The following is a 57,671-nucleotide window of genomic DNA, read 5'->3' as shown; positions in this document are numbered from 1 at the left end:
ACCTTCATCAAGAAGGTATATGCCGCTATCGCAGCCGGCGACAAAACTGCAGCACAAAACGCATTCAACGAAATGCAACCACTTGTGGACCGTCAGGCAGCTAAAGGCCTGATCCACAAAAACAAAGCAGCGCGTCATAAGTCAAACCTGACTGCGCAAATCAACGCAATGCAATAAGCATTACGTTGTCTGCTTGTTAAAAAAACCGGCCCTGGCCGGTTTTTTTACGTCTGCGTTCCGCCTCAGAGAGTAAACAGCGCGGAAAAATCCTTGTTGCACACCCGCTGCACCGCCGGATGCTGAATCATACGCTCGGCAAAAATAACGTAGTACTCTTCCTGCACGTTATCGATACGGCCAATCTCCACCACGTCATCATCATTGTAGGTATCCTGCGCATACAGCGTCGGCGCAACAAAAATGGCGTTATGGTACATGCCGAACGCTTTCATCAGCGCCGCGTCGTCAAACTCTCCCAGCACCTCAACCTGAATGCCCTGGCTGTTGAACCAGTTAAGCAGTTTGCGCCCCAGCATTGAACGGCGGCCGGGGATCAGCAGCTTACGCTGCTGCAGACAGGCGGGGAACGGCAGATCCGGCACCGGCTGGCGGCAGAAGAAACTGATGCCGCACTCACCCAGCTTCAGCGAGAACAGCCCCTCCTGCTGGCTGGAGTCCACCGGACAGTCCGACAGGATCATATCCAGCTTGTGCTGACTGAGCTGCTCCAGCAGCATCTCATGCGTCGACTCAAAGCAGCGCAGGTGGATTTGCTCGTTCTCCACCACCGCCGTTTCCAGCACCTGGCTGACCAGCCGTTTGGACAATGCGTCCGCCACCCCGACGTCAAACAGCAGGTTGGACTCTTTGCGATAGTTGACGATATCCAGCATTTCCTGGCTGAGCATAAACATCTTGTCGGCGTAGCGGAACACCAGTTGCCCCAGCTCGGAAGGCACCAGCCCGCGCCCCTGGCGCTTGAACAGCTTGCCGTCCAGACGCTCTTCCAGCGCCTTGATCTGGCCGGTAATGGTCTGCGGGGTCAGGAACAGCGCTTCCGCCGCGCCCACCACCGAGCCTTCCTTGCAAACCTGCCAGAAGTAATACAGATGATTAAAGTTGATATGCGACATTCTCACGACGTTGTTCTCCTTACGCTTCGCTGCGGCAAACGGTCTGCCGTATTGAGCGACAAACTCCCTTTTCTTCCTGGCGACATATTTCCTACCTCTGATTTCAAGGCCGGAGCGCCATCATGATACACAGCTCCGACCACAATTGTAGCCCATCATCGCGGTAAGGTAATCGCCTATTTGCCCCGGTGCGCCAGCGACAGACGCAGCAGCGCGTAACCCACCAGCGCCGCCGCGGTGGAGCCTAACAGGATCCCCAGGCGCGAGTAGGTGCTGAACGCCTCGTCCGCACCGCTGAAGGCCAGCGAAGCGATAAAGATCGACATGGTAAAACCAATACCACACAGCACCGAAACGGCAAACACCTGTTTGAAGCCGATATCCTCCGGCAAGCGGGCGATGCCGGACTTCACCGCCAGCCAGCTGAAGATAAAGATCCCCAGCGGCTTGCCGATAAACAGGCCGGCGGCGATGCCCATCGGCAGCAGAGAGGCCAGACCGTTGAGGGAAACCCCCTCCAGCGACACCCCGGCGTTGGCAAAGGCGAACAGCGGCAGGATCAGGAATGCCACCCAAGGATGCATTTCATGCTCCAGCGTCTCTGAAGGCGACGGCCCCTTTTTGACCTTCAGCGGGATCATAAAGCCGACAATCACCCCGGCCAACGTCGCATGCACGCCGGATTTGAGGATCGCCACCCACAGCACCAGGCCGACAATCATATAGATAGAGGTTTTGCTCACCCCGCGCCAGTTCATCAGCGCCAGCACCGCAACGGCCGCCGCCGCCACCCCCAGCGCCGCCAACGACACTTCATGGGTATAGAACAGGGCGATAATCACGATAACCCCCAGGTCATCGATGATCGCCAGCGCCAGCAGGAATACTTTGAGGCTAGTCGGCACCCGGTTGCCCAGCAGCGCCATCACCCCCAGCGCGAAGGCGATATCGGTCGCGGCCGGAATCGCCCAGCCCTGACGCGCAATATCATCGCCGCCGTTGAACAACAGGTAAATCAGCGCCGGCGCCAGCATCCCGCCCAGCGCGGCAATCGCCGGGAACACCGCCTTATCGCGCCCGGCCAGCGAGCCTTGCATCAGCTCGCGCTTGACCTCCAGCCCGACCACCAGGAAGAAGATCGCCATCAGGCCATCGTTAATCCACAGCAGCAGCGGCTTGGCGATCTCCAGCGAGGAAATCTTTACCATCACCGGCAGGTTAAGGAATCCCTGATACACGCCCTGCAGCGGTGAGTTGGCCATCATCAGGGCGATCACCGCCGCCACAATCAGAATGATGCCGCCTGCCGCCTCCTGGCGTAAAAATTGACGAATAATATTGGTCATGCACTGTCACTCCCGACAAAAACGCAAAGCGTCTCCGCTTTGCATTCACCACGTATAGAGTGAGTATAGCCTGCAGGATGATTCGTAAAAACAAGATTATTAGCGCAAAATAACTCGATAAAATCGATCAAATGGAGATCTTTCTGACGCTAAACCCGCATACAAAAAAGAAAACCCCGGCACCAAGGCCGGGGTTTGCAGACGGTAAATACGGCGTTCGCGTTAACGGGTCAAATCATCGAAAAACTTTTTCACCCCGTCGAAGAAAGTCTTCGAGCGCGGGCTGTTTTTATCGCCGGAAGGGCCGCCAAGGCTCTCTTCCAGTTCTTTCAACAGCTGTTTCTGTTTGTCGTTGAGTTTGACCGGCGTTTCTACCACCACGCGGCACAGCAGGTCGCCCTGGCTGCCGCCGCGCACGGATTTCACGCCTTTACCGCGCATGCGGAACAGCTTGCCGGTCTGCGTTTCTGAAGGCACCTTCAGCTTCACGCGGCCGTCGAGCGTCGGCACTTCAATCTCGCCGCCCAGCGCCGCCATGGCAAAGTTAATCGGCACTTCGCAGTACAGGTTATTGCCTTCACGTTCGAAGATCGGGTGCGCCTTCACCTGCACCTGAACGTACAGATCGCCGGCCGGTGCGCCGTGCTCGCCGGCTTCCCCTTCACCCGCCAGGCGGATGCGGTCGCCGGTATCCACGCCGGCAGGAATTTTCACCGACAGCGTTTTGGATTTCTCTACCCGGCCGTGGCCGTGGCAGCTATTGCACGGATCTTTGATAATCTGGCCGCGGCCGTGACAGTGCGGACACGCCTGCTGTACGGTGAAGAAGCCCTGGCGCATCTGCACCTGGCCCTGACCGTGACAGGTCGGACAGGTCACCGGCGAGCTGCCCGGCTTGGCGCCGCTGCCGTGGCACACGTCGCACTCTTCCAGCGTCGGGATACGAATCTCTTTGGTGACGCCGCGCACCGCTTCTTCCAGCGTCAGCTCCATGTTGTAGCGCAGGTCGGAACCGCGGCTGGCGCGCTGACGACGACCGCCGCCGAAAATATCGCCGAATACGTCGCCAAAGATATCGCTAAAGTCGGCGCCGCCGCCAAAGCCGCCGCCGCCCATGCCACCCTGTTCAAAGGCGGCATGGCCGTACTGATCGTAAGCGGCGCGCTTCTGATCGTCGCCCAGGATTTCGTAAGCTTCCTTGATCTCTTTAAAGCGGCTTTCGGCATCTTGTTCCTGGTTACGGTCCGGGTGGAACTTCATCGCCAGGCGCTTGTACGCCTTTTTGATTTCGCGCTCATCCGCCGTTTTGGCGACGCCGAGAACCTCGTAATAGTCTTTCTTCGCCATTGTCTTTATTAGCCCTAACATGCGTGCACGGGCGCAGAGTTGCCTCAACGCCCGTGCTGGTTTCCAGTAACGCGTGAGCGGCGTTACCGTGCCCGCTTAAGGGCGATTATTTTTTGTCTTTAACTTCTTCGAACTCGGCGTCAACCACGTCGTCTTCTTTCTTCGCCGCGTTGTCTGCCGCGCCCGCGTCGGCACCCTGTGCCTGCGCCTGAGCCTGCGCCATTTCCATCAGCTTGCCGGAAACCTGCACCAGCGCCTGGGTCTTCGCGTCGATCTCGGCTTTGTCTTCGCCTTTCGCCGCGGTTTCCAGCTCGCTCAGCGCGCTTTCGATAGCGGTTTTATCTTCCGCTGGCAGCTGCTCGCCGGCTTCTTCCAGTTGCTTACGCGTGCCGTGGATCAGGTGATCCGCCTGGTTGCGCGTCTGCACCAGCTCTTCGAACTTACGGTCAGATTCAGCGTTAGCTTCCGCATCGTTCACCATTTTCTGGATTTCAGCTTCGTCCAGACCGGAAGAGGCCTTGATGGTGATTTTCTGCTCTTTACCGGTGTTCTTGTCTTTGGCAGAAACGTGCAGGATGCCGTCGGCATCGATATCGAAGGTGACTTCGATCTGCGCCATACCGCGCGGTGCCGGCTGGATGCCGTCCAGGTTGAACTGGCCCAGAGACTTGTTGTCGCTGGAGCGCTTGCGCTCGCCCTGCAGCACGTGGATGGTTACCGCAGACTGGTTGTCTTCAGCGGTAGAGAACACCTGGCTGTGCTTGGTCGGGATCGTGGTGTTTTTGCTGATCAGCGAAGTCATCACGCCGCCCATGGTTTCGATACCCAGAGACAGCGGGGTAACGTCCAGCAGCAGTACGTCTTTCACATCACCGGCCAGTACGCCGCCCTGAACCGCAGCGCCGATAGCGACCGCTTCATCCGGGTTCACGTCTTTACGCGGCTCTTTACCGAAGAAGTCAGCAACTTTCTTCTGCACCATTGGCATACGGGTCTGACCGCCGACCAGGATCACGTCCTGAATATCGGAGACGGACAGGCCTGCGTCGGTCAGCGCAACTTTCAGCGGCTCGATAGAGCGCGCCACCAGATCTTCAACCAGCGACTCGAGCTTCGCACGGGTCACTTTGATGTTCATGTGTTTCGGACCGGTCGCATCTGCGGTGATGTACGGCAGGTTAACGTCGGTCTGCTGTGCGGAAGACAGTTCGATCTTCGCTTTCTCAGCGGCTTCTTTCAGACGCTGCATCGCCAGCGGATCGTTACGCAGGTCAATGCCCTGCTCTTTCTTGAACTCTTCCACCAGGTAGTTGATCAGACGGCTGTCGAAGTCTTCACCGCCCAGGTGGGTGTCACCGTTGGTCGCCAGAACTTCGAAGGTTTTTTCGCCGTCAACTTCGTCGATTTCGATGATAGAGATATCGAAAGTACCGCCGCCCAGGTCATAAACCGCGATGGTGCGGTTGCCGACTTCTTTGTCCAGGCCGTAAGCCAGGGCAGCAGCCGTTGGTTCGTTGATGATACGTTTTACTTCCAGACCGGCGATACGGCCGGCGTCTTTGGTCGCCTGACGCTGCGCATCGTTGAAGTAAGCCGGTACGGTGATAACCGCTTCAGTTACCGGTTCGCCCAGGTAATCTTCCGCCGTTTTCTTCATTTTCTTCAGCACTTCGGCAGAGATCTGCGGCGGTGCCATTTTCTGGCCTTTCACTTCCAGCCATGCGTCGCCGTTGTCAGCGCCGATGATTTTGTACGGCATGATGTCTTTATCACGCTGTGCTTCTTCGTCCTGGAAGCGACGGCCGATCAGGCGCTTGATCGCAAACAGGGTGTTTTGTGGGTTAGTAACAGCCTGACGTTTAGCCGGCTGGCCAACCAGAGTTTCACCGTCCTGGGTATAAGCAATGATTGACGGCGTGGTGCGATCGCCTTCGGCGTTTTCCAGCACGCGTGCCTTGTTGCCATCCATAATAGCTACACAAGAGTTGGTAGTACCCAGGTCGATACCAATAATTTTGCCCATCTAAACATCTCCACTAATAAATTCGATTTCGGTCAAGTTGCTAACCTATATGCGGACGTTTTTTTACTTTTCAACTGCCCGATTTTTCCGCCTTGTATCCCCTGCGTTTCAACGCTCAAACCACGAGGTTGCGGGTGAAAGGCGAAGGTGATACCACGATCAGCAACTGCGGTTGAGAATAAGATGGGGGCATCTGGGCCGGCATCAAGGGGGAGAGTAAAAAAATTTCTTTGCCGGGCGGCAATGCCGCGGTCCACCGGCCATCTCTGACCGCTGCCCGTGTTGCCGCCCGGCGGCGCGCTACAGATCCGCCAGCGAATCGGCGCGGGCCGTCAGACGGTCGCCGTCCAGATCGCGATGCAGATAGATCCCCAGCGCCAGCCCGAGCGCCGACAGCGCCAGCACATAATAGGCGGGCGCCAGCGGCGTCAGCTTCATCATCAGCGTGACGAAAATCGGCGTCAGGCCGCCGAAAATGGCGTATGACAGATTGTAGGAAAACGAAATGCCGCTAAAGCGCACCGCCGGCGGGAACGCACGCACCATCACGAACGGCACCGCCCCCACCACGCCGACGCTGAAACCCACCAGCGCATAACAGGCGAACAGCATCTCTGCATGCTGCGCCACGGTCTGATAAAACAGCCAGCTGCAGCCGGCCAGCAGCAGGCTGCCGACGATAAAGGTTTTGCTGGCGCCAAAGCGGTCGGCCGCCAGCCCGGCGGCCAGACAGCCGAAAATCAGCATAATGGTGGCGATGCTGTTGGCCTGCAGCGTCAGCGCCGGCGCAATGCCGAACTGCTTTTGCAGGTAGGTCGGCGTCATCAGGATCACCACCACCACGCCGGCGGACAACAGCCAGGTCAGCAGCATCGAGACGACCACCTCTTTCTTATACTGCTTCACCACCGTTTTCAGCGGCAGCTCCTCCGCCAGCGCCTTGCGTGCCTGCATCTCGACAAATACCGGCGTTTCCTGCAGCCAGCGGCGCAGATACATGGCGATCAGGCCGAATATGCCGCCCAGCAGGAACGGCACGCGCCAGCCGCCGTCGGCGATGCTTTGCGCGCTCAGCGTCGTATTGATAATGGTGGCGACCAGCGATCCCAGCAGGATGCCGACGGTCAGGCCGGCGGTCAGCGTGCCGCAGGCCAGGCCGACGCGTTTACGCGGCACGTGCTCCGCCACAAACACCCACGCCCCCGGCACTTCACCGCCGATGGCGGCGCCCTGCAGCAGCCGCATCAACAGCAGCAGCAGCGGCGCCGCAATGCCGATGCTGGCGTAAGTCGGCAGCAGACCCATGCCCAGCGTGGGCAGCGCCATCAGCAGAATACTCAGGCTGAACATCTTCTTGCGCCCGACCCGGTCGCCAAAGTGCGCCATCACAATGCCCCCCAGCGGGCGGGCCAGATAGCCGGCGGCAAAAATGCCGAAGGTCTGCACCAGACGCAGCCATTCCGGCATCTCGGCCGGGAAGAACAGCTCGCCGACCACGGCGGCGAAAAAGACGAAAATAATGAAGTCATAAAACTCCAACGCCCCGCCCAGCGCCGCCAGCGTCAGAGTTTTATAGTCTTGCCGGTTCAGCCGGCGTTGAGTGTCATGATGCATAGGTTACCGTCAGAGGAAGCAGATAAAATCACGCACGTCCCGAGGGAGCGCTGTAAATGAATCCCGTCATACTTCAAGCTGCCGGCGTGTTGGCTGCACTTAGTCACCCAATTATCAGGATTCCCTCCCTTACCGCCTTCCTGCAACTCGAATTATTTAGGGGATATAACGGCAATGTTATTTCACGCCAGCCTGACGGGAGGCCGCCCGGCGTTAATCGTTCGCGTCGCGACGCGCGCTTTTCGGCCGGAAGGCGGTGACCACCGCGCCGTCCGTTTCCACATACGGCCCTTCAAGCAGCTGGATGCAGTACGGTACGCTGGCGAAAATGCCGTGTACCACCACGTTGCCCTGCCCGTCCTTCACCCCTTCCAGCGTCTCCTTGATCGACTTGGGCTGGCCCGGCAGGTTGATAATCAGCGCCTGCTTGCGGATCGCCCCGACCTGACGTGAAAGAATCGCCGTTGGCACATAGTGTAGGCTGATCTGGCGCATCTGCTCGCCGAAGCCCGGCATCACGCGGTCGGCAATCGCCAGCGTTGCGTCCGGCGTCACATCGCGGCGCGACGGCCCGGTGCCGCCGGTGGTCAGCACCAGGTGACAGCCCGTTTCATCCACCAGCTCGCACAGCGTATGTTCGATCAAGGTTTGTTCGTCCGGGATCAGCCGCGTCTCCAGTTTATACGGCGTCGTCAAGGCGCTGCTCAGCCACGCTTCCAGCGCCGGAATGCCCTTGTCCTGGTAAACGCCGCCGGAAGCGCGATCGGAAATCGAAACCAAACCAATACGTAATGTGTCCATGCTTAACCTCTACAGCCTGACGAAATGCGGGCGGCGTCATTTCCCGCCCGGTGATCAATGCCGAGAGTATACGGCCTCCGCCCGCCGCAGGAAGCCACTGGCATAAAAAAAGGTGGCCTGAGCCACCTTTTTGTCATCTGCGACCTGCGCTGCTTACAGCAGGTCGGCGATCATTTTTTCCAGCTTGCCCTGGTCAACGGCGAACTTACGGATACCGTCGGTCAGTTTTTCTACCGCCATCGGATCCTGGTTGTGCTGCCAGTAGAACTCAGGTTCGGTCAGCGCCGCAGGACGTGCTTTCACTTCGCCGCTGTAGGCGAGCTTACGCTCAACCGCGCCTTCGCTTTCCGCCAGCTCTTTCAGCAGCGCCGGCGCGATGGTCAGACGGTCGCAGCCGGCCAGTTCGATGATCTCGCCGACGTTACGGAAGCTGGCGCCCATCACCACGGTGTCGTAACCGTGCTGCTTGTAGTACTGGTAGATTTCGGTGACGGAAACCACGCCCGGATCTTCGTGCGGCGCGAACTCTTTCTTGTCGCCGTTGGCCTTGTACCAGTCGAGGATACGGCCGACGAACGGAGAAATCAGGTACACGCCGGCTTCAGCGCAGGCACGCGCCTGAGCGAAGGAGAACAGCAGGGTCAGGTTACAGTTAATACCTTCTTTCTCCAGGCGTTCCGCCGCGCGGATGCCCTGCCAGGTAGAGGCCAGTTTGATCAGAATGCGATCGTTGCTGATGCCGGCCTCGTTATACAGTTTGATCAGACGCTTGGCCTTGGCGACGCTGGCTTCGGTGTCATAAGACAGGCGCGCATCCACTTCGGTGGAGATGCGACCCGGCACCAGCTTCAGGATTTCCAGACCAATGTTCACCGCCAGTTTGTCCGCCGCATCGGCGATCTGCTGTTCGCGATCGCCGCTCTGCTCGCGCGCCCATGCGATAGCTTCATCAATCAGCTTGCGATATTCAGGGATCTGGGCCGCATTGAGGATCAGCGAAGGGTTGGTTGTCGCATCTTGCGGCTGATACAGCTTCATGGCAGCAATATCACCGGTATCCGCAACCACCGTGGTCAGCTGGCGCAGGGAAGTTAATTTGTCGGTCATGTTGGCATTGTCTCATCGTTTGTGCATGAACTTTTGGCATCGTTCGATCTTGCCTTGCCCTGATAATAACACGCGCAAGGCGCGGTGCAAGGCACGAAAATGGCCCTGCTCAATAGCGAAATTTTTGCCGTAATGCCAGGTATCTTTCGATATTTACGAAATAAAAATGAGACATTAACGAAAGTTAACAACGGGTAATTGTGCTAACTTCCCGGCACGCCAAGTGCTGGCGACGTGATGATCTGCGAAAATTCTTAATTTTCTCGCCCGGTATGACTTTCGTTAAGCGCTGGTAATAATTAGAGAAAAATTATTTTCCGGGCGGAGGATCGCCCCGGGTATTTATACCTTTTAACAAGGAGGGATCCGTGACGGATCTGATTAATTTCATTAACAATATCCTGTGGGGATCGGTACTTATCTATCTGCTGATCGGCGCCGGCCTCTATTTCACCATCCGCACCCGCTTCATCCAGTTACGCCATTTCACCCATATGTTTTCGGTGCTGAAAAACAGCAACAAAAGCGACAGTTCCGGCATCTCCTCATTTCAGGCGCTGTGCACCACGCTGGCGGCAAGGGTCGGCACCGGCAACCTGACCGGCGTCGCCATCGCGCTGACCGCCGGCGGCCCCGGCGCCATCTTCTGGATGTGGGTGGTGGCGTTTATCGGCATGGCCACCTCATTTATCGAAAGCACCCTGGCCCAGCTGTATAAAACCAAAGACGATCAGGGCAACTACCGCGGCGGCCCGGCCTACTACATGGAAAAAGGCCTGGGCATGCGCTGGATGGGCGTGCTGTTCTCCCTGTTCCTGATCCTCGCCTTCGGCCTGGTGTTCAACGCGGTGCAGGCCAACTCCATCGCCCAGGCCAGCGCCGCGGCGTTCAACTTCAACCCGCTGTACGTCGGTATCGGCCTGGTGCTGCTGAGCGGCACCGTGATCTTCGGCGGCATCCGCTCCATCGCCCGCGTGGCGGAGTGGGTGGTGCCCGTGATGGCGGCCGCCTACCTGCTGCTGGCCTTCTGGGTGCTGGCGATGAATATTGAACAGCTGCCGGCCATTTTGCTGCTGATTGTCAAAAGCGCCTTCGGTCTGCAGGAGGCCGCCGCCGGCGCCGTGGGCTACGGCATTTCCCAGGCGATGACCCAGGGTGTCCAGCGCGGTCTGTTCTCTAACGAGGCCGGCATGGGCTCGGCGCCGAACGCCGCGGCCTCCGCCTCGCCGTACCCGCCGCACCCGGCGTCACAGGGCTATGTGCAGATGCTCGGCGTGTTTGTCGATACGCTGGTGATCTGCAGCGCCACCGCCGCCATTATTCTGGCCTCCGGCGTGATGGATAACCCAACCGGCGAGATCAGCGGCATTGAACTGACCCAGCGCGCGCTGTCCAGCGCCGTCGGCAGCTGGGGTTCGCCGTTTGTGGCGCTGGCGATTTTCTTCTTCGCCTTTACCTCAATCATCGCCAACTACGCCTACGCCGAAAACAACCTGATCTTCCTGGAGCACAATCATCCGGCACGGCTGGTTATTTTCCGCTGCGTGGCGCTGGGCATGGTGATGTTCGGCGCGCTGGCGGAGCTGCCGCTGGTGTGGAAAATGGCCGATACCGCCATGGCGCTGATGGCGATCACCAACCTGACCGCCATTCTGCTGCTGTCGCGCGTCGCCTTTAAACTGGCCCGCGACTACAACCGCCAGCGGGCGCTCGGCAAGCTGCCGACCTTCGACGCCAGTCAGTACCCGGAACTGAAATCCCAGTTGGAGCCCGGCGTGTGGGATAATCCGCGCAAGCCTGAGTGACCAGCACTCCCTCGCCAAGGCGCGCCCTGCGCGCCTTGTTTTTTTACCCCGCGCCTATCAGACCCATCGCCGCTTTTTCTCCCGTTTTTTGCTAAAGTATCCTCACTTTGATCAACAGGATGTCGCCATGCTCGTTATTATCTCACCTGCCAAAACGCTTGATTACGAAACTCCTCTGGCGACGGCTCGCTTTACGCAGCCCGAGCTGCTGGAACAGTCTGCAGAACTTATCAACATCAGCCGCCAGCTGACGCCGGCGCAAATCGCCAGCCTGATGAAGATCAGCGATAAGCTGGCCGGGCTGAACGCCGCGCGCTTTGCCGAATGGACGCCGCAGTTTACTCCGGATAATGCGCGTCAGGCCCTGCTGGCCTTTAAGGGCGACGTCTATACCGGCCTGCAGGCGCAGGACTTCAGCGAGGCGGATTTCGACTTCGCCCAGCAGCATTTACGTATGCTGTCCGGCTTATACGGCGTGCTGCGTCCGCTCGATCTGATGATGCCTTACCGTCTGGAGATGGGCATCAAGCTGGCCAACCCGCGCGGCAAAGACCTGTACAGCTTCTGGGGCGAGCGCATCACCGACAAGCTCAACGAGGTGCTGCAGCAGCAAGGCGACGACGTGGTGGTCAATCTGGCGTCGGATGAATACTTCAAGGCGGTGAAGCCCGCCAAACTGCACGGTCAGCTGATTAAACCGGTGTTCCTGGATGAGAAAAACGGCAAATATAAGGTGATCAGCTTCTACGCTAAAAAGGCGCGCGGCCTGATGAGCCGTTTTATTATCAAAAATCGCCTGACCAAAGCCGAGCAGCTGGCTGATTTCAATCTGGAAGGGTATGCCTTTGACGAGGCGGCGTCCAAGGCGGGTGAACTGGTGTTCAAACGTCCTGAGCAGTAAGAAAAAGGGCCGGTAATCACCGGCCCTGAAGTTGATGACAACGTCGTCTGATGACCCGAGATACCCGGGCCTAGCGTAACGAGGGGCACTTCGGCGGCTAACGCCGCTACGACCCCATCGCCACGCTCTCCCTAATAACAGGCTTTGTCAGCCGTCTGAGGGCCGGTAATCACCGGCCCTCAATCATCACATCACCTTAATCAGGCAGGCAGCGCCATCATAAACTGACGCAGCTGCGCGAAGTCGGCCGGCAGCGAATGCGACAGCAGCGGCAGCTCGGCGCGCACCGCCAGCGCCTTCGGCAACGGCAGCTCCTGCTGTAAAATCTCTTCCACGCTCTCTTTGAACTTCGCCGGATGCGCGGTGCCGAGGAACAGGCCAAACTCGCCGTCCTGCAGCTGGTCGCGCAGCAACCGGTAGGCGATGGCCGCATGCGGCTCGGAGAGATAGCCTAACGCCGCCAGCTCCTTCATCGTCTCTTTGGTAGTTTCATCGCTGACCGCCCCGTGCCCCAGCTCTTTCAGCTGCCAGATTTTGCGGCGGAACAGCTCTTCCACCCGCGGCCAGTTATTCGGCTGGCTGACGTCCATCGCGTTGGAGAGCGTCGCCACCGTCGCGTGCGGCTGCCATTTACCGTCGTCGAGGAAACGCGGCACCGTATCGTTGGCGTTGGTGGCGGCGATAAAGCGCTTCACCGGCAGTCCCAGCGACTTGGCCAGCAGGCCGGCGGTCAAATCACCGAAGTTGCCGCTCGGCACCGAAATCACCAGCTGATTGCGCGCTTCCTGCGGCAGCTGCGCCACCGCCTCGAAGTAGTAGCAGATCTGCGCCAACAGGCGGCTGATGTTGATCGAGTTGGCCGAGTTCAGGTGCAGCGCCTCTTTCAGCTCCCGATCGTCAAACGCCTGCTTCACCAGCGCCTGACAGGCGTCGAAGTCGCCGTCCACCGCCACGGTATGGATATTGCCGCCCAGCGTGCAGAACAGCTTTTCCTGCAGCGGGCTGATTTTCCCCTGAGGATAGAGGATCACCACGCGCACGTTTTTCAGGCCGTAGAACGCATGCGCCACCGCCGCGCCGGTATCGCCGGAGGTCGCCGTCAGAATGGTGACCGGCTGGTCGCCGGCCACTTCAGCCAGCATCTGCGCCATAAAGCGACCGCCGAAGTCTTTAAACGCCAGCGTCGGGCCGTGGAACAGCTCCAGACAGGCAATGTCGTCTTCGACCTGCGCCACCGGCGCCGGGAACTCAAAGGCGGCCTGCACGCGTTTGTGCAGCGCTTCTTCGCTGATTTCCTCACCGATAAACGCCGACAGAATACGCGCGCTGCGGGTCACGAAATCCAGCTTCAGCAGCTGGTCGATCTCGGTCAGTTCAAATTCCGGCAGCTCGAGCGGGAAAAACAGCCCCTGCTGTTTGCCCAGCCCCTGCTTGATCGCCTGTGCAAAGCTGACCTGCTCATTGTGATCTTTAAGGTTGTACAGTTTCATGCGTTATCCCAGTAGTCGAGCGCCTGCGGTATCCAGACGGCAAATATGAACAAAACCTTCGTCGTTTTGCAGATAGTGATTCTTCAGCCAGTCGGCCATCCGCTGGGCGGTGGCGCTATCGTCGCACACCGCAAACAGCGTCGGCCCGGAGCCGGAAATGCCGCAGGCCAGGGCGCCGATATCCTGCGCCGCCTTGCGCGCGTCGGCAAAGCCCGGCAGCAGGCGGGTGCGGTACGGTTCGGCAATCACGTCCTGCATCAGCTTGGCGGCCAGCTTGGGCTGCTGAGTATGGCAGGCATGAATAAAGCCGGCCAGATAGCGCCCGTGGCTGATGCAGTCCTGGCGGCGGTACTGCGCCGGTAAAATGGCGCGCGCCTCCGCGGTAGAAACCTTGATGCCCGGATACGCCATCACCCACAGCCACTCCTTAAAGCAGGGCACCTCCTGGCTGATATACCCCTCTTCCTCCAGCATCAGCTGCAGGCCGCCGAGGTAGCACGGCGCGACGTTGTCGTAATGCACGCTGCCGGAGATGCGTCCTTCCAGTTCGCCCATCAGCGCCAGCAGCTGCATCTTATCCAGCGGACGGTCGCAAAATTCGTTCATCGCCATCAGGCCGGCCACCACCGAACAGGCGCTGGAGCCTAGCCCGGAGCCGATCGGCATATTTTTTTCCAGCCGCATCGCCACCGGCACTTCGCGGCCGATCGCCTGGCAGAAACGCTGCCAGCACTGATACACAATGTTGTCCTTCGGGTCGGCCGGCAGCTTGCCGACAAAACGCCCGGCGTTTTCCAGGCTGAACTGCCCGGCGGCCTCAACGCTGACGCAGTCGCCCAGCAGCGTGCCGTCGACCGGCGAAACGGCGGCGCCCAGCACGTCGAAGCCCACGCTGACATTGCCGATCGAAGCCGGCGCATACACCTTAACCATATTAAACTCCCAACTTCCATGACAGCGTGCGCAGCAGGTCGGCAAACACCCCCGCTGCCGTCACATCATTACCGGCGCCATAGCCGCGCAGCACCAGCGGCAGCGGCTGATAATAACGGCTGTAGAACGCCAGCGCGTTCTCGCCGTTTTTCACTTTATACAATGGATCGTTGCCATCAACAGCGTCAATACGCACCTGGCAACGTCCCTCTTCAATCACCCCGACATAGCGCAATACCTTACCCTGCTCCGCCGCGTCGGCCACCCGGCGGTTAAACGCCGCGTCCAGCTCCGGCAGGCGCGCCAGGAAGCTGTCGGTATCGCCGCTGGCGTCAAACTCCGGCGGCAGCACCGATTGCACCTCAATATCGCTCAGCTCCAGGTTGTAACCCGCTTCACGCGCCAAAATCAACAGTTTACGGGCAACGTCCATCCCGGACAGGTCGTCACGCGGGTCCGGCTCGGTGTAGCCGTTGCTTTTTGCCTGCAGCGTCGCCGCCGACAGCGACATGCCCTCATCCAGCTTGCCGAAGATAAACGACAGCGAGCCGGACAGAATGCCGGAGAAACGCGTCAGCTCATCGCCGGCGTTCAGCAGGTTCTGCAGGTTTTCAATCACCGGCAGCCCGGCGCCGACGTTAGTGTCATAGAGGAATTTACGGCGCGAACCGGCCGCCGCCGCGCGCAGTTGATGATAGAAATTCATCGACGAGGTGTTGGCCTTCTTGTTCGGCGTCACCACGTGGAAGCCGTCGGCCAGGAAATCGACGTACTGATCGGCCACCGCCTGGCTGGAGGTGCAGTCGACAATCACCGGGTTAAGCAGGTGATACTCCTTCACCAGGCGAATCAGCCGCCCCAGGTTAAAGGTCTCCTGCGCCTCCGCCAGCCCTTCGCGCCAGCTGTCCAGCGCAATGCCGTGCACGTTGGTCAGCATGGCGCGCGAGTTGGCGATGCCGCACACCCGCAGGTCGATATGCTTTTGCTTCAGCCACTGCTGCTGGCGGTGGATCTGCTCAATCAGCGCGCCGCCGACGCCGCCGGTGCCAATCACAAACACTTCCAGCACCTGGTCGGTGTTGAACAGCATCTGGTGGCTGACGCGTACGCCGGTGGTGGCGTCGTCATTGCTGACCACCGCCGAGATGGAACGCTCGGAAGAGCCTTGGGCGATGGCAACAATATTGATATTGGCGCGGGCCAGCGCGGAGAAGAAGCGCGCCGAAATACCGCGCAGGGTGCGCATGCCGTCGCCGACCACCGAGATAATCGCCAGGTTTTCCGTGACGTCCAGCGGCTCCAGCAGGCCGTCTTTCAGCTCCAGATAGAACTCGTCGCCCAGCGCGCGGCGTGCGCGCAGCAGCTCGCCCTGCGGCACGCAAAAGCTGATGCTGTATTCGGATGACGACTGGGTGATCAGCACCACCGAGATGCCGGCGCGCGACATCACGGCAAACACCCGCGCCGCCATGCCGACCATGCCCTTCATGCCCGGGCCGGAGACGTTGATCATCGCCATGTTATTCAGGTTGGTGATGCCTTTTACCGGCGTCTCTTCATCCGCGCACTCGGCGCCGATCAGCGTGCCGGGCGCCTGCGGGTTGGAGGTGTTTTTAATCAGGCAAGGGATCTGGAACTGGGCGATGGGGGTAATGGTGCGGGGGTGGAGCACTTTGGCGCCGAAATAGGACAGCTCCATCGCCTCCTGATACGACATCGACTTCAGCAGTCTGGCGTCCGGCACGGTGCGCGGATCGCAGGTATATACCCCGTCGACGTCGGTCCAGATTTCACAGCAGTCGGCGCGCAGACAGGCCGCCAGCACCGCCGCGGAGTAGTCGGAGCCATTGCGCCCCAGCACCACCAGCTCGCCCTTGTCATTACCGGCGGTAAAGCCGGCCATCAGCACGACATGGTCGGCCGGGATGCCCATCGCGGCGATGCGCAGCGTGGATTCGGCGATATCGACGGTAGATTCCAGATAGTGCCCCTGTGCCAGCAGCTTCTCGACCGGGTTGATCACCGTAACCGGGAAGCCTTTCGCCTGAAACACCGCTTCCATGATGGCAATCGACAGTTTTTCACCGCGGCAGATGATGCCGGCGTTGACGCTGTCCGGGCATGTCCCCAGCAGCGCCACGCCGTGCAGCACCTGCTTGAGCTGCGCAAACTCATGCTCGACACGCGCCTTGAGGCGGTCGTGAGCAAAGCCCGGCAGCGCCTGCGCCAGACCGTGCAGCAGCTCGGCGAAGATACGCTCCGCGTCGCTCATATTTGGCAGAATGTCTTGCCCGGCCAGCGTTTTCTCCACCATCGCCACCAGGTGGTTGGTGATCTTCGCCGGCGCGGACAATACCGTCGCTACCTGTCCCTGACGGGCGTTGCTTTCCATAATATCGGCGACGCGCAGAAAACGTTCCGCATTCGCCACCGAAGTTCCGCCAAATTTCAGCACTCGCATCTCTGTTATCTCCCGAATTTAAGCCAAAAAAAAGCCCGCACTGCTAAGGTGCGGGCTTTTTTCTTCTTGTTTCCTGTACGCGTCAGCCCGCCCCGTTACCTGTGGTATCGGTGGTGGTAATAATTGTGGTGTTCAGGCTGATGTTTCGCATAACGTCTGTCTGTCTCATTTAATCCTCTGTCCCCTCTATTGGTTAAAGCAATCCCTACCCCAAGTCAAACTATTTCTTGTTTTTGCTCATTTTCCGTCCAGACGGCAAATTGGGAGATGGAACGGACAAAAAGGCAAAATTGCAGCATAAAAAAACAGTAATGCGGCAATTATGCAGACGATCGCGCTAAACAATCCGCGTATTCACCGGCCTTCACTTCGTCAGTTTTTTTTCAATATCGTGTAACAATGTATGCAACATCATCGTATCGCGACGCGGCAGCGACCCCAGCCGCTGCTGCAGCCAGTCGCGCAGCTTTTGGTCATCTTCAACCGCCAGATGATGCAACAACCGCTCGGCGCGCTGGCGCAGCGCCTGCAGCTGACCCGGGTCGGCGGCGGCTTCCGGCGCCGGCGCCGCGACGTTCATCAGCGCGGACAGCTGGTAGCAGTACACCATCACCGCCTGCCCCAGATTCAGCGAAGGGTAATCAGCCTGCATCGGCACGCCCGTCAGCAGATCGGCCAGCGCCAGCTCCTCATTGGTCAGCCCGGAATCTTCCCGGCCGAACACCAGCGCCGCCTGCCCGCACCACTGCCGGCGCTCTTCCAACTGGCCAAGCAGTTCCTGCGGCGTGCTGTAGTAGTGGAAACGTGCGCGGCTGCGCGCGGTGGTGGCGACGGTGAAGTCGACATCCGCCAGCGCCTGCTCCAGCGTGGCAAAGCGCTGCGTCGCATCCAGGATCTCACCGGCGCCGTGCGCCACCCAGCGGGCCGCCGGCTGCAGATGCGCATCGCTGTCGACGATGCGCAGCGAGCTAAAGCCCATGGTTTTCATCGCACGCGCTGCGGCGCCGACATTTTCCGGCCGCGCCGGCGCCACCAAAATGATATGTAACTGCATAGTACTCCACGGCGTTAAACGGCATCACGCGTTTTGTTTTCACTGCCGCCAGAATCTTTACAATCTAGCAACAAAAACACCAACATTTAATTGTGAGATAACAAAACGGGCAATTGAGTAAATAAATTTAATGTAATCTATATAAATATAATTTATTTCTTGGCGAACTTAATTATCAAAGCGTTATTCACGACTCACGGCCAATCATTCGAAAATTGTAACCTATCGACGTCAGCAATGCTGAATCGTTCACAGAATTTACCCTATGGCGACTTAAGCTGGCAGTTCTGTAAGTGTTTTTCACAAATCTGTTAACGTGCTACAATTGAATTTGATATATGTCAACAAAGCGTAGTTTTGTTGGGTGATGAATTCGGCATCTACTGTTATATTGCTGTTAATAGGGTTAGGATATGCGCCGTTTTGGCACCCTTGGGGTTAAAGGGAATAGCATCCCCACCAAGCTAGCGATCTTGTTGACATTAAGATGGAAAGTGCATCAAGAACGAGTTTCCGTACTTTAGTCATTTGGCATGAGGGAACGTGGCGATATCTCCGCCCTCCTCTGAGAAAACAAAGACTTCTGTACTTCCTGTTTTCTATTTTGTTGGCAATTTTAGGTAGCAAATATGCAGACCCCGCAAATTCTGATTGTCGAAGACGAGTTAGTCACTCGTAACACCCTGAAGAGCATCTTCGAGGCGGAAGGCTACATCGTGCATGAAGCCAATGATGGTGCAGAGATGCACAACATCCTGTCCGAAAATGACGTTAATCTGGTCATCATGGATATCAACCTGCCGGGTAAAAACGGCCTGCTGCTGGCGCGCGAGCTGCGTGAACAGGTCAGCGTCGCCCTGATGTTCCTGACCGGGCGCGATAACGAAGTGGACAAGATCCTTGGCCTCGAAATCGGCGCTGACGACTATATCACCAAACCGTTCAACCCGCGCGAACTGACCATCCGCGCGCGCAACCTGCTGTCACGCACCATGAACCTGGGCAGCGTCGGCGAAGAGCGCAAGCAGGTTGAAAGCTACAAGTTCAACGGCTGGGAGCTGGATATCAACAGCCGCTCGCTGATTGGCCCGAACGGCGAACAGTACAAGCTGCCGCGCAGCGAATTCCGCGCCATGCTGCACTTCTGCGAAAACCCGGGCAAGATCCAGTCGCGCGGCGAACTGCTGAAGAAAATGACCGGTCGCGAGCTGAAGCCGCACGACCGTACCGTCGATGTGACCATCCGCCGCATCCGCAAGCACTTCGAATCTACGCCGGATACGCCGGAAATCATCGCCACCATTCACGGCGAAGGTTACCGCTTCTGCGGCGAGCTAGAAGAGTAATTCTTACCGGCGGCAACATAAGAGGGGCCAGCCTGCTGTCCCCCCTTTTGCATGATTAGCGCGCGGCATTCCAGGGAATAATCGGCACGGCGCTGATGGCGTTTTTCGGCGAACCGTCCACCACCTTGTCCGAATAGGTCAGATAAACCAACGCATTACGCGTTGCGTCGTAGAAGCGCACCACCTGCAGCTTTTTGAACACCAGCGACGTGCGTTTCTGGAACACCACGCTGCCCTTGTTCTTGCCGTTTTTAATCTTGTCGCTCAGTTCGATCGGCCCGACCTGTGAGCAGGAAATCGCCGCGTCTGCGGTATCTTCCGCCAGCCCCAGTCCGCCTTTAATGCCGCCGGTCTTGGCGCGGCTGATATAACAAGTTACATTTTTAACGTCCGGATCGTCGAACGCCTCAACCACAATCTTGTGGTCCGGACCAAACAGTTTAAACACGGTATCCACCGAGCCAATCTGTTCAGCCTGTGCGCTATTGGCCGTGACGCCGGCCAGGCAGAACAATAATATCCATAATTTTTTCATCTAGTTAACTCCGAAAAATCCCAAACGATACGCCAACCATTATTATTAGTTTTATTTATGCATTGGAAGAAAAAAATAAGCTCCCTCCATCACGCTCCGCCTTTGTAGCACAGAGCGTGAAAAAAATCTTTGAGAGTCTCAGAGGAAAAAAATTGTTATTATGCGGCGGCGTCATTTCTTTGCGCCTGCGAAGATGCCCTCAGCCTCAGCGTTTTATGCACCACGACACTCCCGAGGCCAAGCGCGCAACGCATGCCAAAATTATTCGACTTGTATCAGGCTACGGCCCGCTCGCCGGCACAGCGCCGAACGTGTGACAAGGCGTGACCAGACGCCGTCATGATACAGCTTGAAGTAGACCGGGATTTAACGGCAGGGAACTCGCCGTTGATCACCAGCACCCGCGTAATGACTTAACATACCCGGGTTCCGACCCCAAAGCTCTACGAGGACGATCTATGGATCAAGCCGGTATCATTCGTGATCTGCTTAGCTGGCTGGAAAGCCATTTGGACCAACCGTTGGCGCTGGATAACGTGGCTGCCAAGGCGGGATATTCGAAATGGCATCTGCAACGGATGTTCAAAGATATTACCGGTAACGCCATCGGCGCTTATATCCGGGCAAGAAGACTGTCGAAAGCGGCAGTCGCGCTGCGCTTGACCAGCCGCCCAATACTGGATATCGCCCTGCAATACCGCTTTGACTCGCAACAGACCTTCACCCGAGCATTCAAAAAACAATTCGCCCAGACGCCTGCGTTGTATCGCCGGGCCGAAGACTGGAACGCGTTCGGCATCTGTCCGCCGATCCGTCTGGGGGCCTTCACGCTGCCGCAGCCGGAGTTCGTCACCCTACCGGAACAGCAGATGATCGGCCTGACGCAGAGCTACTCCTGTACGCTGGAGCAGATTTCCAACTTCCGCACCGAGCTGCGCACCCAGTTCTGGCGTCACTATCTGGGCGAGGCGACCACGCTGCCGCCGGTGCTGTACGGCCTGCACCACTCCCGCCCGAGCCAGGAGAAGGACGATGAGCAGGAGGTGCTGTACACCACCGCGCTGGAGCCGCATCACGTGCCCGACACCGTCAGCGAAGGGCAACCGATCACGCTGCAGGGCGGCGAATACGCGCTGTTCCGCTACGAAGGTCCGAGCGCCGGCCTGCAGGATTTCATCCTGACGTTATACGGCACCTGCCTGCCGCTGCTGGAGCTGACGCGCCGCAGAGGCTACGACATCGAGCGTTTCCACCCGAAGGGCAGCCGTCTGCCGCCGCAGCCGCCGACCGAGATCAACTGCGAATACCTGATCCCGATTCGCCGTTAACGCTGCAGTTCGTCCAACGCGGGCATGTCGAGGTGTGATACATCGCCCGCCGTTTCCACGATCCAGCCGGAGGCCAGCCACGGGCTCTGCTGATGGTCAACGCGCGACAGCGAACAGTTGCGCAGACGCAGACGACGTTCTGCATGCGCCGGCAGCCCCAGAATGGTGCCTATCAGGCAGCCAAGCGCGATACCGTGGCTGACGATCAGCGGTTTACTGCCTTCCGGCAGCATCAGGCAGCTCTCCAGCGCCGCGCGCATCCGCTCCGACAGTTCGCTCATTGATTCACCCTGAGGGATACGGGCGTCAGGCGTGCCGTCGACCATCTGTTTGCGCCATTGCTCTTCCTGCGGCGTCAGGCCGTCGATAAGACGCTCTTCCAACACTCCCATGTGCAGCTCGCGCAGACGCGGTTCAGCAATCACCTCACAGCCGCAGGCGTCGGCAATAATCTGCGCGGTGCGGCGGGTGCGCCCCAAATCACTGGTAATCACATGCGTGATGCCTTCGCGGCTGACGCGCTTGGCGACCAGCTGCGCCTGATGTTCGCCCATTGCGGTTAACGGGCTGTCGGACTGACCCTGAATGCGGCGTTCCGCATTCCATTCCGTTTCGCCGTGGCGAACAAGGTATACCTGTAACATTTTTCTTTTCCGTTATACTGCGTGAAACTTGAGTTTATCTTTCAGGGACCGCGTGTGCGCGCGACCGTGCGTAGAATAGGCTCTTAGCATAAGGATGCCAGACCCGTTATGTACCACGTTGTTGCTGCAACTACCAACCCGGCAAAGATCAAGGCTATTCAACAGGCCTTTGACGACACCTACGGCGCCGGCCAATGCCACATCGAACCCGTCGACGTCGCCAGCGGCGTGTCCGTGCAACCCATCGGCAATGCTGAAACCCGCACCGGCGCGCGCCAACGCGTGATGGAAGCGCGTCAGGCACGCCCGGAGGCCGACTTTTGGGTCGGGGTGGAAGCGGGAATTGAAGACGCGATGACCTTCGCCTGGATAACCATCGAAAATCCGCAGGGACGCGGCGAATCGCGTTCCGCCAGCCTGATGCTGCCGGCGGCGGTGCTGCAGGGGATCCACGCCGGACGCGAACTGGGCAGCGAGATGGCGGCCATCACCGGCAACGCCGATATCAAGCGCCAGGGCGGCGCCATCGCCATCTTCACCCACGGGCGGCTGAGCCGCACCAGCGTTTACCATCAGGCGCTGCTGCTGGCGCTGGCGCCGTTCATCAACCCGATTTATCAGCATTCCCAGCCACGCTAAGCGGACGGCGCTATGAGGCGTCGCTCAGCAGCTGTTGCTCCAGCCACTGCTTCAGCGCCGGCGGCGCCGCCTTCAGGCTGTTGGAGCCGCGGGTAATGGTCGCAATCCCGGCGCCCAGCTCATTTTTCAGCTCACGCTGGCTCATCTCGCCGCGCATCAGCTCCTGGATAATCCGCACGCGCGTGCCGAGGGCGGCGCGCTCGTCCGGCGTCAGCAGCAGCTGCATCAACGGTTGGTGCAGATCCCGATCGAAGGAACCCTGCAACAGCGCGACAAAACGCTGCCAGTCTTCATTGCCTTGTTCTGAAAGAGCAGGATCGTTGAGTGATAATTGCGTCATGGCGGCCACCATACTATTTGACTAGTACAGCAGCATACCATAACGCCCCGTAAATCAATAACGCCGCTGCCATTCCGCATCGGTCAACACGTTGGACGGCTGATGCATGAAATAGCGATAAAACGCGTCATAGGCCAGCACGTTCTTCACATAGCCGCGCGTTTCCGAGAACGGAATGCTCTCGATAAACGCCACCGCGTCAATCCGCCCGCCGCTGTTGCCCAGCCAGGTGTTCACCCGCGACGGACCGGCGTTATACGCCGCCGACGACAAAATGCGGTTGCGGTCAAACTGCTGGAACACCGACTCCAGATAGCTGGTGCCGATGGTAATGTTGGTCTGCGGATCGAACAGCTGGCTGGCGCTGCTGTAACCCGGAATGCCGAACTTCTGCACCGTGTGCTGCGCGGTGCGCGGCATCACCTGCATCAGCCCCGCCGCCCCGACCGGCGACTGCGCCTTCGGGTTCCAGGCGCTCTCCTGACGGGAAATCGCCATCGCATAGCTCTGCGTGATGCCTTTCCCGTCGGTGGCGCGGCGGTATTCATCCGGCCAGGCGATAGGGAAACGCTCTTCCAGGTGGTTCCACAGCTTACCGACAATGGTCGCCTGCACGCTCAGATCGGCCCACTTCTGCTCGAACGCGTAACGCGCCAGCGCTTCCTGCTCCGGCTGGCTGCGGCTGGCCACGTAGGCGTTCCACTCACCGCGCGCCAGGTTATCCATATTCCAGTACATCAGTTCGCGCACCCGCGCGACTTCCGGGCCGCTCACCAGCGAGGTGCGCGGCGTGGCCGCCACCGCCACCATGATCGGATAGCTTACATTCAGCTTCTGCGCGGCCACCATCGGATAGAAACCGCGCTCATTCATCAGGCGGCGCAGCATCTCTTCGCCTTGCTGACGGTTGCCCTCATCCATCAGCATCGCGGCGCGCCAGTAGCGCCATTCGTCTTTATTACGCGACTCTTCCGGCAGACGCGCCAGCCAGGTTTTCAGCCCGGCGCGGTCGCCGGTGCCGAGCGCCATGCGCACCCGCCTTTCCAGCAGCGACGGCGACTGGCTGCGCAGGATCACGCTGTCGCGCCACTGCGCCTGCTCGTCGGTCGCATCGTTGCCCATCAGGCGCCATGCCACCGCCTCCTCCAGCGCCAGCCGGTCGCTCTCGCTCATTTTTTGCAGACGTGCCAGCGTCGGAATCATCGCGCGCGCGTTCTCCGCGTCCTGACGCGCCAGGCGGGTAAAGGCGATCTGGGTGACCGAGCGGGTAAAGTCGGTCGGGCCGGCGCTGCGCGCAAACCCTTCCACGCTGGCCGGATCGTTTTGCAGACTCACCAGCGCATCGCCCATGGTCTGATAGTCCGACGGCAGCTGCCGCGACAGGTGCGTCACCAGCCCGCCGTTGCCCTCTTTCAGCGCCAGTTTCATGCGCTCCAGCGTGGCCAGCGGCGTTTGCTCGCCGGACGACTGCCAGACGCTGAACAGTTTATCGCAGGCGTTCGGCAGCGATTTCCCCGACTGCCAAATCTCTTTCACTCCGCGCCAGGCGGCCTGCTGCTCGCCGGTCGCCCACTGGGCATAATAGTAGTTACAGCGCGCGGCGATGGGTTTCGGCGCCTGCGGGCTGAAGGCCAGCAGGCCGCGCCAGTCTTCACGGCGCGCCAGTTCGTTGACAAAGCGCGACGACAGCGATTTGGCCGGCGGCAAGGTCGGATGCTGGCGAATAAACGTCTCCACCTGCTGATAGCTGACGCTGCCAAGATCCTGCGTCAGCTGACGGTATTCCAGATACGGATAAAGCGGATAGTCGCGCAGCGTCGGCATCAGCTGGGCCACTACATCCATTTGCTTATTGTCCCAGGCCTGTTTGACCTGCTGATAACGCTCGCGCTGGGCGTCCAGCGAATCAGCCGCCGCCGCGCCCGAGAAAGCCGTCAGACACACGCCAATTGCCAGAAGCCGCCACTTGTCCACCTTGACCATACTGATTGTTTCCTCGCTGGTTGTCTTGTCTTAAACCGCTTACCGCGGGCGAAGTGCGCTGCGTCGAACGCTATGTCTCATCATAGACAGCATAAAACGCTATCCATTCACCAAAAGTTGCCGGCGCCAAGCGGGCCGCAGGCGAAACAGGTTTCTACCCTGTCCGTTCACGGCGGCGGAAACCACCTGATTATTCTGAATCGCTCCGCTTTCTGCCCGCCGTCACGTACACGGTACGGCTTTTACGGCACGAAAAAGCGCCTGCGCGGCAGGCCGCGTTTTTTCTTCATGCAAAAACAAGTAAGATAATTCTTATAAAACGCCATATAAACCGCACAACGGCGGCTGATTATAATACAATCCGCGCAAATTATAGGTTATATAATGTCCGTCAGAGTGAGCGACCTTTCACTTTTCACCATGATTTTTCTTTATTTTTTCAGGTAACGCTGCAGGAACAGGCAACATTGGCCCATGAAGATATTTAAGCACGCCGGCAGCGCAACCCACACCGCCAGGGGCTTCTTCCGGAGCTTATTTTTCTCTCGTCCCTATGTTCTCGGGCTGCTCCTGCTGATGTCGTTTGCCGGCCGGGGCGCCACAGAAAATACCGAGCAGGTGCAGTCGCGCACCCAGGCCGTCACCACCGTGGTGTTGGGTATTATCAGCTATACCCGCTGGCCCACGCCGCCCAATCCCGTCCGTTTATGCGTCACCGCGCCAACACACTACGCCGACGGCCTGTTCAACCCGCTGCTGCTGCAGGCCCCGCATCCGATTAAAACCCAGCGCCTGCCGCTCGACAGCGACCAACTGGCGCAGCAGTGCGACGTGATCTACCTCGGCGAAGTCAGCAATGCGCAGCGCCAGGCGCTGATCCCGCGCATCGCCGGCCATTCGGTGCTCGTCATCAGCGAAAACGATACAGAGTGCAGTTCAGGCAGCGCTTTTTGTCTGCAACCGCACGGTGGGCAGATCGGTTTTAAAGTCAACCTGGATGCGCTGGCACGCAGCGGCGTGCGCGTGCACCCCAACGTACTGCAGTTGGCGCGTAAGCTGGAGTCGTCATGATGGGGCTATTTCGCAGAAAACGCGCCGCCCATGTACGGCCGACGCTGGGCCAGGTGCTGCAGCGCATGAACCTGAGCCTGGCGCTGATCGCCGTCGGCACCGCCGGCATCTTCCTGACGCTGGTCGCCCTGTTTGCGCTGCGCGCCTACGCCAATCACAACCTGCACCTGATCGCCCGCTCCATCAGCTATACGGTGGAAGCCGCGGTGGTGTTTGACGATCGCAGCGCCGCGCGCGAGGCGCTGATGCTGATCGCCTCCAATGAAGAGGTGTCGGAAGCCAAGATTCTGAATAAGGACGGCAGACTGCTGGCCTACTGGCGCCATCCCAAAGACGGCCCGCTGCACGCTCTGGAGCAGATGGTCGCACGCTGGGCGATGCCGGAAGCCATTGAGCTGCCAATCACCCACGAAGGCAAACAGGTCGGCAAAGTCTGGCTGAGCGGCCACGGTGGCAGCCTGCTGCGCTTTCTACTGCGCGGGCTGGCCGGCATTATCGCCTGCCTGGCGCTCAGCACTCTGTGCGCCCTGATCCTGTCGCGGCGCATGCTGCGCGGCATCGTACGATCGCTGAACGATATCGCCAACGTCGCCCACGTGGTGCGCAGCGATCGCAGCTTCGGCCAGCGGGTGCCGTCAGCACCGATTGCCGAGCTGCACGAACTGAGCAACGACTTCAACGGCCTGCTGGAAGAGCTGGAAACCTGGCAGGCGCACCTCAAGCAGGAAAATGATTCACTGACCCACCGCGCCACCCATGACAGCCTGACCGGCCTGCCGAACCGCGCCTTTTTTGAAAGCCGGCTCAGCCATGCCCTGAACCACATTGCCGCCGAAGAAAAGCTGGCGGTGCTGTTTATCGACGGCGACCGTTTTAAAGAGGTCAACGACAGCCACGGCCACGCCGCAGGCGACGCGGTGCTGACCGCCATCGCCGGCCGCATCCGCGCCCAGCTGCGCGACGGCGACGTGGTAGCGCGCCTGGGCGGCGATGAGTTCGCCGTGCTGCTGTCGCCGGTGCGCCGGCAGGCGGACGTCACGCACATCGCCGACAAAATTATCAGCAGTATGGCGCAGCCGGTAGCGCTGCCGAACCAGGAACAGGTGATCGCCTCACTCAGTATTGGCATTGCCTTCTACCCCGATCATGCGGCAACGCCTCAGGGGTTGCTGCACGAAGCCGATGACGCCATGTATCAGGCGAAGCATCGTTATCACGGAGGTTGGCGGCTGGCGACCCAGAAATAGCCACCCCAACCGATCAAGAGGAAAACAGGGAATCATTATGATCAAGCAACGCTTCACACGACCTTTCTCACTGCTGGCGATGATGTTTATCGCCGTGCTGGCGCTGGCCGGCTGCCAGAGCAAACAGGGGCTCACGGCAGAGCAGATAGCGCTGCTGCAGGCGCAGGGGTTTAAGCTGACCGATAAAGGCTGGGAGTTCGGCATGTCCGACAAGGTGCTGTTCGGCAATAACGTCGGCAAACTCAGCCCGGAAAGCGCGGAAACCGTGCAGAAAATGGGGCGCGCGCTGCTGAGCGTCAATATCGTTAAATTCCGCCTGGACGGCCATACCGACAACTATGGCGAAGACAGCTACAACGACCAGCTGTCGCTGCGCCGCGCCAACACCGTCGCCGACCAGCTGGCCAGCGTCGGCATTCCGCGCGCCGATATCGAGACCCGCGGCATGGGTAAACGCGACCCGGTCGCCGATAACCGCACCGCGAAGGGCCGCGCCGAAAACCGCCGCGTTTCTATCATCGTCACGCCATAATCTGCCATAAAATGCGCCTTTCCGGGCGCATTGCCATCATATACCCTACATCATTCGGGTTGCAGGCAGACGGCAAAGGAGTGAATCCCGATGCGCTTACGCAAGTCAGGAATTCAGCTGACTGAGCACCGCCAGCGCACCTGCGGCTTGAAGTATGACGGGTAGACTTGGCGATTGTCATACGATAGCTGGGATCGAATGCAAAAACGGGCTACACTCCCGCCTCAGACATCCTGAATGAAATCCAGCGGCTTTCAAACGGCGGCCATCGGCGCGCCTCTTGAAAGCCCTCAACGGTAAACCGATATAGCGAGGCTCGAGCAACGTGGCTCAATACGTCTATACCATGCACCGCGTCGGCAAAGTAGTACCGCCGAAGCGTCATATACTGAAAAACATCTCCCTCAGCTTCTTCCCGGGGGCCAAAATCGGCGTACTGGGCCTGAACGGCGCCGGTAAGTCCACCCTGCTGCGCATTATGGCCGGCATCGATAAAGACATCGAAGGCGAAGCGCGCCCGCAGCCGGGCATCAAAATCGGCTACCTGCCGCAGGAGCCGCAGCTGAATCTGCAGCACACCGTACGCGAGTCGGTAGAAGAGGCGCTGTCAGAAGTGGTCGGCGCGCTGAAACGTCTGGACGAAGTGTACGCGCTGTACGCGGAAGAAGACGCCGACTTCGACAAGCTGGCCGCCGAACAGGGCCGTCTGGAAGAGATCATCCAGGCGCATGACGGCCACAACCTCAACGCCCAGTTGGAGCGCGCCGCCGATGCGCTGCGCCTGCCGGAATGGGACGCCAAAATCGAACATCTGTCCGGGGGTGAACGCCGCCGCGTGGCGCTGTGCCGCCTGCTGCTGGAAAAACCGGACATGCTGCTGCTGGACGAACCGACCAACCACCTGGACGCCGAATCCGTCGCCTGGCTGGAGCGCTTCCTGCACGACTTCGAGGGCACCGTGGTGGCGATTACCCACGACCGTTACTTCCTCGACAACGTCGCCGGCTGGATCCTCGAGCTGGATCGCGGCGAGGGCATCCCGTGGGAAGGCAACTACTCCTCCTGGCTGGAGCAGAAAGACGAGCGTCTGGCGCAGGAAGCCTCTGCCGAAGCCGCACGCCGCAAATCCATTGAGAAAGAGCTGGAGTGGGTGCGTCAGGGCGCCAAAGGCCGTCAGTCAAAAGGCAAGGCCCGTCTGGCCCGCTTTGAAGAGCTGAACAGCACCGAATACCAGAAACGCAACGAGACCAACGAACTGTTCATTCCGCCTGGAGCGCGACTGGGCGACAAAGTGGTCGAAGTCAGCAACCTGCATAAATCCTACGGCGACCGCGTGCTGATCGACGATCTGTCGTTCTCGCTGCCGAAGGGCGCCATCGTCGGCATTATCGGCCCGAACGGCGCCGGTAAATCCACCCTGTTCCGCATGCTTTCCGGCGCAGAGCAGCCGGACAGCGGCAGCATCGTGCTGGGCGACACCGTCAAGCTGGCCTCGGTCGATCAGTTCCGCGACAGTATGGACGACAAGAAAACCGTGTGGGAAGAAGTCTCCGGCGGTCAGGACATCATGCGCATCGGCAACACCGAAATGCCGAGCCGCGCCTACGTCGGCCGCTTTAACTTCAAGGGCGTCGATCAGGGCAAACACGTCGGCGAACTGTCCGGTGGTGAACGCGGCCGTCTGCACCTGGCCAAGCTGCTGCAGGTTGGCGGCAACGTGCTGCTGCTCGATGAACCGACCAACGACCTGGATATCGAAACCCTGCGCGCGCTGGAAAACGCCCTGCTGGAGTTCCCGGGCTGCGCGCTGGTGATCTCGCACGACCGCTGGTTCCTCGACCGTATCGCCACCCACATCATCGACTATCAGGATGAAGGCAAGGTGGAGTTCTTCGAAGGCAACTTTACCGAATACGAAGAGTACAAGAAGCGTACGCTGGGCGCCGACGCGCTGGAGCCGCACCGCATCAAGTACAAGAAGATCGCCAAATAAGCGCCCTTCTCTTCGCTCAGGCCCGCTAGCGCGGGCCTTTTTTATGGGTGCAACTGACTACGCCCCGCCGCCGTACCGCGCCAGCTGCGCGTCTCGTCAAGGCGGACATTGTAGATAAGAGACAAAGGCAAAGATGGAGTATTTCGCCATCATCAACGATACGTCATGGTTTTACCGTCCTGGCGGTGACGAAAAACCTAACGTAATTACGTCAACGATGGCGCAGTTCGCGCCCGGCCGTTGCGGCGAGCGCACTATCGGCTAATTCAGCCCGCCTGCGGCACGTTTTTCACCCGGCCGACGTCCGCCGCCATCAGCTGCTGCACCAGCTCCACGCAGCGCAGGAAGCGCTCATCATAGTCGCTGGACTCAACGCGCACGTACTCGATGTTGTTGGCGTGCAGCATCGCCTCCAGCAGATCCTGAAAGGCCTTGCGTTCGCCGGGGCTGCCCAGGCTGCGCAAGCCGTCCGCCACCCACGGCGTGTTGTTCTCCAGCAGGATCACCAGGTCAAAGCGGTACTCGTCGATCAGCGCCTGCACAAAGGGGTGCTCCCGCCCTTCGTACTTTTTGCAGAACGCCTGGGTGGTGACAAAGTCGGTATCGATAAACGCCACCTTGTTGGCGTACTTCACCGCAAAGTCCACGTACTGCGCCTGCCCCAGGGCAATCTTGTCGTAGTCGGAGTACTGCAGCGCCATCTCGTCGCCCCCCAGATGAGAGAACACATAATCGCGGCCATACTCCCAGGCGCTGGTGGTATTGAAAATATTGGCCAGTTTGTTGACCAGCGTTGATTTACCGCTGGATTCGCCGCCCAGTATCGCCACGGTGCGCACAAAGAACGGCTTCACTTCGGTAGGAATATATTCCCAGTAGCGGAACGGATCCTGACGGATCTGCCGGCCGCTGATCTTCATAAACGAACGTTCGGGGTCGATCAGAATGGTTTCCGTCGCCAGATACTCGCGATAGCGCGGCGCATCCTGCGTTTCGCTGGAGTAGATCACGCTCGGCATAATGCCCTGCTGTTCCATAAACTGCTTCATGCCGTTGCTCCACACGCCCCAGCCGTGCGGATAGGGTTCGATGCCCTGTTCGTCGAACGCGTGAATATGGATGTTCTTCTGATACTTGAAGGTTTGCAGCAGCCAGCGCAGCCGGTCGCTGACCGTCGGCTGCTGCGACATCGAACTGTTGTCAAACAGCTCGCGGTCGCGCGGCTCGTCGTAACACAAAATCACATGCAGCTCGTCCACCTGGCTGCAGGCGCGCTGGATCAGATAAATATGGCCGGTATGCAGCGGGTAAAATTTACCAAACACTACGCCGACCTTTTTCTCCCGGCGCGGAAACTCCAGGCCCAGGAAACGGTGCAGCGCCTCCAGCTTCTGCGCGCTGGGGCTCTTGATTTTGTCATTAAGCAGCTGGCTAAGGTAGCCTTTGGTCATACCGCTGGCGTCCGCCACCTGTTGCAGTGTGCGCCCCTGCTGTTTAATCGCCGCTTTCAGATAATCAAATTGCCGCATCACGCCTCCTGTTCAATATGCTAAACACGTTAGCACAGATTCCTGATTTCGGCGGCCATTAAAACTCGTCCAGCACCGCCAGCGCATCCGCCAGCTTTTTCACGCCGAACACCTGCATATTGGCCGGCATCTTTTTCGGCACGTTGGCGTGCGGCACGATGGCGCGCTTAAAGCCGTGCTTGGCCGCTTCCGAAATGCGCTCCTGCCCGCTCGGCACCGGACGGATTTCACCGGCCAGCCCCACTTCGCCGAACACCACCAGATCTTGCGGCAGCGGCCGGTCGCGCAGGCTGGAGACCAGCGACAGCAGCAGCGCCAGGTCGGCGCTGGTTTCCGCCACCTTTACGCCGCCGACCACGTTGACGAACACGTCCTGATCCGCCATCTGCAGGCCACCGTGACGGTGCAGCACCGCCAGCAGGATCGCCAGACGGTTCTGCTCCAGCCCCACCGCCACGCGGCGCGGGTTGGACATCATCGAGTGATCCACCAGCGCCTGAATCTCCACCAGCAGCGGCCGCGTGCCTTCCCACACCACCATCACCGAGCTGCCGGAGGTCACCTCGCCACGGCTGAGGAAAATCGCCGACGGGTTGCTGACCTCACGCAGGCCCTGCTCGGTCATGGCGAACACGCCCAGCTCATTGACCGCGCCGAAGCGGTTCTTGTGGCTGCGCAGGGTGCGGAAGCGGGAGTCGGCGTCGCCGTCGAGCAGAATCGAACAGTCGATGCAGTGCTCCAACACCTTCGGCCCGGCCAGCGAGCCGTCTTTGGTGACGTGACCGACCATCACGATCGCCACGCCGCGGGTTTTGGCAAAGCGCGTCAGGTAAGCGGCGGTTTCGCGCACCTGCGCCACGCTGCCCGGCGAGGACTGGATGTCCGCCATATGCATCACCTGAATCGAGTCGATCACCATCAGCTTCGGCTGCTCCTGCTCGGCGATCAGGCAGATTTGCTCGATGCTGGTTTCCGACAGCATATTCAGGTTGCCGGTCGGCAGCCCCAGGCGGTGCGCACGCATCGCCACCTGCTGCAACGACTCTTCGCCGGTGACGTACAGCGTTTTCATCTGCTCGGACAGTTTGCACAGCGTCTGCAGCAGCAGGGTACTCTTGCCGGCGCCGGGGCTGCCGCCGATCAGAATGGCGCTGCCCGGCACCACGCCGCCGCCGAGCACGCGGTCAAACTCCAGAAAGCCGGTGGAAAAACGCGGCAGTTCCTCCAGGCTGATCTCCGACAGCCGCTGCACCTTGCTGACGCCGCCGTTCTCGCCGGCATAGCCGCTGAAGCGTTCATTGCGCGCCGCGGCGGGCGAGGCGGCCAGACGAACCTCGGTAATGGTATTCCAGGCCTGGCATGCGCTGCACTGCCCCTGCCAGCGCGGATAATCCGCCCCGCACTCATTACATACAAACGCCCGTTTTGCCGCTTTTGCCACGTCTTACCTCTTGAAAAATACTGATTTGCTGATGATGCGGCCCGCGCGCGGCGGGCTGCGATTAGCGCACTTCGTGCTTCAGGCTGCCGCTCAGTACGCATAATACGCCGATCAGATCGGCATGACGAATCGCCACCTGCGCCTGGCCATACACCGTCGGCTTGGCGTGATAGGCGATGCCCAGCCCCGCCGCCTGCATCATTTTCACATCGTTGGCGCCGTCGCCGATCGCCACCGTCTGCTGCGGCGCAATGCCCAGCTTTTCCGCCAGCTGCGTCAGCGTATCGGCCTTGTACTGGGCATCGACAATCGGCCCCACCACCTCGCCGGTCAGCTTGCCGTCGCGGATTTCCAGCTCATTGGCGGCCACCGCCACCAGCTTCAGCGTGTCGCGCAGGTATTCGGCATAGTAGGTGAAGCCGCCGGAAGCGATGGCAACGTGCCAGTCGAGCGCCTGCAGCTTACGCACCAGATTAACCAGCCCCGGCATCAGCGGCAGGTTGTCGCGCACCTGTTTCAGGATATTGGCATCGGCGCCCTTCAGCGTGCCGACCCGCTGCCGCAGGCTGTCGGAAAAATCCAACTCGCCGCGCATCGCCCGCTCGGTCACTTCAGACACCTGCTCGCCGACGCCCGCCAGCTTGGCGATTTCATCGATGCACTCGATCTCGATCGCGGTGGAATCCATATCCATCACCAGCAGCCCCGGCGTGCGCAGATGCGGGATCTTGCCGAGCGGCGCCACGTCCAGCCCGCTTTCCGCCGCCAGCGTTTTGGCGCGCGCCGTCAGCGTGCCGGCCAGGCGCACCACCTGATAATCCTCCACCCGCCAGGCGGTGACGATCACCATCGCCGCGCCGAGCCGGCGCTGGAACTGCGTGATGCTCTCCTTATCCAGTTCTCTGCCATACAATAGCCAACCGGTGTGGCCCGCCCAATAATCCAGCGGCATCACTTCGTCACCGCTCAGCGAAAGGGGAAGGCCCGGCCATTGGGAGATCTCGGCCGGGAGGTCACAATAGGTCAAACTATTCGACATCATTAACTCCTGAAGGGGCAGCTTGGGTATACCCGCCTGATTCTACGTTGCGACGGCGTGAAACCAAAGCGGTGACGGCGGGCAAAGACAGGCAAGACGCGTGCTATACCCTCAATCATTCGCGTTGCAGGAAGGCGGCAGAAGAAGGCATGCCGGTGCGCGGGCTCAGGCCGGTGCAGCGCCCTGCAACGTGAAGCATCACGGGTATAAAACAGCCCACCAAGCTATCCTATCGGGCCGGCTTCTGGCAACATAAACTCTCTCTGAGATTAAGGAAGCCGTATGGCTAAAGCCAAACTAAAATTTCGCCTGCACCGCACCGCCATCATTCTGATTTGTCTGGCGTTATTAGTGCTACTGATGCAGGGCGCCTCCTATTTTAGCCTGAGCCATCAGCTGGCGCGTTCCGAGCAGGTGGAGGATCTGGCGCAGACCCTGACGAAACAGGTCGCCTTCAGCCTGGCGCCGCTGCTCGACGACGACAGCGATATTGATAATCAGCGCATCGACGCCATCCTCAGGCAGATGACTGACCACAGCCGCATCCTGGACGCCAGCGTCTATCAGCTGGACGGCACGCTGATCGCCCACGCCGGGGAAACCATCAGCGTACGCGATCGCCTGTCGCTCGACGGCAAGCGCGCCGGCGGCTACTTCAATAATCAGCTGGTTGAGGCCATTCAGTGCAAAGACGGTCCGTGCGGTTTTATCCGCATCACCCTGGATACCCACGTGCTGGCGACCGAAGCCAAACAGGTGGATAACACCACCAACCTGCTGCGGCTGATGATGCTGCTGTCGCTGGCCATCGGCATTATCCTGGCGCGCTGCCTGCTGCAGGGCCGCCGCAGCCGCTGGCAGCAGTCGCCTTACCTGCTGACCGCCAACGCGCCGCTGGCCGACGGCGACGATGACAAGCAGGAGCAGGAAAGCGCCGCGCCGGCCTCCGGCGACGACGAAGCGCGCAAGCCGTAGCGCCCGCTGCGCATAAAAAACGCCGGTCGGGTTGGCCCCACCGGCGTTATTGTCACCACGGCGGCAATACGCCGCCAGGCGGACACGCTTACGCTTTATCGCCCAGCAGCACGGACTCCAGCGCGATAACGATCATTTCGTTAAAGGTGGTCTGACGCTCTGCGGCGGTGGTCTGCTCGTGGCGCAGGATATGGTCGGACACGGTGCAGATGGTCAGCGCTTTACAGCCGTACTCTTCCTGCATTTCCGCCACCACGCCGTAGATGCCGGCCGCTTCCATCTCTACGCCCAGAATGCCGTACTTTTTCAGCACCTGGAACATATCCGGATCCGGCGTATAGAACAGATCGGCAGAGAAGATGTTGCCGACGCGCGCCGGGATGTTCTGCGCGGCCGCGGCGTCAACCGCGTTGCGCACCATGTCGAAATCCGCAATCGCCGCGAAGTCGTGGTCTTTAAAACGCAGGCGGTTCACTTTGGAGTCGGTGCAGGCGCCCATGCCGATCACCACGTCGCGCAGTTTGATATCGTCGCGCACCGCGCCGCAGGAACCCACGCGGATCAGTTTCTTCACGCCGAACTCCGCAATCAGTTCACGCGCGTAAATGGAGCAGGACGGGATGCCCATACCATGACCCATAACGGAAATTTTGCGGCCTTTGTAAGTACCGGTGAAGCCCAACATGCCGCGCACGTTGTTCACTTCCACCGCATCTTCCAGGAAGGTTTCCGCGATATATTTCGCGCGTAACGGGTCGCCCGGCATCAGAACGACGTCTGCGAAATCACCCATTTCGGCGTTAATGTGCGGAGTTGCCATAATTATTTTCCTTCTACTATCGTCATGAATAAAAATGCGCCGGGGTATTCCCCCGGCGCCAACTGCGTATTAGAACATAGTCTTGCCATATTCCATTGGCGACAGACCAAAATAATTCGCAACGGTCTGGCCAATATCGGCAAAGGTTTCACGGTGGCCCAGCGAACCCGGTTTCACGTTCGGGCCGTAGACCAGCACCGGAATGTGCTCACGCGTATGATCGGTGCCGCCCCAGGTCGGGTCGCAGCCGTGGTCGGCGGTGAAGATGATCATATCGTCGTCTTTCACCCGCTTCAGCAGCTCCGGCAGGCGGCGGTCAAACAGTTCCAGTGCGGCGGCATAGCCCGCCACGTCGCGGCGGTGGCCGTAAGAGGAGTCAAAATCGACAAAGTTGGTGAACACGATGGTGTTGTCGCCGGCCTGCTCCATCTCTTTGACGGTGGCGTCAAACAGCGCGTCAATCCCGGTCGCCTTAACCTTTTTGGTGATGCCGACGTTGGCGTAGATATCGGCAATCTTGCCGATGGACACCACTTCGCCGCCCTTCTCATCCACCAGCTTTTTCAGCACGGTCGGCGCCGGCGGCTCCACCGCCAGATCGTGACGGTTGCCGGTGCGCTGGAAGTTGCCCGGCTTGTCGCCGACGAACGGACGGGCGATCACGCGGCCGATGTTGTAGCCGCCTTCGGTCAGTTCCTCACGGGCGATTTCGCACAGTTCATACAGGCGATCCAGACCGAAGGTTTCTTCATGACAGGCAATCTGGAAGACCGAGTCCGCCGAGGTGTAGAAAATCGGCTTGCCGCTCTTCATGTGTTCTTCGCCGAGCTGATCGAGGATCACCGTACCGGAAGAGTGGCAGTTGCCGAGGTAGCCCGGCAGCTTGGCGCGCTCCACCAGCTTATCCAGCAGTTCCTGCGGGAAGCTGTTGTGTTCGTCTTTAAAGTAGCCCCAGTCGAACAGTACCGGCACCCCGGCGATTTCCCAGTGGCCCGACGGCGTGTCCTTACCGGAAGAAAGCTCGCTGGCATAGCCGTAAGCGCCAATGATGTCGGCATTTTCGTCCAGTCCCGGCGGGAAGCTGCCGGTAGACTCCTGCGCCGCCTTGCCCAGGCCGAGGCGGCTGAGGTTCGGCAGGGTCAACGGGCCGCTGCGGCCGTGGTCTGCTTCGCCGCGCGCGCACATTTCGGCAATGTGGCCCAGGGTATCCGAGCCTTTGTCGCCAAAACGTTCAGCGTCGGCGCTGGCGCCGATGCCAAATGAGTCCAGAACCATAATAAATGTACGTTTCATTGTTTTCTCCCGCGTGATTCCACGCTCTGACGGCGCAATACGCGCCGCCTCGATTAAATAAATGGCCTTACTGGGTGATGCGTTTATACACCACCGGCGTCGCTTCCGGCGCCTGGTCGCTCAGCGTCATCGCGCCGCGCACCGCGTCGGCCGCCTGCTGCCAGCTCTCCTCGTCGTTGGCGTGGATCACCGCCAGCGGCTGTTTGGCGTCAATGCGGTCGCCCAGGCGCGCCATATCGGTCAGCCCGACGCTGTAGTCGATGCTGTCGGTGGCGCGGCGACGGCCGCCGCCAAGGGTCACCACCGCCATGCCCAGTTCACGGGTATCCATGGCGCTGACGATGCCTTCACGCTCGGCGTACACCGGCTTGCTCAGCGTCGCCGTCGGCAGGTAGCTGTCGTAACGCTCAACAAAGTCGCTCGGACCCTGCTGCGCCGCCACCATGCGGCCGAAGACTTCCGCCGCCTTGCCGTTATCCAGCACCGCCTGCAGTTTGGCGCGCGCATCGGCGTCATCCTGCGCCAGGCCGCCGGAGAGCAGCATTTCCACGCACAGCGCCATGGTGACTTCCAGCAGACGCGGGTTGCGGTATTCACCGGTCAGGAAGCGTACCGCTTCGCGCACTTCCACCGCGTTGCCGGCGCTGGACGCCAGCACCTGGTTCATATCGGTCAGCAGCGCCGTGGTTTTGCAGCCGGCGCCGTTGGCGACGCCAACGATGGCCTGCGCCAAATCTTCCGACAGCGCATAGGTCGGCATAAAGGCGCCGGAGCCTACTTTCACGTCCATCACCAAGGCATCCAACCCTTCCGCCAGTTTCTTGGCCAGGATCGAACCGGTGATCAGCGGAATGGAGTCCACGGTGGCGGTAATATCGCGCGTGGCATAGAAGCGTTTGTCCGCCGGGGCCAGCGAACTGGTCTGGCCGATAATCGCAACGCCGACCTCTTTGATGATTTTACGGAAAGCGGCGTCATCCGGGAAGATATTAAAGCCGGGAATGGCTTCCAGTTTATCCAGGGTGCCGCCGGTGTGGCCCAGACCGCGGCCGGAGATCATCGGCACGTAGCCGCCGCAGGCCGCCACCATCGGGCCGAGCATCAGCGAGGTTACGTCGCCCACGCCGCCGGTGGAGTGCTTGTCCACCACCGGACCGTTGAGATCCAGGCTCTTCCAGTCCAGTACCGTGCCGGAATCGCGCATCGCCATGGTCAGCGCCACGCGCTCCGGCATGGTCATATCATGAAAATAGATGGTCATCGCCAGCGCGGCGATCTGCCCTTCGGAGACGACGTTATCGCGGATGCCGTTAATAAAGAAGCGGATTTCCTCTTCGCTCAGCGGCTGACCGTCACGTTTCTTACGAATGATTTCTTGTGCCAGGAACAAAATGTCCTCCTGCAATATGCGTGTGCAGTGTTGTCAAAGACGCCCCGGACGCGCCGGGGCGAAAGCGAGAATCAGTAGCCGCTGCCGGACGTCTGCGCGCTGTAGCCCAGCGTGGTCAGCAGGCTGGCCAACAGGCTGGAGGCGCCGAAACGGAAGTGCCGTGCATCAGCCCAGTCTGCGCCCATGATACGCGCGGCAAGTTGCAGATAATGCTGCGCCTCTTCCGCAGTGCGTACGCCGCCGGCCGGCTTGAAGCCCACCTGCGCGCCGACGCCCATATCGCGGATCACCGACATCATCAGCTCAGCGCTTTCCAGCGTGGCGTTCACCGGTACTTTGCCGGTTGAGGTTTTAATAAAGTCCGCCCCGGCGTTGATGGAGATTTCAGACGCCTTGCGGATCAGCGCCGCGTCCTTCAGCTCGCCGGTTTCGATAATCACTTTCAGCAACACATTCGCTTCGGCGCAGGCCTGCTTGCACTGTTTCACCAGATCGAAGCCCACCTGCTCATTGCCGGCCATCAGCGCACGGTAAGGGAACACCACGTCCACTTCATCGGCGCCGTAGGCGATGGCCGCACGGGTTTCCGCCAGCGCGATAGCAATATCATCGTTACCGTGCGGGAAGTTGGTGACGGTGGCGATGCGGATATCCGGCGTGCCCTGCTCGCGCAGCGTTTTACGGGCGATCGGGATGAAGCGCGGGTAAATGCAGATGGCAGCGGTGTGGCCCGCCGGGCTGTTCGCCTGACGGCACAGCGCGATCACCTTCTCGTCGGTGTCGTCGTCGTTCAGGGTGGTTAAATCCATCAGGCTCAGCGCGCGCTGCGCTGCGGCGGTTAATTCGGTCATAAAACTCTCCAACTTGAGCTGCTTGCTGTTGGCGAGCGGACTTGGTTCCGTGAAGATAGCGCGGGGTAATCACTTCCCCGAGGGCAACTGAGGTCCTTCTCACCGCACATTAGGCTAGACGTGCAAACAGCCTGTAGTAACGATTAGAACACGCCGGTAATACACCGGGTCGCGTTCAGGTTAAAAAATCCAATAAGGGTAACGCTCTAACAGTCAGAGATTATATGTGAAAATAATCACAAAACAACGCGACATTGTTCACAAAATAACAAAAGCTTCACCGTGCACCCCGCCAGGCCACGCCGGACGGGCTTTCTTCACCGCCGCCGGGCTGCGGCGGCGGCAAAGAAAAACGCCCTGCAAGTATAGTTTACAGCGCCAGGAAGAACCCGGCGATGGTCGCGCTCATCAGGTTGGACAGGGTGCCGGCCACCACCGCCTTCAGACCCAGACGCGCAATATCATGACGACGATTCGGCGCCATGCTGCCTAACCCGCCCAGCAGGATCGCCACCGAAGACAGGTTAGCGAAACCACACAGCGCGAACGAAATAATCGCCTTGGTGTGGGCGGACAGCACCTGCAGCCCGTCGGCGGTCACCGCCTCATCCGGACGCAGATAGGCGCCGAAGTTCATAAAGGCGACAAACTCATTGACGATAATCTTCTGGCCGATAAAGGAGCCGGCGGTCATCGCCTCGCTCCACGGCACGCCGATCAGGAAGGCGATTGGCGAGAAGATCCAGCCCAACAGCAGCTCCAGCGACAGCTGCGGATAGTTGAACCAGCCGCCGATGCCGCCCAGCATGCCGTTCAGCAGCGCGATCAGGGCGATAAACGCCAGCAGCATCGCGCCAACGTTCAGCGCCAGCTGCATGCCGGACGCCGCACCGGAGGCCGCCGCGTCAATCACGTTGGCCGGGCGCTCCTCTTCGGCAATCAGCTTGGTCGCATCGTCCGTATCATGAGTTTTTTCCGTTTCCGGCAGCATCAGCTTAGCGAACAGCAGGCCGCCCGGCGCGGCCATAAACGAGGCGGCGATCAGGTATTCCAGCGGCACGCCCATTTGCGCGTAGCCGGCCAGTACCGAGCCGGCCACCGACGCCAGGCCGCCGCACATCACGGCAAACAGCTCGGACTGCGTCATGGTGGCGATATACGGCCGCACCACCAGCGGCGCCTCGGTCTGGCCGACAAAAATATTGGCGGTGGCCGACAGCGACTCGGTGCGCGAGGTGCCCAGCACTTTCTGCAGGCCACCGCCCAGCACGCGGATCACCAGTTGCATAATGCCGAGGTAATACAGCACGGCGATCAGCGACGAGAAGAACACGATCACCGGCAGCACGCGCAGCGCAAAAATAAAGCCGCCGCCGCCGAACAGTTCAAACATCTTGTCGGACACCAGCCCGCCGAAAATAAACGAAATGCCCTGGTTGCCGTAGGCAATCACATTGGCCACCCCTTCCGACATTCCGCCCAGAATGCGCCGGCCCAGCGGTACGTACAGCACCAGCGCGCCAATCGCGATTTGAATAATAAAGGCGCCGAGCACGGTGCGCAGGTTAATCGCCCGCCGGTTGCTGGAAAGCAGCACCGCGATCGCGATTAACACCGCCATCCCAATCAGGCTCATGATGAGTTGCATGCAAAGTATCCCTGTGGTGAAAAATAAAACAGATTCTGCCCGGCATCATTGTGGGCTAACTATTGGTAACGGGGCGGGATTATACTGAGCAATATTGCGCCAGACTCGTCTTACATCACAAATGTATACAAACAGGCGCAAACGAAAATCTTATAACGTGACAAGTGTCACACTTTGACCGCTGTAACGGCGGTTACAGCGCAAACAGGGATTGGGTATTTTGCCAAAGCCGATCGGCAATCTGCTCGGGCGGTTCCGAACGCAGCTGACACAGCGCCTGAAACACCTCGGCGGCGCGCTCCGGGCGGTTAGGCTCGCCCTGATGGCCGGCCAGCGGCATATCCGGCGCGTCAGTCTCCAGCAGCAGCGCGCTGAGCGGCAGCTGCGCCATCACCGCACGGGTTTTCTGCGCCCGCTGATAGCTGATGGTGCCGCCGACGCCGATAAAATAGCCCAGCCGCACAAACGCCTGCGCCTGCGACAGGCTGCCGGCAAAGCCGTGCACCACGCCGCGGCGCGGCAGGTCGGCGCGGCGCAGCATGGCGGCCAGCGGGTCATGGCTGCGGCGCGAATGCAGAATCACCGGCAAATCATGGCGCTTCGCCAGCTGCAGCTGGGCGCGCAGCAGCCTCTGCTGACGCTCGAACTGCGGCTCGGCCATGTACAGATCCAGGCCGATCTCCCCGACCGCCGCCAGCTTGGGCGGCCGCGCCGTCAGCCAGCCTTCCAGTTGCGCCAGCTGTTCGTCATGGTGCTGCGCGATATAGAGCGGGTGCAGCCCCAGCGCGGCGTACAGCGGCGGATAGCTCTCCGCCAGCTGCGCCACGCGCGCAAAGCGGTCGGCGGTGACCGAGGGCACGATAATGCGCCCTACGCCGGCCGCCGCCGCGCGCCGCAGGCTGTCCGCCTCGTGGCCGCTGAAGGGCGGGAAATCAAAATGGCAATGGGTGTCGGTAAACCGCAGGCTCACAGCGTCTCTCCCTTACCGTCCGGCAGCGCGTCCGGCGGCAAATGCATCTCCGCAGGCGCCAGCGCCGCCGGCTGCATCACCTCGCTGACGATCGGCGACGGCATGCTCAGGCTCTCCGGCTGCAGCAGGCGCCGCGACAGCGGCCGTTGCACCGCCACGCCGTCGCCGCTTTCCGGCGTCGTTTGCAGCCAGTGGCCGACGGTGGCCAGAAAATAGCGGCCGCAGCGTCGGCCGAGATGATAGTCGCGGTTAAGCGACGACAGGCGGCTGCCAAGCGCATTGCTCGCCAGCGGCTTCGGCGGGAAGATTTCGAAAATACGCAGGTCGCCCGGCGGTTTCTCAATAAACTGCTGGATGCGGTGGTAGCTCTGCTCATGCTGCCGCATGATACGCACCATCTGCTGCAGGCTGCTTTCGCTCAGCCACTGCTCCATCCGCTTCATCCACTGCGGCGTATAGTACATCTGCGACGGCACGGTGCGGATCACCACGATGGTGTCCGCGCCGCGGCGGTAGGCCTCCTCCACCGGAATCGCATCGCTGATGCCGCCGTCCTGATAGCTGACGCCGTCCAGCTCAACGCCCATGCGGTAAAAGCCCGGAATGGCGCTGGAGGCTTTAATCGTCGGCAGCCAGCTGGCGCGCCGGGCGGGGAAATAGGTTGGTTCGAAGTCGTCGCTGCGGCAGGCGCACATCAGAAACTCGCGCCCGTCATGGAACTGTTTTTCCGCCGCGTCCATCGCCAGCGGCAGCTGCTGCGAGGTGATATTCACCAGCCAGTCGAGGTCAATCAGATGGCCGCCGCGCACGAAGCGCAGGGGATTAAAGAAATCGGCGGTGGTGGTGTAGCGGGTGATCACCCGACGTGCGTAGCCGAGCTGTCCGCAGATAAAAGCGGAAAGGTTCTGTGCACCGGCAGAGGTGCCGATCATCAGTTCAAAAGGGTTGAAGCGGGCACGCTGGAACTCATCCAGCACGCCGGCGGTGAAAATGCCGCGCTGCCCGCCCCCTTCGCATACCAGCGCCAGTTTGCCCGGCCGGTATGGTTTATACGCCAGCGGCTCAATATTGCCGAGCGTAATGGGTATTCTGTAGCCCAACCCGGGTTCCTCAGTAAGACGTTTTTTCTGAGGATACCTCTTCTTGCTCTCTTCCGTAATCTTCTTGCAGTATGCCGGAGAGACAGTCGTTACTGCCGGTCAGCCATGCACAGTCGCTGCCGGAAAGTTCGGCCCAGGCCTGCCACAGCTGGCCTCTGAGCTGTTTCCAACGTCCGAGAATAATATCACCGTTCACGATCTGCCCTCCTACTGCCGGAAAAGGACTCAAGATTTGTTACACTTTGCCCACCGGCTAAGGACGCCGGCGGCCGGTAAACAGGCTGATCAGGAACAGAATGATCCCAACCACAAAGACCACTTTCGCCGCCCAGGCGGCGGTGCCCGCCAGACTGCCAAAGCCCAGCGCCGCAGCAATCAGCGCAACCACCAAAAAGATAATGCCCCAACGAAACATAAGCCTCTCCTTACCGTAGAGGCGCAGCCTGCGCGCCCATGATGAAACGCATCAAGGGGGCCGGTTACCGGCCCCCTGCTGACAGAGTTCGCCGCGAAGGGCGGATTATGGTTTGACGGTCAGGTCGTTCTTCACGCTTTTCACGCCGTCAATCGCCTTGGCGATGCTTTCCGCACGCTCAGACTGCGCCTGCGACTTCACTTCGCCGGACAGCTGCACCACACCGTCGGTGGTTTCCACTTTCACGTTGCGGGAAGGCACGATGTCATCGGCCAACAGCTTGGCTTTCAGCTCCGTGGTGGTGGTGGCGTCACCGGCATAAGATTTCACCGACTGCTTGGCCTCATCTTTCACATGCAGCTTATCGCTGACGGATTTCACGCCGTCCACTTTACCGGCCACGGCAACCGCCTGCTCAGCCAGCGCCTGGCTGGCGACAAAGCCGCTCAGCGTCACCACGCCTTTTTCGGTTTTCACCGAAATGTCGTTGCTGGAAATCGTTTTGTCTTCCACCAGCGCGCTTTTCACTTTTGCGGTAATCGCGCTGTCATCCATATAGCCGTCGACTTTCTTCATCGAACCGTCGACTTTTTGCATAGAGCTATCGATTTTGGCGCCAGTGCTATCAGCCACGCTGGATGCCTTATCGAGCAACGAACCTTCGGCCAGAGCGCTACCGCTCACCAAAACGGAACCCAATACGACAGCCATCATTGATTGTGCAAACTTGGTCTTTTTCATCGATCTCTTCCTTTTGTTGGTGAATCCCAAATGACTGCGGATTCTGTCGCCGCGATGCGCGCGGCTTTGATTCAGGGATACTTCACGATATCTGTTCGTTCGGCCATCCACGCCATGAATATTGCAACGGCCATGCCAACTTTATACAACCATTAAAAATCAATAAGATAACTATAATTGCCGAAAAAACAGGCCAAATACTGTCGCCATTTAACGACATCATCCTGACCCATCAGAGACACTTAGGTTAACTCACTGATTTTAAACCACTCAGGTTGTCTCCAATCGGCAACACCGCCGCATAAGACGCTGGTTTTTTAAGTAATCACAGAGATTTGGGCTATTCATTGCGCGATTATGCCCTGCTAAATATAGCGCATCAGGCAAAATCCGGCGGACGAAACGGCACAATCCGAAGAGCGGACAACGCGGGAAAGGATGAGAAAGGTTAATTAATAGCAGGCCCGGCCGCCAAAAGGCAGCCGGGCCGCGGCGGGCATCAGTGCTCGCGGGTTTTGCGGAAGGTGACGTCCGGATAACGCTCCTGCGTCAGATTGAGGTTCACCATGGTCGGCGCGATGTACGACAGGTTATCACCGCCGTCCAGCGCCAGGTTCTGCTCGTTCTTACGCTTGAACTCTTCGAACTTCTTCACGTCGTCGCACTCCACCCAGCGGGCGGTAGACACGTTGACCGACTCATACACCGCTTCCACGTTGTATTCGGTTTTCAGACGCGCCACCACCACATCGAACTGCAGCACGCCGACCGCGCCGACGATCAGATCGTTGTTGGCGATCGGCCGGAATACCTGCACCGCGCCCTCTTCCGACAGCTGCACCAGCCCTTTCAGCAATTGCTTCTGCTTGAGCGGATCGCGCAGGCGGATACGGCGGAACAGCTCCGGCGCAAAGTTCGGAATACCGGTGAACTTCATGTTTTCACCCTGGGTAAAGGTGTCGCCGATCTGAATGGTGCCGTGGTTATGCAGGCCGATAATATCGCCCGGGTAGGCTTCTTCCACGTGCGAGCGGTCGCCGGCCATAAAGGTCAACGCGTCCGAGATCACCACGTCCTTGCCGGTGCGCACCTGGCGCAGCTTCATGCCTTTTTCATAGCGGCCGGACACCACGCGCATAAACGCCACGCGGTCGCGGTGTTTCGGATCCATATTGGCCTGGATCTTGAACACAAAGCCGCTGAACTTCTCTTCCGTCGCCGAGACTTCACGGCTGTCGGACTGACGCGGCATCGGCGTCGGCGCCCAGGACACCAGCCCGTCGAGCATATGGTCAACGCCGAAGTTGCCGAGCGCGGTGCCGAAGAACACCGGAGTCAGCTCACCGGCCAGAAACGCTTCCTGCTCAAACTCGTGTGAAGCACCCTGCACCAGCTCCAGCTCTTCACGCAGCTGCGCGGCCAGCTCTTCGCCCACCGCCTCGTCCAGCTCCGGGTTATCCAGCCCTTTCACCACCCGCACGTCCTGAATGGTGTGGCCCATACCGCTCTGATAGAGGTAGGTTTCATCCTTGTACAGATGGTAAACCCCCTTAAACAGCTTGCCGCAGCCGATTGGCCAGGTGATGGGCGAGCAGGCGATTTTCAGTTCGCGTTCGACTTCATCCATTACTTCCATCGGATCGCGGATATCGCGGTCCAGCTTGTTCATAAAGGTCAGGATCGGCGTATCGCGCAGACGGGTGACTTCCATCAGCTTGCGGGTACGATCCTCAACGCCTTTCGCGGCGTCGATCACCATCAGGCAACAGTCCACCGCGGTCAGGGTGCGGTAGGTATCTTCGGAGAAGTCTTCGTGCCCCGGGGTATCCAGCAGGTTGACCAGGCTGTCGCGGTACGGGAACTGCATCACCGAGGTGGTGATGGAGATGCCGCGCTGCTTTTCCATTTCCATCCAGTCGGATTTGGCGTGCTGGCTGGAGCCGCGGCCTTTTACCGTACCGGCGGTCTGGATCGCCTGTCCGAACAGCAGCACCTTTTCGGTGATGGTGGTTTTACCGGCATCGGGGTGCGAGATGATGGCGAAGGTTCTTCTTTTCGACACTTCGCGGGCAAATTCACTAGGAGACATGTTTTCACGTTTCTACGGTTAGTCCGCCCTGCGTCATCGTCATACGCCGTTGATGGCGTCAAAGCAAAGCGGTGAAATGAATATAATAGCGGGTTATTTTCGCTGATTTGCCAACCGGTGACAATCAATGGATACGGCGCAGCAAGATTAAACCTTTTGGCTACAGTCGGAAATCCGGTGACAACGCGGCCCAATGCCGGCGCAATACCGCTTTGTGATCTTCCGCCATCGGTAAGTTTTTCAATAATTCCGGCCACAGGGTACGCGCCTTATCAGTCGCGTCCGCCAGGTGCACCCGTACCGCCGGCCAGGGAATACCAACGCGCTCGGCCCAACGCTCAAACGTCTGCATGGAAATCATTGACCAGCGCTTTTCCTTCGCCATATTCAGCGCCGCTTCCGACTCATCCGGGATATAAACCCGTGTGGTGACAATGTCATAAGCCGGGGAGAGGCGTACATCAGTCTGCTGTGGATAGAAAACTGACCAGTTTTTGATATGCGCATCACCATTAGCGAGCATAATGTTTGCCAACAGCCGACGCGCCATCTGCTGTACATCACGCAAAGGCTCGCTGCTCCACTCATACAGATAGGCCGCTATCTGCTCATAATTTTTCCCACGATATTTATCGTGCGCGTGGAGTTCAAATATCTGAGCAAAATCTTCCGTATGTACCCGCCCGCTTTCGCCACGATCAAAACGGCGGATAGCGTAGGCATAAGGCTCGTCGGCCAGGCGGATGTCGGGTAAATTCTCCAGTTGCTCCAACGCAACCAGCTCAATATCAGGAATATCCACGCCTACCGCCTGCGCCAACCGCATCGACGTATATTCGTTTTCAGGAACGTTACGGTGCACGGTAGATGGCGTTTTGATGATCCAGCTGTCAGCCCCCACCAAAGAAGAGATATTGAAGCGACCCTCCTGACGCACAGAAGAAAACTTCATCTGTACGCCTGCCAGAGAAAACTTTTGCACATCCGGCCCCGACTCAATGTGCACGGCTTCCGGCGCGCCACGCGACGTCAGCGCCCAGCTTGGGATCTCATTAGCGGCAAGCGCGCGAGCTTCCAGCGCGCCCGGCAGATTGTCTCCAGCCCATGCCAGCAAAGGAAATTCTTCATCAACATGCACTTTCAACGATTGCGCCAGCCAGCTGCGCAGCGCCCCTTCAGGCAACAAATTGGATAAAACGGGAGGGAGGCGCTGCGATGACTGTAAAACTTGTTCAAGATACCCCTGATGCGCCCGCTGCCGCAGAGTAAACAACGGGCGGAGCGTTTCCGGTAAAGCGAGGTATTGCGGATCGCAACGTCAGGATATTTTTACCGCCGCTGTAATGTGCCAGCACGCCGATACGCACGCCATGCAAAATCAACGCTAATGCCTGCACCGATTCAACCTGCCGTTGGCCCTTCATCCGCTAGTCCTCGAGATCTTGCAGTTTTTTTTCAAACCCCTGCAACGTATCAGTTTTCGACGCGGTCCCTGCTTTTTGTTGCAGCAATACTTCCACGTCACCGATATGCCTTTTCGGCACGATAACATATTCCAAATCCATCGCCGCCAATATCCGTAGCAGGGTACTCATCCGAATATCGCTGCCGGATTCAATACGCTGATATTGCTGTTGGGTCATACCAATTTTCATCAGAAAATCTTTTTGGCTCCACCCTAGTTCACAGCGTTTTTCTTTCAAAATCTTTGATAATTCTGATAATTGCCGCACCTTCCGCCCCAAACAACTTATTAGTTGTAAGAAATACAATAAACAACAAATTAGTTGTAATTACAGTTAAAAACAACCCACTAATTGTATAATACGCAAAAAACAATTAATAAGTTGTAAATAGGTAAGGGAACAATAAATTGGTTATTTCTTGTTCAGCCAAGCGGCAGCGCCATCACGATCGCATCTTCGCGCCCGCCGGCGGCCGGGTAGTAGTTGCGGCGCACCGTGACTTCGTTAAAGCCCAGATCGTTATACAGCGCCAGCGCGCCGCGGTTGGAGGCGCGCACCTCCAGCCACAGCGTGACGACGCCGCGCGATTCCAGCTCGGCGATCAGCGCATTGAGCAGCGCGCGGCCATAGCCCCGGCGCTGATAGCGCGGATCGATGGCGATATTAAACAGCGTCGCCTCATCCAGCACGATCTGGGTAATGGCGAAGCCGGCCATCTGACCGTCGGCGTCCAGTTTCAGGTTAAGGTAGCGTTCACCCTGATTGCTGGCAAAGGTGGCCTGCGTCCAGGGAAAGGCGTGGCTGGCCTGTTCAATCTTGAAGGCGGTGGCCAGATCGGCCGCCGTCAGGGTGGAAATGTTGTTCATGATGACAAATCTGCTGCCAGAGTGCGCGTTTCGCACCCGCATCGTGAGAAAGCTCGGCCAGCGCCGGGCTGTATAGCTGCGCGCCGGCCACCGCAAGCGGCTCCGTAACGCCCAGCCGCCAACTGTTGCATTCCGCGTCTTCCGGCAGCATCGCCGCCTGTTCCGGCGTCAGGCCGTAGGTTTGCGCCGGCGTCAGCCCCAGGCTGCGCAGCACGTCGCAGAACAATGCATCATCCGGCGCAGGCAATGACGCCGCCACCACCAACAGGCGCGTTTCCGCCGGCAGGCTGATCGCCACTTCGCCCTGCAACACGCCCGGGCGGCGCAATGTCCACTGCGTAATACCCAGTTGTTGTAACAGCCAGTCGCGTTGAGATGCCATGCCGATTCCTGTCAGGAGCTACCGTAAGCGCGCTATGCTAACAAACCCGCGCGGCCAACGCATCTGCCGCTTGCAGTATGACGGGTAAATTCGAGTGGCGGGAAGGCAACAGAGAGGAACCCCAATGAGCGGACTCCGGTCAATAACTCGAGTGACTCGCATCTGCAGCTCGAAGTATGACGGGGAGTTACCCTAAATAATTCGAGTTGCAGGAAGGCGGCAAGGGAAGGAATCCCGATGAGCTGACTTCGGTCAGTGATTCGGGTGACTGAGCGCAGCCAACGCATCTGCAGCTCGAAGTATGACGGGTAACGGGTATAAATTCATCGAACATCGCCCCACAACCCTCTATAATCCCCCGCTTAATCTTGAGGAGCCAAAACCTGATGTCTGCATTAACCCCCGCCAGCGAAGTGATGCTGCGCCACAGTGATGAATTTACCGAACGCCGCGTACTGTTTGCCGGCGATCTGCAAGATAGCCTGCCTGCCCAGTTCGAGGCCGCGGACGTGCGGGTGCATACCCAGCAGTATCATCATTGGCAGTTATTAAACCGGGCGATGGGCGACAACGTGCAGTTCGGCCTGACGGTCGACGCCGGGTTGGTGGCCGACTGCGATACGCTGGTGTATTACTGGCCGAAGAGCAAACAGGAAGCGCAGTTCCAGCTGTGCAATCTGCTGGCGCTGCTGCCGGTAGGCGCGGAAGTGTTCGTGGTCGGTGAAAACCGCAGCGGCGTGCGCAGCGCGGAACAAATTATCGCCGATCACGTACAGCTGGTGAAAATCGACAGCGCGCGCCGCTGCGGCCTGTACCACGGCCGCATCGACAGCCGGCCGGTCTTTAACCTCGACGACTGGTGGCAGAGCTACGCGCTGCACGATCTGGAAGTGAAAACGCTGCCGGGCGTGTTCAGCCGCGACGGTCTGGACGTCGGCAGTTCGCTGCTGCTGTCCACGCTGGAACCGCATATGAAAGGCAAGGTGCTGGATATCGGCTGCGGCGCCGGCGTACTCGCCAGCGTGATGGCGAAGATGTCGCCGAAGGTGAAACTGACGCTGAGCGACGTCAACGCGGCGGCGGTAGCCGCCAGCCGGGCGACGCTGGCGGCCAACGGCATTGAGGGCGAGGTGCTGGTCAGCAACGTCTACTCCGATATCAGCGGCCGTTTCGATATGATTATCTCCAACCCGCCGTTCCACGACGGCCTGGCCACCAGCCTGACCGCGGCGGAAACGCTGATCCGCGGCGCGGTGAAGCACCTGCCGATCGGCGGTAAGCTGCGCATTGTCGCCAACGCCTTCCTACCGTATCCGGATATTCTCGACGCCGTCTTCGGCAGCCACGAAGTGCTGGCGCAAAACGGCCGCTTCAAGGTGTATCAGGCGACCGTCGGCCGTCCGCCGCGCGTGGCGAAAAAGAAATAAACGCTTTGGGATAATGATGTCATGAAACATGGGCGTATCATTCTGTTTCTGTAAGTGATGTGTAAGCGGAATTGCCGTAAACGTACGGCACTCTCCTGCTGCTTCCGTGAACGGCAATGGAAAACATGCTCACGCCCGCGCTTAGGCACGTTCTGCCTGTGCCGCCTCAACCGGACATCCTTGTCCGGTTGAGGCGGCACAGCTTCCTTGTTCGGCAGCCCGTGATGCGCGCTAAAGGTCAACACCCGAATCTGTTATCACCGGGTTACTTAACCTACGGTTTCCGTACTAGAAGCCAGATTCCACAAGGTCATTACGCTTATCAGCGGTTAACGTAGCCCATCGACTCCTGGCCGTAACGCGCCCCGGCTGCCGCCTGCTGCGGGAATACCGCCTCAATCGCCGCCAGCTCCTGCGCGCTCAGCGCCAACGACGCCGCCGCCACGTTCTCCTCCAGATAGCGCCGACGCTTGGTGCCTGGAATCGGCACAATATGCTCGCCCTGCGCCATCACCCAGGCTAATGCCAGCTGCGACGGCGTAACGCCTTTGTCGTGCGCCAGCTCGCCGACCTTCTCTACCAGCGCCAGATTACGGGCGAAGTTCTCCCCCTGAAAACGCGGGTTGCTGCGGCGGAAATCGTCCTCGGCCAGATCTTCCGGCCGCTGGATGGCGCCGGTAAGGAAGCCGCGCCCCAGCGGGCTGTAGGCGACAAAACCGATGCCCAGCCGCGCGCAGGTCGCCAGCTGCCCCTGCTGCTCCACGTCGCGCGTCCACAGCGAGTATTCGCTCTGCAGCGCGGTGATCGGATGCACCTGATGCGCCCGCTCCAGCGTGGCCGCCGAGGCTTCGCTCAGGCCGATATGGCGGATCTTGCCCTCGCCGATCAGATCCGCCAGCGTGCCGACCACCTCTTCAATCGGCACTTCGGGATCCACCCGGTGCTGGTAATAAAGATCGATCGTCTCCACCCCCAGCCGCTGCAGGCTGCCCTCCACCGCGCGGCGGATATAGTCCGGCCGGCTGCAGACGCCGCGCGCCTGTGGATCCGCCGGGTCGCGCACGATGCCGAACTTGGTGGCCAGGAACACCTGCTCCCGCTTGCCCTTGATCGCCTTGCCCACCAGCTGTTCATTGGTGTGCGGCCCGTACATATCGGCGGTATCCAACAGGGTGACCCCCAGCTCCAGCGCCCGATGCAGCGTGGCGATGGCCTCTTTTTCATCATAAGCGGTGGAGTAGAAATCGCTCATGCCCATGCAGCCTAACCCCAGAGCGGAAACGCTCGGGCCGTTGGAACCTAATGTGCGCTGTTTCATCGTGTCTGCCTCGCGTTAGCTATTTTTCGTCACTGAGTGTGGTTGTTAGCGCCAGGAAGATAAATCATGCATATTGTTCATCACCGTTCAAAAATCGCTAACAATCACGACGGGGATAGAAATGGATCAGATTCAGGCCATGCGCGTTTTTACCCGCATCGTTGAGCTGGGCAGCTTCAGCCGCACGGCGGAGCGCCTGCAGCTGCCGCGCGCCACGGTCAGCAACGTGTTGAAGCGGCTGGAGCAGCAGCTGGGCGTACGCCTGCTGATCCGCACCACTCGTCAGGTGCAGGTCACCCACGAGGGCACGCTGTACTATCAGCGCTGTATTCAGCTGCTCGGCGCGCTGGAGGAGGCCAATACCCTGTTCCGTCAGCAGAAACTGCAGCCGTCCGGCCGGGTGCGCATCGATATGCCGCATTCGCTGGCGCGCGAAGTGGTGATCCCGGCGCTGGACGATTTCTACCGGCGCTACCCCGACATCACGCTGGCGCTGGGGGCCAACGACACGCAGGTCGATCTGCTGCGCGACGGCGTCGACTGCGTGCTGCGCGCCTGGAACAGCGAGGACGACACGCTGGTGGCGCGCAGTATCGCGCAGCTGCCGCAGCTCACCTGCGCCTCGCCGGCCTATCTGCAGCGCTTCGGCACGCCGCGCTCGCCGGACGATCTGGCCGGCCATCAGGCGGTGGGCTACTTCTCGCTCAGCAACAATCAGGACTATCCGCTGGAATTCTGCCGCAACGGCCAGGTGGAGTTGCGCACGCTGCCCGCGCGGCTGAGCGTCAGCGGCGCCGACGCCTACGCCAGCGCCTGTCAGGCCGGCCTGGGGCTGATTCAGGCGCCGCGCTACTCGCTGGCCCAGCACCTGAACCGCGGCGAACTGGTGGAAGTGCTGGCCGAAACCCCGCCGCCGCCGATGCCGCTGCACATTATGTATCCGCCCGGCCGCTTTCTGGCGCCGCGCGTACGGGTGCTGATTGACTGGCTGATTGAACTGTTTGCCGAGCGCCCGCTGCGCGATAAATAGGCGAATGGCGGTCAGATGAAAGAAATATGACGCTTTTTACAGCGATCGCCCCAAAACACCGAAATAACTATTGACGTGTTCGCCAAAATCTCTAGAATTCGGCCCCGTGGTGACATTGCTGAAGTCAATGTTTCTGGTATGCGAAGGTGGCGGAATTGGTAGACGCGCTAGCTTCAGGTGTTAGTGTCCTTACGGACGTGAGGGTTCAAGTCCCTCTCTTCGCACCAAATAACCACAAGATTTATATTGCACAGCATCTGTGCGAAGGTGGCGGAATTGGTAGACGCGCTAGCTTCAGGTGTTAGTGTTCTTACGGACGTGAGGGTTCAAGTCCCTCTCTTCGCACCACGCTGGTGATATAAATCGCAATCAAGCAGTAACATCGACTGTGCGAAGGTGGCGGAATTGGTAGACGCGCTAGCTTCAGGTGTTAGTGTCCTTACGGACGTGAGGGTTCAAGTCCCTCTCTTCGCACCAATTGATGTCTCTTCTCGTTGTTCCCCCGTATAAAAAACACCAACGATAGCCAACAACAGCGAACACGCCCGGGCGTGGTTTTGTCGTTTCTGCTATTTGCCGCGCGCGGCTTACGGCGTCAGATCGAAATGCAGACTGACGGCGGCCAGGCCACCGGCCAGCGCCATGCAGGAAGGCAGCAGCAGATAGTGGCGCCAGCGGCTGTTGAACAGCATCACCATCGTCGCCAGCATGGCGATGGCGATCAGGCTGCGCAGCTGCACCATATCCAGGTTAACCATCGCCAGCAGCGGCAACAGGGCGCAGGGCAACAGCACGCCCCAGGCGCTGGATAAACGCTCCCCCAAACACCAGGTCACCCCCCACAGCCCACATGCGGTAATCATGGCGGCAATCATGACGGCTCACTCCGAAGTGATAATGATAACCAATATCATATAATACTTCTTCTCACCCTGCATCCCTTTCGCTAGCGACAGATGACAATCTGTTGGAAAAGTGATAATTTGGCTTAAGAATAATCCTAATATAATAATTTTTTAATAATAACATTGGGAAATTATACCGCCGAGATACCTTATTAACGTTCGGGATATAATGACCTGCTGCTCAATGTCGACCGCACGGACAAACTAATAATGAATGCACGTTCTTATCAGGAACTGCTAAATAGCAAGCATCGGTTAGCGATATTTCTGTTCTTGCTAATGAATATAGCGTCTTCCCTTTTCACCCTATTAATGCCGTTGAAAAATACCCCGGCCGTTACGCCGCCGCTGTTCGGTATCCCCTTGTTTTGTCTGGCGGCGTTATTATTTACCTTACGCTCGCCGGGGCGTTATATAAAGCGACTGGAGTTTTTCTCCGGCGTATTAGGTCTGCTTTGGGCCGGGCATATTTATATGAAAAGCCAATATATGCTGCCGAACGCACAAAACTATCTGATTATTAGCCTGTTCAGCATTTTTTTTATCAGCGCGATTACCCTGACCGACAATGTCATCGCCTTCTGCCTGCACGCCGTGCCCTCTGCGCTGACGATTCTGCTGCTCGATAACCAGCATAATACCCTGCGCATCCTGTTTATCAGCGTGCTGCCGATCATCGCCTTTTCCATCCACCATCTGATGCTGAAACGCAGCGAATCCTTCACCCACGCGCTGGTCGCCCGCCTGTATGAGGAGCGCGACAAGCTCAGCAACCTCAGCATGCTCGACCCGCTGACCGGCCTGTATAACCGGCGCGGGCTGGAAAACCAGCTGTCGCTGCTGACCACGCCGCACAACGGCCTGCACTTTGTGCTGCTGCTGGATATCGACCGTTTTAAAGCCTATAACGACCACTACGGCCACACCATGGGCGATCAGGCGCTGGTGAAAGTGGCCTGCGCCATCCGCGACGCGGTGCGCTCGCGCGATATCGTGGTGCGCTACGGCGGCGAAGAGTTTCTGGTGCTGCTGACCAACGTCAGTAAAGAGTACGCCGCCCAGCTGGCGGAGCAGATCCGCCTGCGGGTGCAGGCGCTGGCGATCCCACACGGCTTTAATCAGCTGGCCGCCACCCACGTCACCCTCAGCGCCGGTATTTCGCCGCTGGAGCAGCTGGACGTGGCGTCGGCCATCCGCGCCGCCGACAGCGCGCTGTATCAGGCGAAAAACAACGGCCGCAACAGCGTCCGGCTGGCGACGCCGCCGCGTCCGTGAATCAGGCGCGGCGCTGGTGCATGCCGTACGCCAGCACCACGCCGAAACACAGCAGCGGCAGCCCGTAGGCCAGCGCGGTGCTGTAGCGGTCGGCGATGGCTCCCATAAAATACGGCATCACCGCGCCGCCGACGATGGCCATAATCATAAACGAGCTGGCTCGCTTGGTATGCTGCCCCATATTTTTCACCCCGAGGGCGAAAATGGTCGGAAACATGATCGACATAAAGAAGAACACCGCGATCAGCGCCACCACGGATACGCCGTCGATGCTCAGCATCACCACGCCGCACAGCCCGATATTAATCAGCGCGTAAACCGTCAGCAGCGTGGCGGGCTTCACCCGCCCCATCAGCCAGGTGCTGAAGAAGCGGCCGAGCATAAAGCAGATCATGGCGATCGACAGCAGGTAGGACGCGCGCTGGTTAGACACCTCCGCCCAATGCTCGGTGGCGTAGTTGATAAAGAACGCGCCGACGCCGACCTGGGCCGCCACATAGAAAAACTGGGCGATCACCCCGCCGGTAAAGTGGCGCTGCCGCCACAGCCCCTGCGCCGCGGCGGCGTGCGCCGTCGGCGCCTGTTCCCGAATATCCGGCAGCCGGGTGCGGTGGAACAGCAGGGCAATCGCCAGCACCAGCACGGCAATCACCACGTAGGTCATTTTCACCGCGCCCTGATCGCCGCCGCCGTCGTTTTGCATCGCCGAGAAAAACAGCGTGCCGCCAATCATCGGCCCGATAAACTGCCCCAGCCCGTTAAAAGACTGCGCCAGATTCAGCCGCCGCTCCGCGCCGCCGGCGTCGCCGAGCACCGTGGCGTAAGGGTTGGCCGCCGTCTCCAGGCAGCCCAGTCCGCAGGCGATGACAAACAGTGCAAACAGGAACAGGGCAAAGCTGTTGGCCGAAGCGGCCGGCACAAATAACAGCGCACCGACGGCATATAAACATAGCCCGACTAATATTCCCGCCTTGTAACCGCGTTTATCCATAAAATAACCGGCGGGCAGCGCCACCAGAAAATAAGCGCCGAAATAGGCCGCCTGTAATAATCCCGACTGCGCTTTGGTCACGTGCAACGTTTCCTGAAAATGTTTATTCAGCACGTCCAATAATCCGTAAGATAAGCCCCACATAAAAAACAGGCTGGTAACCAGAATAAAGGCCCAGCGCAGATTGCTACGTGCGTTGGCGCCCGTCTGCGCAGGCGCAGCGGTTTTATCTGCAAGCATAATATTATCCCCGTGGTGTTAATGTGCCCGCCGCATGCGGTACGCGGCGGCGCGGCCTATTCATTGTTCGGTTAATGAGAATATCTGCTCCATCAGCGCCCATTTTTCGCCCGCCGGCGTCCAGGGCGTCGCGACCTGATATTTCCACATCAGCGCTTCCCAGCGCTGAACATCGGGGTTTAGCCGGCTGTCGCGGGCAAAACGTTCGGCGTCAAACCCGGCGCCGACCTCAACGATCATAAACAGCCGGGTGCCGAGGCGATAAATCTCCATCTCCAGAATGCCGTGCTGACGCAGATGCCCGGCAATCTGCGGCCAGATGCGTTGGTGATGACGCTGATACTCGGCAATCAGCGCCGGTGAGTCGACCAGATCGAGCGCCTGACAGAAGCGCCGCCGCTGCCCCGCGCCGTTCACGTCAGCGCCCGGTCAAGGTGCAGATAGCCGCCGTCCACCGACAGCCACTGGCCGGTGGTATGGGACGAACGGCCGGAGAGCAGGAACAGCACGGTATCGGCAATCTCCTGCGGCGTGGTCATCCGCTGCCCCAGCGGAATGCGGGCGGTGATAGTCGCCAGCTGCTGCTGCGGGCTGGCGAAGGTGTCGATCCAGCGCTGGTACTGCGGCGTCATCACCTCCGCCGGCACCACCGCGTTGACGCGCACGTTGCTGTTTCGCAGCGAGACCGCCCACTCGCGCGTCAGCGCCAGCACCGCACCTTTGGCGGCGGTATAGCCGCTGGTGCCGCCCTGCCCGCTGAGCGCGGTCTTTGAGGCGATGTTGACGATCGCCCCCTGGCTGTCCTGCAGCGCCGTCTGACACAAGTGCGCCATCTGGTAGTAGTGCAGCAAGTTTTTCTCCAGCGAGCCGAGAAACGCCGCGCGCCCGGCCTCCAGCCCCACGCCGTCGTTCACGCCGGCGTTGTTCACCAGCCCGTCCAGCCGGCCGTAGCGTTCAAGCACCTGCGCCACCGCCTGCTGACAGTCGCTTTCACGGCACAGATCGGCCATCACCACGCAGCTGCGCGGCTGCAACGCCGTCAGCCGGGCGAGAAACGCCTCATCCGGCATCGCATTGGTGACAATCGCCGGCACCGCGCCCTCCTGCGCCAGCGTCAGCGAAATCGCCGCGCCGATGCCGGAACCGCCGCCGGTAACAATCACCACCTTATCGTCAAGATACAGATCCATCGTCAGACTCCGTTAAACCGTAAACCCGGCAGGCGGTGCCGCCCCAGATCGCCGCCTGCTGCGACGGACTCAGGGCGGCCAGCGCCTGCTCGCACAGCCGGTAAACCTGCGGGTAGTCGCCCGCCAGCAGGCACACCGGCCAGTCGGAACCGAACATCAGCCGCTGCGGGCCGAACGCCGCCAGAGCGGCCTCGAAAAACGGCAGCAGCTGCGCCGCCTGCCAGCGGCCGCCCGGCGCTTCGGTAATCAGGCCGGACAGCTTGCACGCCACGTGCGGCATCGCCGCCAGCGGCGCGATCTGCTGCGCCCAGTGCCGCGCGCCGGCGGCAATATCCGGCTTACCCAGATGGTCCAGCACCAGCCAATGGTCATCATGGCGGGCGGCAAAGCGCGCCGCGTCAGCCAGATGGCGGTGCGTCACCAGCAGGTCGTAGACATAGCCCTGCCGCTGCAGCAGGCGCATACCCCGGTTCACCGCGGGCCGTGCCAACCAGCCACCCGGATCCGCCTCGTCCTGCACCAGATGGCGCACGCCGCGCAGCAGCGGATGGCGCGGCTCCAGCCGCTGCGCCAGATGCGGCGAGGCGATATCCAGCCAGCCGACCAC

53 protein-coding genes, 3 tRNA genes, 1 pseudogene and 1 other annotated feature (2 of these 58 only partly in view) are annotated in these 57,671 nt (G+C 59.6%); of the genes and pseudogenes, 17 read left to right on the top strand and 40 right to left on the bottom strand.

All coding sequences use genetic code 11. From position 1 onward, the window contains the following. Positions 1–177: the 3' portion of a 30S ribosomal protein S20 gene (gene rpsT / locus D781_RS03090; RefSeq protein ID WP_015670851.1), read on the top strand. It extends 87 nt beyond the left edge of the window; only the last 177 of its 264 coding nucleotides appear in the window; its start codon lies beyond the left edge, outside the window; the stop codon is at positions 175–177. Between the two features lie 65 nt (positions 178–242). Here the strand turns inward: rpsT and nhaR are convergent, their stop codons facing one another. The 7 genes from nhaR to tal form a co-directional block, all read right to left on the bottom strand. After that, the gene (gene nhaR, locus D781_RS03085; RefSeq protein WP_015670850.1) at positions 243–1,139 is read right to left on the bottom strand and encodes a transcriptional activator NhaR; all 897 of its coding nucleotides are present in this window, start codon (positions 1,137–1,139) and stop codon (positions 243–245) included. A 170-nt stretch (positions 1,140–1,309) separates the two neighbouring features. Then, on the bottom strand, positions 1,310–2,479 hold the full coding sequence (nhaA, locus tag D781_RS03080) for a Na+/H+ antiporter NhaA (RefSeq protein ID WP_015670849.1): 1,170 nt from the start codon (positions 2,477–2,479) through the stop codon (positions 1,310–1,312). Between the two features lie 222 nt (positions 2,480–2,701). Continuing rightward, a complete protein-coding gene (gene dnaJ / locus D781_RS03075; RefSeq protein WP_015670848.1) occupies positions 2,702–3,826 on the bottom strand; it encodes a molecular chaperone DnaJ in 1,125 nt (374 codons plus the stop codon). A 106-nt stretch (positions 3,827–3,932) separates the two neighbouring features. Then, positions 3,933–5,849 carry a molecular chaperone DnaK gene (gene dnaK / locus D781_RS03070; RefSeq protein WP_015670847.1) on the bottom strand — a complete coding sequence of 639 codons (1,917 nt, stop codon included), beginning with the start codon at positions 5,847–5,849 and terminating at the stop codon, positions 3,933–3,935. 300 nt (positions 5,850–6,149) lie between these two features. Next, the gene (locus tag D781_RS03065; protein ID WP_015670846.1) at positions 6,150–7,463 is read right to left on the bottom strand and encodes an MFS transporter; all 1,314 of its coding nucleotides are present in this window, start codon (positions 7,461–7,463) and stop codon (positions 6,150–6,152) included. A gap of 213 nt (positions 7,464–7,676) precedes the next feature. Beyond that, complete coding sequence (gene mog / locus D781_RS03060; protein ID WP_015670845.1) at positions 7,677–8,264, bottom strand: molybdopterin adenylyltransferase; 588 nt, start codon at positions 8,262–8,264, stop codon at positions 7,677–7,679. A 153-nt stretch (positions 8,265–8,417) separates the two neighbouring features. After that, positions 8,418–9,371, bottom strand: coding sequence for a transaldolase (tal, locus tag D781_RS03055; RefSeq protein WP_015670844.1), 954 nt, complete (start codon positions 9,369–9,371; stop codon positions 8,418–8,420). A 368-nt stretch (positions 9,372–9,739) separates the two neighbouring features. Here tal and D781_RS03050 point away from each other — a divergent pair, with 368 nt between their 5' ends. Next, positions 9,740–11,176: a sodium:alanine symporter family protein gene (locus D781_RS03050; protein ID WP_015670843.1), complete on the top strand. Its 1,437-nt coding sequence runs from the start codon at positions 9,740–9,742 to the stop codon at positions 11,174–11,176. 127 nt (positions 11,177–11,303) lie between these two features. Beyond that, positions 11,304–12,077, top strand: a complete 774-nt coding sequence (gene yaaA / locus D781_RS03045; protein WP_015670842.1) for a peroxide stress protein YaaA — start codon at positions 11,304–11,306, stop codon at positions 12,075–12,077. A 200-nt stretch (positions 12,078–12,277) separates the two neighbouring features. Here the strand turns inward: yaaA and thrC are convergent, their stop codons facing one another. The 5 genes from thrC to D781_RS03025 all read right to left on the bottom strand — a co-directional run bounded on the left by thrC (position 12,278) and on the right by D781_RS03025 (position 18,015). Next, positions 12,278–13,567 (bottom strand): threonine synthase, encoded by a 1,290-nt coding sequence (gene thrC / locus D781_RS03040; protein ID WP_015670841.1) that lies wholly within the window; start codon positions 13,565–13,567, stop codon positions 12,278–12,280. Positions 13,568–13,570: 3 nt separating this feature from the next. Then, the gene (gene thrB, locus D781_RS03035) at positions 13,571–14,500 is read right to left on the bottom strand and encodes a homoserine kinase (protein WP_015670840.1); all 930 of its coding nucleotides are present in this window, start codon (positions 14,498–14,500) and stop codon (positions 13,571–13,573) included. A 1-nt stretch (position 14,501) separates the two neighbouring features. Next, positions 14,502–16,961: a bifunctional aspartate kinase/homoserine dehydrogenase I gene (gene thrA, locus D781_RS03030; protein WP_015670839.1), complete on the bottom strand. Its 2,460-nt coding sequence runs from the start codon at positions 16,959–16,961 to the stop codon at positions 14,502–14,504. Positions 16,962–16,985: 24 nt separating this feature from the next. Continuing rightward, positions 16,986–17,105 (bottom strand) — a sequence feature (Thr leader region). Then, on the bottom strand, positions 17,044–17,112 hold the full coding sequence (gene thrL, locus D781_RS22465) for a thr operon leader peptide (protein ID WP_071998276.1): 69 nt from the start codon (positions 17,110–17,112) through the stop codon (positions 17,044–17,046). Its footprint overlaps the feature before it by 62 nt. A 213-nt stretch (positions 17,113–17,325) precedes the next feature. Then, positions 17,326–18,015: a tRNA/rRNA methyltransferase gene (locus D781_RS03025; RefSeq protein ID WP_015670838.1), complete on the bottom strand. Its 690-nt coding sequence runs from the start codon at positions 18,013–18,015 to the stop codon at positions 17,326–17,328. A 629-nt stretch (positions 18,016–18,644) separates the two neighbouring features. On the opposite strand from D781_RS03025, the gene arcA reads away from it, so the two are divergent. Next, positions 18,645–19,361, top strand: a complete 717-nt coding sequence (gene arcA, locus D781_RS03020; RefSeq protein ID WP_015670837.1) for a two-component system response regulator ArcA — start codon at positions 18,645–18,647, stop codon at positions 19,359–19,361. 55 nt (positions 19,362–19,416) lie between these two features. On the opposite strand, the gene creA is transcribed toward arcA, so the two are convergent. After that, the gene (gene creA, locus D781_RS03015) at positions 19,417–19,896 is read right to left on the bottom strand and encodes a protein CreA (RefSeq protein ID WP_015670836.1); all 480 of its coding nucleotides are present in this window, start codon (positions 19,894–19,896) and stop codon (positions 19,417–19,419) included. Between the two features lie 458 nt (positions 19,897–20,354). On the opposite strand from creA, the gene robA reads away from it, so the two are divergent. Next, complete coding sequence (robA, locus tag D781_RS03010) at positions 20,355–21,224, top strand: MDR efflux pump AcrAB transcriptional activator RobA (protein WP_015670835.1); 870 nt, start codon at positions 20,355–20,357, stop codon at positions 21,222–21,224. On the opposite strand, the gene gpmB is transcribed toward robA, so the two are convergent. Then, positions 21,221–21,868, bottom strand: coding sequence for a 2,3-diphosphoglycerate-dependent phosphoglycerate mutase GpmB (gene gpmB / locus D781_RS03005; protein WP_015670834.1), 648 nt, complete (start codon positions 21,866–21,868; stop codon positions 21,221–21,223). The two genes, robA and gpmB, sit on opposite strands and share 4 nt — an antisense overlap. Before the next feature lie 108 nt (positions 21,869–21,976). On the opposite strand from gpmB, the gene yjjX reads away from it, so the two are divergent. Further along, positions 21,977–22,507 (top strand): inosine/xanthosine triphosphatase, encoded by a 531-nt coding sequence (yjjX, locus tag D781_RS03000; RefSeq protein WP_015670833.1) that lies wholly within the window; start codon positions 21,977–21,979, stop codon positions 22,505–22,507. Between the two features lie 10 nt (positions 22,508–22,517). Here the strand turns inward: yjjX and trpR are convergent, their stop codons facing one another. Together trpR and sltY are read right to left on the bottom strand one after the other, a co-directional pair. Next, positions 22,518–22,847 (bottom strand): trp operon repressor, encoded by a 330-nt coding sequence (gene trpR, locus D781_RS02995; protein ID WP_015670832.1) that lies wholly within the window; start codon positions 22,845–22,847, stop codon positions 22,518–22,520. A gap of 54 nt (positions 22,848–22,901) precedes the next feature. After that, positions 22,902–24,821 (bottom strand): murein transglycosylase, encoded by a 1,920-nt coding sequence (gene sltY / locus D781_RS02990; protein WP_102024998.1) that lies wholly within the window; start codon positions 24,819–24,821, stop codon positions 22,902–22,904. A gap of 483 nt (positions 24,822–25,304) precedes the next feature. On the opposite strand from sltY, the gene D781_RS02985 reads away from it, so the two are divergent. The 4 genes from D781_RS02985 (at position 25,305) to ettA (ending at position 29,673) form a co-directional block, all read left to right on the top strand. Next, positions 25,305–25,901, top strand: a complete 597-nt coding sequence (locus tag D781_RS02985; RefSeq protein WP_015670830.1) for a YfiR family protein — start codon at positions 25,305–25,307, stop codon at positions 25,899–25,901. After that, positions 25,901–27,148, top strand: coding sequence for a diguanylate cyclase (locus tag D781_RS02980; protein WP_041411709.1), 1,248 nt, complete (start codon positions 25,901–25,903; stop codon positions 27,146–27,148). Before D781_RS02985 ends, D781_RS02980 begins: the two co-directional genes overlap by 1 nt. A gap of 37 nt (positions 27,149–27,185) precedes the next feature. Then, the gene (locus D781_RS02975; RefSeq protein WP_015670828.1) at positions 27,186–27,680 is read left to right on the top strand and encodes an OmpA family protein; all 495 of its coding nucleotides are present in this window, start codon (positions 27,186–27,188) and stop codon (positions 27,678–27,680) included. 325 nt (positions 27,681–28,005) lie between these two features. After that, positions 28,006–29,673, top strand: a complete 1,668-nt coding sequence (gene ettA, locus D781_RS02970; RefSeq protein ID WP_015670827.1) for an energy-dependent translational throttle protein EttA — start codon at positions 28,006–28,008, stop codon at positions 29,671–29,673. Positions 29,674–29,939: 266 nt separating this feature from the next. Here the strand turns inward: ettA and nadR are convergent, their stop codons facing one another. From nadR to serB, 3 genes are all read right to left on the bottom strand, one after another. Continuing rightward, positions 29,940–31,202: a multifunctional transcriptional regulator/nicotinamide-nucleotide adenylyltransferase/ribosylnicotinamide kinase NadR gene (gene nadR, locus D781_RS02965; protein WP_015670825.1), complete on the bottom strand. Its 1,263-nt coding sequence runs from the start codon at positions 31,200–31,202 to the stop codon at positions 29,940–29,942. Positions 31,203–31,260: 58 nt separating this feature from the next. Beyond that, complete coding sequence (gene radA / locus D781_RS02960; protein ID WP_015670824.1) at positions 31,261–32,643, bottom strand: DNA repair protein RadA; 1,383 nt, start codon at positions 32,641–32,643, stop codon at positions 31,261–31,263. 61 nt (positions 32,644–32,704) lie between these two features. Beyond that, complete coding sequence (gene serB / locus D781_RS02955; RefSeq protein ID WP_015670823.1) at positions 32,705–33,682, bottom strand: phosphoserine phosphatase; 978 nt, start codon at positions 33,680–33,682, stop codon at positions 32,705–32,707. Positions 33,683–33,964: 282 nt separating this feature from the next. On the opposite strand from serB, the gene D781_RS02950 reads away from it, so the two are divergent. Further along, the gene (locus tag D781_RS02950; RefSeq protein WP_015670822.1) at positions 33,965–34,657 is read left to right on the top strand and encodes a YtjB family periplasmic protein; all 693 of its coding nucleotides are present in this window, start codon (positions 33,965–33,967) and stop codon (positions 34,655–34,657) included. An 88-nt stretch (positions 34,658–34,745) separates the two neighbouring features. On the opposite strand, the gene deoD is transcribed toward D781_RS02950, so the two are convergent. The 15 genes and pseudogenes from deoD to D781_RS02885 form a co-directional block, all read right to left on the bottom strand. After that, on the bottom strand, positions 34,746–35,477 hold the full coding sequence (deoD, locus tag D781_RS02945) for a purine-nucleoside phosphorylase (RefSeq protein WP_015670821.1): 732 nt from the start codon (positions 35,475–35,477) through the stop codon (positions 34,746–34,748). Positions 35,478–35,546: 69 nt separating this feature from the next. Then, positions 35,547–36,770, bottom strand: a complete 1,224-nt coding sequence (gene deoB, locus D781_RS02940; protein WP_015670820.1) for a phosphopentomutase — start codon at positions 36,768–36,770, stop codon at positions 35,547–35,549. Between the two features lie 67 nt (positions 36,771–36,837). Continuing rightward, positions 36,838–38,160 (bottom strand): thymidine phosphorylase, encoded by a 1,323-nt coding sequence (gene deoA / locus D781_RS02935; protein ID WP_015670819.1) that lies wholly within the window; start codon positions 38,158–38,160, stop codon positions 36,838–36,840. A 71-nt stretch (positions 38,161–38,231) separates the two neighbouring features. Then, a complete protein-coding gene (deoC, locus tag D781_RS02930; RefSeq protein ID WP_015670818.1) occupies positions 38,232–39,011 on the bottom strand; it encodes a deoxyribose-phosphate aldolase in 780 nt (259 codons plus the stop codon). A gap of 370 nt (positions 39,012–39,381) precedes the next feature. Then, positions 39,382–40,647 (bottom strand): NupC/NupG family nucleoside CNT transporter, encoded by a 1,266-nt coding sequence (locus D781_RS02925; protein WP_197663866.1) that lies wholly within the window; start codon positions 40,645–40,647, stop codon positions 39,382–39,384. A 205-nt stretch (positions 40,648–40,852) separates the two neighbouring features. Continuing rightward, on the bottom strand, positions 40,853–41,629 hold the full coding sequence (locus D781_RS02920; RefSeq protein WP_015670816.1) for a metal-dependent hydrolase: 777 nt from the start codon (positions 41,627–41,629) through the stop codon (positions 40,853–40,855). Then, complete coding sequence (locus tag D781_RS02915) at positions 41,626–42,729, bottom strand: patatin family protein (RefSeq protein ID WP_015670815.1); 1,104 nt, start codon at positions 42,727–42,729, stop codon at positions 41,626–41,628. Before D781_RS02915 ends, D781_RS02920 begins: the two co-directional genes overlap by 4 nt. Positions 42,730–42,739: 10 nt before the next feature. Then, positions 42,740–42,925, bottom strand: coding sequence for a hypothetical protein (locus D781_RS22460; RefSeq protein ID WP_015670814.1), 186 nt, complete (start codon positions 42,923–42,925; stop codon positions 42,740–42,742). Positions 42,926–42,982: 57 nt separating this feature from the next. Then, on the bottom strand, positions 42,983–43,144 hold the full coding sequence (locus tag D781_RS22455; protein WP_015670813.1) for a DUF1328 domain-containing protein: 162 nt from the start codon (positions 43,142–43,144) through the stop codon (positions 42,983–42,985). A gap of 105 nt (positions 43,145–43,249) precedes the next feature. Further along, positions 43,250–43,885, bottom strand: a complete 636-nt coding sequence (osmY, locus tag D781_RS02910; protein ID WP_015670812.1) for a molecular chaperone OsmY — start codon at positions 43,883–43,885, stop codon at positions 43,250–43,252. Positions 43,886–44,384: 499 nt separating this feature from the next. Then, positions 44,385–45,974, bottom strand: a complete 1,590-nt coding sequence (gene prfC, locus D781_RS02905) for a peptide chain release factor 3 (RefSeq protein ID WP_015670811.1) — start codon at positions 45,972–45,974, stop codon at positions 44,385–44,387. 160 nt (positions 45,975–46,134) lie between these two features. Continuing rightward, a pseudogene (locus D781_RS02900) lies at positions 46,135–47,398 on the bottom strand (type II toxin-antitoxin system HipA family toxin). 3 nt (positions 47,399–47,401) lie between these two features. Next, a complete protein-coding gene (locus D781_RS02895; RefSeq protein WP_015670810.1) occupies positions 47,402–47,707 on the bottom strand; it encodes a helix-turn-helix transcriptional regulator in 306 nt (101 codons plus the stop codon). A 155-nt stretch (positions 47,708–47,862) separates the two neighbouring features. Then, positions 47,863–48,306, bottom strand: a complete 444-nt coding sequence (gene rimI / locus D781_RS02890; protein WP_015670809.1) for a ribosomal protein S18-alanine N-acetyltransferase — start codon at positions 48,304–48,306, stop codon at positions 47,863–47,865. Beyond that, positions 48,251–48,688, bottom strand: a complete 438-nt coding sequence (locus tag D781_RS02885) for a DNA polymerase III subunit psi (RefSeq protein ID WP_015670808.1) — start codon at positions 48,686–48,688, stop codon at positions 48,251–48,253. Before D781_RS02885 ends, rimI begins: the two co-directional genes overlap by 56 nt. Positions 48,689–49,074: 386 nt before the next feature. On the opposite strand from D781_RS02885, the gene rsmC reads away from it, so the two are divergent. Continuing rightward, entirely contained in the window at positions 49,075–50,115 is a 1,041-nt protein-coding gene (gene rsmC, locus D781_RS02880; protein WP_015670806.1) for a 16S rRNA (guanine(1207)-N(2))-methyltransferase RsmC, read from the top strand. A 322-nt stretch (positions 50,116–50,437) separates the two neighbouring features. Here rsmC and D781_RS02875 read toward each other — a convergent pair whose 3' ends face one another. After that, complete coding sequence (locus tag D781_RS02875; RefSeq protein ID WP_015670805.1) at positions 50,438–51,433, bottom strand: aldo/keto reductase; 996 nt, start codon at positions 51,431–51,433, stop codon at positions 50,438–50,440. 121 nt (positions 51,434–51,554) lie between these two features. Between D781_RS02875 and D781_RS02870 the strand changes: the two genes are divergently transcribed. The 4 genes from D781_RS02870 (at position 51,555) to D781_RS02855 (ending at position 52,940) form a co-directional block, all read left to right on the top strand. Further along, complete coding sequence (locus tag D781_RS02870; RefSeq protein ID WP_015670804.1) at positions 51,555–52,463, top strand: LysR family transcriptional regulator; 909 nt, start codon at positions 51,555–51,557, stop codon at positions 52,461–52,463. Between the two features lie 140 nt (positions 52,464–52,603). Then, positions 52,604–52,690: transfer RNA gene (locus D781_RS02865), tRNA-Leu, on the top strand. Between the two features lie 34 nt (positions 52,691–52,724). Continuing rightward, positions 52,725–52,811 (top strand) — tRNA-Leu (locus D781_RS02860). Positions 52,812–52,853: 42 nt separating this feature from the next. Next, a tRNA-Leu gene (locus tag D781_RS02855) sits at positions 52,854–52,940 on the top strand. A gap of 110 nt (positions 52,941–53,050) precedes the next feature. Here D781_RS02855 and D781_RS02850 read toward each other — a convergent pair. Continuing rightward, a complete protein-coding gene (locus tag D781_RS02850; protein WP_015670803.1) occupies positions 53,051–53,338 on the bottom strand; it encodes a DUF1435 family protein in 288 nt (95 codons plus the stop codon). Positions 53,339–53,578: 240 nt separating this feature from the next. Between D781_RS02850 and D781_RS02845 the strand changes: the two genes are divergently transcribed. Next, positions 53,579–54,643: a diguanylate cyclase gene (locus D781_RS02845; RefSeq protein ID WP_015670802.1), complete on the top strand. Its 1,065-nt coding sequence runs from the start codon at positions 53,579–53,581 to the stop codon at positions 54,641–54,643. Position 54,644: 1 nt separating this feature from the next. Here D781_RS02845 and fucP read toward each other — a convergent pair whose 3' ends face one another. The 4 genes in view from fucP to D781_RS02825 are tightly spaced (at most 60 nt apart) and all read right to left on the bottom strand, a layout consistent with a single transcriptional unit that may run on beyond the window. Further along, entirely contained in the window at positions 54,645–55,874 is a 1,230-nt protein-coding gene (fucP, locus tag D781_RS02840) for an L-fucose:H+ symporter permease (protein WP_015670801.1), read from the bottom strand. 60 nt (positions 55,875–55,934) lie between these two features. Then, positions 55,935–56,291 carry an L-rhamnose mutarotase gene (locus D781_RS02835; protein ID WP_015670800.1) on the bottom strand — a complete coding sequence of 119 codons (357 nt, stop codon included), beginning with the start codon at positions 56,289–56,291 and terminating at the stop codon, positions 55,935–55,937. Further along, positions 56,288–57,064: an SDR family oxidoreductase gene (locus D781_RS02830; protein WP_015670799.1), complete on the bottom strand. Its 777-nt coding sequence runs from the start codon at positions 57,062–57,064 to the stop codon at positions 56,288–56,290. The genes D781_RS02835 and D781_RS02830 overlap by 4 nt, the downstream gene beginning before the upstream one ends. Then, positions 57,048–57,671, bottom strand: the 3' portion of a protein-coding gene (locus tag D781_RS02825) for an amidohydrolase family protein (protein ID WP_015670798.1). The gene runs 228 nt beyond the window's last position; only the last 624 of its 852 coding nucleotides appear in the window; its start codon lies off the right edge, out of view; the stop codon is at positions 57,048–57,050. The genes D781_RS02830 and D781_RS02825 overlap by 17 nt, the downstream gene beginning before the upstream one ends.

It is taken from the genome of Serratia sp. FGI94, from assembly GCF_000330865.1.
Taxonomy (GTDB): domain Bacteria; phylum Pseudomonadota; class Gammaproteobacteria; order Enterobacterales; family Enterobacteriaceae; genus Serratia_B; species Serratia_B rubidaea.
Note: the sequence above shows the minus strand (reverse complement) of the source record. Positions and strands in the feature narration are given on the sequence as shown.

Coding starts and splice junctions, on each gene's coding strand:
- nhaA (WP_015670849.1), bottom strand. CDS start 2,479: ATGACCAATATTATTCGTCAATTTTTACGCCAGGAGGCGGCAGGCGGC.
- dnaJ (WP_015670848.1), bottom strand. CDS start 3,826: ATGGCGAAGAAAGACTATTACGAGGTTCTCGGCGTCGCCAAAACGGCG.
- dnaK (WP_015670847.1), bottom strand. CDS start 5,849: ATGGGCAAAATTATTGGTATCGACCTGGGTACTACCAACTCTTGTGTA.
- D781_RS03065 (WP_015670846.1), bottom strand. CDS start 7,463: ATGCATCATGACACTCAACGCCGGCTGAACCGGCAAGACTATAAAACT.
- mog (WP_015670845.1), bottom strand. CDS start 8,264: ATGGACACATTACGTATTGGTTTGGTTTCGATTTCCGATCGCGCTTCC.
- tal (WP_015670844.1), bottom strand. CDS start 9,371: ATGACCGACAAATTAACTTCCCTGCGCCAGCTGACCACGGTGGTTGCG.
- yaaA (WP_015670842.1), top strand. CDS start 11,304: ATGCTCGTTATTATCTCACCTGCCAAAACGCTTGATTACGAAACTCCT.
- thrC (WP_015670841.1), bottom strand. CDS start 13,567: ATGAAACTGTACAACCTTAAAGATCACAATGAGCAGGTCAGCTTTGCA.
- thrB (WP_015670840.1), bottom strand. CDS start 14,500: ATGGTTAAGGTGTATGCGCCGGCTTCGATCGGCAATGTCAGCGTGGGC.
- thrA (WP_015670839.1), bottom strand. CDS start 16,961: ATGCGAGTGCTGAAATTTGGCGGAACTTCGGTGGCGAATGCGGAACGT.
- D781_RS03025 (WP_015670838.1), bottom strand. CDS start 18,015: ATGCAGTTACATATCATTTTGGTGGCGCCGGCGCGGCCGGAAAATGTC.
- arcA (WP_015670837.1), top strand. CDS start 18,645: ATGCAGACCCCGCAAATTCTGATTGTCGAAGACGAGTTAGTCACTCGT.
- creA (WP_015670836.1), bottom strand. CDS start 19,896: ATGAAAAAATTATGGATATTATTGTTCTGCCTGGCCGGCGTCACGGCC.
- robA (WP_015670835.1), top strand. CDS start 20,355: ATGGATCAAGCCGGTATCATTCGTGATCTGCTTAGCTGGCTGGAAAGC.
- gpmB (WP_015670834.1), bottom strand. CDS start 21,868: ATGTTACAGGTATACCTTGTTCGCCACGGCGAAACGGAATGGAATGCG.
- yjjX (WP_015670833.1), top strand. CDS start 21,977: ATGTACCACGTTGTTGCTGCAACTACCAACCCGGCAAAGATCAAGGCT.
- trpR (WP_015670832.1), bottom strand. CDS start 22,847: ATGACGCAATTATCACTCAACGATCCTGCTCTTTCAGAACAAGGCAAT.
- D781_RS02985 (WP_015670830.1), top strand. CDS start 25,305: ATGAAGATATTTAAGCACGCCGGCAGCGCAACCCACACCGCCAGGGGC.
- D781_RS02980 (WP_041411709.1), top strand. CDS start 25,901: ATGGGGCTATTTCGCAGAAAACGCGCCGCCCATGTACGGCCGACGCTG.
- D781_RS02975 (WP_015670828.1), top strand. CDS start 27,186: ATGATCAAGCAACGCTTCACACGACCTTTCTCACTGCTGGCGATGATG.
- nadR (WP_015670825.1), bottom strand. CDS start 31,202: ATGCGGCAATTTGATTATCTGAAAGCGGCGATTAAACAGCAGGGGCGC.
- serB (WP_015670823.1), bottom strand. CDS start 33,682: ATGTCGAATAGTTTGACCTATTGTGACCTCCCGGCCGAGATCTCCCAA.
- D781_RS02950 (WP_015670822.1), top strand. CDS start 33,965: ATGGCTAAAGCCAAACTAAAATTTCGCCTGCACCGCACCGCCATCATT.
- deoD (WP_015670821.1), bottom strand. CDS start 35,477: ATGGCAACTCCGCACATTAACGCCGAAATGGGTGATTTCGCAGACGTC.
- deoB (WP_015670820.1), bottom strand. CDS start 36,770: ATGAAACGTACATTTATTATGGTTCTGGACTCATTTGGCATCGGCGCC.
- deoC (WP_015670818.1), bottom strand. CDS start 39,011: ATGACCGAATTAACCGCCGCAGCGCAGCGCGCGCTGAGCCTGATGGAT.
- D781_RS02925 (WP_197663866.1), bottom strand. CDS start 40,647: ATGAGCCTGATTGGGATGGCGGTGTTAATCGCGATCGCGGTGCTGCTT.
- D781_RS22455 (WP_015670813.1), bottom strand. CDS start 43,144: ATGTTTCGTTGGGGCATTATCTTTTTGGTGGTTGCGCTGATTGCTGCG.
- osmY (WP_015670812.1), bottom strand. CDS start 43,885: ATGAAAAAGACCAAGTTTGCACAATCAATGATGGCTGTCGTATTGGGT.
- prfC (WP_015670811.1), bottom strand. CDS start 45,974: ATGTCTCCTAGTGAATTTGCCCGCGAAGTGTCGAAAAGAAGAACCTTC.
- rimI (WP_015670809.1), bottom strand. CDS start 48,306: ATGAACAACATTTCCACCCTGACGGCGGCCGATCTGGCCACCGCCTTC.
- D781_RS02885 (WP_015670808.1), bottom strand. CDS start 48,688: ATGGCATCTCAACGCGACTGGCTGTTACAACAACTGGGTATTACGCAG.
- rsmC (WP_015670806.1), top strand. CDS start 49,075: ATGTCTGCATTAACCCCCGCCAGCGAAGTGATGCTGCGCCACAGTGAT.
- D781_RS02875 (WP_015670805.1), bottom strand. CDS start 51,433: ATGAAACAGCGCACATTAGGTTCCAACGGCCCGAGCGTTTCCGCTCTG.
- D781_RS02870 (WP_015670804.1), top strand. CDS start 51,555: ATGGATCAGATTCAGGCCATGCGCGTTTTTACCCGCATCGTTGAGCTG.
- D781_RS02850 (WP_015670803.1), bottom strand. CDS start 53,338: ATGATTGCCGCCATGATTACCGCATGTGGGCTGTGGGGGGTGACCTGG.
- D781_RS02845 (WP_015670802.1), top strand. CDS start 53,579: ATGAATGCACGTTCTTATCAGGAACTGCTAAATAGCAAGCATCGGTTA.
- fucP (WP_015670801.1), bottom strand. CDS start 55,874: ATGCTTGCAGATAAAACCGCTGCGCCTGCGCAGACGGGCGCCAACGCA.
- D781_RS02830 (WP_015670799.1), bottom strand. CDS start 57,064: ATGGATCTGTATCTTGACGATAAGGTGGTGATTGTTACCGGCGGCGGT.